The organism is Deinococcus koreensis (assembly GCF_002901445.1).
GTDB classification, from domain to species: domain Bacteria; phylum Deinococcota; class Deinococci; order Deinococcales; family Deinococcaceae; genus Deinococcus; species Deinococcus koreensis.
In genome coordinates, this window is the sequence record NZ_PPPD01000005.1 from 1 (window position 1) to 57,671 (window position 57,671).

Consider the following 57,671-nt stretch of genomic DNA (forward strand, 5'->3'; position numbering starts at 1 on the left):
TTCGTCCGGCTGATGACGGGGAACATCGGCAGGCCTTCAATGGAAAAGAGGCGATGAATCCCGGTGACGTGCATACATTCGTGGGTGAAAGCTGCAAACATTTCCCATATGCTTACCGGGTGGTGATGAGCCCGGATCGCAACTTCGGACATGGGACGACCCAGGAGTGGGCGGCGCGAACCTTGACCGCTGCCGGGCACAGCCACTTCTTCGTCGTGGCCCATGCCGGGGAAAAGGGACACACCGAACATCCCCACGCCCACGCCATGGTGTTCACCGACCGCAAGCTCATCCGTGAGGATCTGGGGGATCTGCGCGAAGTCGGTGACATACAGGCCAAGGTCATGGAACTGAAGTTCGGTCACGACCGCCACCTGAAGGAGGAGCTCTGGAAAGCACAGCGGCAGGAGGCGTTCACGACATGGCTGGAGGCCAGACGCGAAGTCAGTTCTCAGGGGGTCGAGGATGGAGGTGGCCCCCGGAGGGAGGATCGTGAACAGGACAGGGCAAAGAAACAGCAGGCTTCGTTCGGAATGGAGATGTGAGGTGCGGTCATGATGCACGTGGATCAGCGCCCACGCCTGCTCTTCATGATCGGACTCGCCCTGATCGCCACGTCACTGATGACGGGCTATTCGGACGCTGCCGAGGCCTGGACGAGACTCTTCAAGAGCATTCAGGAGCAGTACCACGCCCGCTCCGGCGCACAGCTGGAGCCGCTGAGCTATGCCTCGGACTGTGTGACCAGGGCGAGCTGCCGCCGCGCCTACATGAACGCCTGGGGTGTGCCGTGGTGGGAGCTACTGCTGCTCCACACGAACGTAATTCTTGGCCTGATCTTTGTCGGCTTCTCGCGCTTCTGGCGTCCCGAGCCGTGGTCGTTTCGCCGGGCGCGGGTGGATGCCGGGCGCATGGACGAGTGGCGGGAAAAGAGCAGCAGGCAGCCCACAGGCACCTTGAGGGTCGTCCGGCCGAAGGGATGACACGCCGGGGGGCGGCCTGATACACCCACATGGGCGGAGGAGTCCGCAGAATGATCATTCACTACCACTACTTCTTGCTGCGCCTGCTGTCGTTCTACGTCGCCGTGGCGCTGGGATTGTACGCCGCCCTGGGCGGCGGTCTGATCTGGCTGGCGCCCGCGCTGACCGCGCTGGTGGTTGGCCTCTGGTTTTTTGACGGCCGGGATGCCCGCTTCCGTAGCATGTACACCGCACACTGGGCCAGGCCGCACGAGATCGGGGACGCCATGGTCAAGCAGCTGCGCGGAGACGAGGTGCTGCTGGGCTACGCCTACGATGGGGTGGTGGGGCTACGGGCTGGCCTGGCTGGACGCAAAGAGCTGGGGCACGTCCTGTTTGTGGGGCCAACCCGTGCGGGCAAGGGTCTGAATGCCACGGCGAACCTGCTGAACTGGCGTGGCAGCGTGGTGGTCGTGGACATCAAGGGGGAGTTTTACAACCTGACGGCGGGCTACCGCCGTCAGGTGATGGGTCAGGACGTGTATGTGCTCAACCCGAGCACGGGGGCGCCCACCAACCAGTTTGATCCGTTCGCGGAACGTGACACGCCCGAACAGTTGCAGGCCACGGCGGAGGCTATTCTCAACCCGGACGGCGACGGGAGCAACAAGGCGTTCGCCTTGCGCGCCAGCTTCATTCTGACCGCCGCCATGATGGTCGCCAAGGAGAAGGGCGTGCCGGTGTTGCCCTTCATTCGTGAGTGCCTGGCCATGGGGTGCGAGCGGGCCTCGCTGATGCTGGAACAGGAGAGCCAGAACCCGGAAGTGCACCGCAACCTCAGTTTCTTCGTGGGCATGAAGCCCAGCGAGTACCACTGGGACGGTTTCGGCCATGACAAGTTCCTCAACAACAGCTGGATCAACCTGATTGCCAAGATGAAGTACCTCGTGTCACAGGGCATCATCGACATGACCAGCGGCAGCGACTTCAGGGCGACAGACCTGCTGAAGAAGCGGACCAGTCTGTATATGGTCTTCCGCGAGAGCGACCTGAGATACACCGTCCACTCCTTCGGCGCGGTGATTCTGGCCGTGGTCGAGTCGATTATCAGGCAGTACGACATGGAGCCGGGCGGCGAGTTCGTGCCGATCATGTTTATCTTTGACGAGGCCGGACGCCTCGCGGTGCCGATGCTGGACGAGCTGATCTCCACGGTGGCCGGACGCGGCATGATCGCGCTGGTGTACGTGCAGGCGCTGTCGCAACTGGACAAGGTGTACGGCGAGGACGGCGCGGACACGGTCAAGAGCGGCACCCACACGAAGGTCTTCTACACGCCGAAAGATCTGGCAACCGCGAAATACATCAGCGAGAGTTGCGGGCGGTACATGTTCGGCGACCACCGCACCTCGGAGAACGCCGACAGCGGCCGCTCGGACACCACCGGGCTGAACTCCCGCGAGCTGATCACCCCCGACGAGGTGCTGGAGGTTCCGCTGGGCAACGTGCTCATCAAGAGCAACGAATTCCCGATGATCGCGGGTTACCGCATGGAGCCGTTCACGCTGCCACAGGCCAAGGTGGCCCGGACGATGAGGCCGCCGCCCGTCGAGCGCCGACCCCTGCCCCCGCCCGTGCCCGCACCAGAGAGGGTGCAGGCCGCGCCCGTGCCGGAACCCGAGCTGGTCACGGTGGGTGAAGAGGATGCTGACCCGCAGGCTCCCACGAGGCGCCCGGTGTCGGCCGCGCTCGGCCTGAATGACGCCCCGGTGGTCGAGGCGCCGGTGGACGTCGACCTGGAGAATGACCGGCCGGTGTCCCCTGCGCCGCAGGTCGCTGTGGACGATCTGGCAGACGACATAGCCGCCTTCGAACGTGCCATTCGCCGCCCCTGATTGACGCGGCCCTCCTTTCACGCAATCGGTCACGAAATAGGGTGTAATGATGAGCATGAACATTTCCGCATACTCGACCCCTCGAACCGCTGCCCTCGTCCTGGCGTTGGCGTTCGGGGGCGCCCTGTCCTCGGAGGCCGCGACCACCGGGAGCAGGGTCTACTACCAGACGGTCTCGATCGACCAGGTACTCAGGACGCGCCCGGCCACGGTCATCGTCTCGCCGCTCTATCAGGTGACGGTGCAGGTCATGGGGGCCGAAGTCACCGGCATCAGCCTGGAACTGAGCAAGCAACGTCACTTCTCGGTGTCCCGTGCCGAGAACGGGAGGATGATCTTCCTCGATGTGCTGGCCCAGGTTGGAGGCGCCGACCTGAACCTGATTCTCGATGACGAGACGGTGCTGCCCATTCGCCTTCAGGTGGCGAACTCGCCCAGCGGGACGCGCGTGTACAAGTTCATGACGGCGGACGCCGTGGCGGCCCAGAGCGCGGCGCAGGCCTTCGGGGAGCAGGACGCCTCTACCGCACCCCGGCCTGCTGCTCCTGCCGCCGCCGACCCCGCACCCCTGCCCACGAGCACCTCGCCGGCCCAGGCCGCGGCCGCGGCCAAGGTCGGGGCGGCGACGCCACAGCCCAGGATGACGGGCAGGGCCGCGCGGCCTCCAGCAGCGGGCGCCCCGCCCGCTCCGCAGGCCGTGGCGGCGCCCGTCACGCGCCCCGCCCAGGTGCAGGCCACACGCGCCACGCCGACGCCTGCGCCGCGTGCTGTGACGCCCCCTGCGGCCACGCCAGCCGCCGCACGCCCAGCCGCTGCACGCCCGATCCCGGTGGCCGAGGCAGCGACCCTGGACGTCACGGCCCAGCGGGATGGCCGTGATGCCCTGGTGGCCTACAAGCTCACGAGCCCCACCGGTGGCCCCCTGTTTTCCAATCCGAAGACGGTGCAGATCACGGCCGGCCGCACCCTCCTGCCGACCGTACCCGTGGCGAGGCCCAGCAGCATGGCCCCCATCCTCGGTCTCCTGCGCGTGAAGAACGCTCCCAAGGAGATCACCCTGTCCCTGACGGTACAGACGCTGGGGCCTGCCCGCAGCTTCACCCTCTCCCGTCAGGTTCCGGTGCGGTGACCCGGATGCGGCTGCCTCTGCTCACCACCCTCGCGCTCGCCTCCCCTGGACACGCGGCGCTGCCCCAGCTTCCGCCCCTGCCCACGTCACCGCTGGCAGCTCCCGGACTGCCGGCGGTGACGTGGGACGCCGGGACACTCCCGACCCCGAGCGCCCCAGCGAGCAGCACGCTGGAACAGGCGAAGAAAACGGTCGGTGACGAACAGCCCGATTACAGCGGGCTCCAGCGCTCTCTGTTCCACTTCCCGGATGTCCGGGCCGGAGCCCTGCCCAGGGGCCGAGTGCCCTACCTGAGCGTCACGGATACGTCACTGCTCCAGGCCCACGAGCAGCACCTGGCCGCGTGCCAGCAGGCCCGAGCGGCCAAGAGGGCGACCGACCCCAGCGAGTGCCCGAAGATCGAGTGGAGCGTGCCGTACTCCACGGACGCGGCGAGCGTGACGGTGGCGACCCATATGCGCGCTGCGTGGCAGCGCTATGAGGATCGCTACTACTGGAACGCCATGATCGAGCTCAACAACCCGGCGCTGTACCTGACGCAGTGCGTAGTGGACGTGTCATCACCGCTGAACACCCACAGGGCGACGTTGAAGGTCACGGTGGAACAGGCGGATCTCCCGAAGTCCAGGCTGCTTCAGGGGCGCGTGCCGCTCAGCACCCACGATAACGCCCTGCACCTGGACCGCTACCTGCCCTGGCCACAGACCTCCATGGCCGACCGCTGCCGTGGCGTGGACGTGAACCCGCTTCCAGATGTCCCCTTTCTGTACCTGCCGGGGACGTGTTTTTTCGTGTTCGGGGTGCCGACGTTCTGCCTCCAGGGTGACCGCCGGTACGCCACCAATCCCGCCGCGCCGGCGCCGCTGTACTTCGATCTGAACCAGGCGCAGCGGCGGGTGCAGCGGGCCGTGAAGCGCGCGCACAGCAGCTCTTTCCTGGAGTATCAGGAAGATGTGGTGAGAGCCCTGTTCAACCAGAAGACCCCCTCCTTCTTCGGGTTGCCGTGGAAGACCCTCACGCCGGGGGACGGCGCGGTGGTCGCGCCGATCATGAATAACGACGTGAGCCCCAAGCCGTTTACGGATCTCGCGCAGCTCGTGTACCACGCGTTCAGGGGGCAGAGGACGCAGCTCTACGCGCTGAACAGCGCCGCGTACTACTTCCAGTCGGCGTGGCGCAGCCCCAGTCTGAACGCCCACCTGCGGCCCGGCCGTCACGACGCCCTCGGAAGCCCGCCCGGACTGTGGGCCTTCGAGGAGTTCAAGCGCACCCTGCCGCCCACCAATCCGGCCTTCCAGGAGCGCCTGGGGTACACGACGTTCTTCCAGGCCTTCAATACGCTGCATACCACGCTCCTGCCGGAGCCGGTGACGGCCAAAGTCCTGCGCCCCATCACGTACTTCGCCACCGGCATCATTCAGAACTTCCCTGCGGGCACCGCGGTGCTCCCTCAACCCATGTTGGTGCCCCCCTATGTGGCAGGACTGCCCTTTGCCGGGATGCAGGCGCATTACGACTGGCGCAGCGTGCCGGAGGGCTATCACATCCCCCGTGTGAAGGGCCAACCGGCCTTCGACTATGCGCCACTCCTTCGCTGAGGAGCCCGGCATGCCCCAGCTGAACGCTCAGCCTGTAACCCGCCCCAGGGGCACAGCAACGCCGTGGCCGCACCCGGCAGCGCGCGTGTCGACGACCCCGAAGCGGCGCCCGACTCATACCGCCGACTCCATTCACAGGTGACTATGCGAACGTTTCTGACTGTTCCCCTGGTGCTGATCCTGGCCACCCCAGTCCAGGCACAAGCGACCCCACCCGTGCTGGTCAAGGATCCCGCCGCCGTGCTCAGGCTGGTGCGCGGCGAGGTGATGATGGTGGGGGCCACCTTCCCCAATGCCACCTTCCAGAAGGGCATTCTGGGCCTGCTCCGATCCAGGGCCATCACCAGGCTGACCGTGCTCACCACGGCGCGCAGCGCGGCGACCTACGCCCCGCTGCGCGCGCTGGGGGCCCGGGTGTACTACCTGCCCGTGACCGGCGTGACCATGACCGGCAACGTCGTGTTCGCCGGGGCGGATACCGCCATCATGTCCAACACGCCTGGGCAATGGTATGTCGTTCGCGGTGCTCAGGTGGGCGCGCAGGGCCGCGCCAGCATGGGGATGTACCTGAAGTCCGCAAAACAGTTTTGACCCGTATTTCCTCGACTACGACGCTATTCTTTGCTAGAATAGCCCTCTGGAGGGCCCCATGACCCACACCGCGACCCGCCCGAAGATCACGCCCCAGGAACGCGCGCGCCGACAGGACGCGGTGAAAGCCGGCCGATCCAGCGTGCGTCTGGAGGGCTTTGTGCTGGACGAGACCGTGGAAGCCATCTACGCGCGCTTTGTCGAGGGCGAGCTGGAACTGCCGGAGATGATCGCGCAGGTGCGGGCTCACGCCGGCCTCGCTGGCTGAGCCGCCCGGTGGCCGCCCGCCCCGCTGACGAAGGCTTCCTCACTTCCGCCCGCATCACCGAACTGCGGCTCGATCCGGTGCAGGGCACGTTTGACGCCGCGCATCTCAGCGAAGTGCACCGCCGGATCTTTCAGGATCTCCCCCATCATGCCCCCGGCACCTTTCGCCCGGACGCGGCGGGACATCACAAGGCGCGCGAGCTGGAAACCAGCGGGCGCCGGCATGTCGTCGGGTACGTCCGCGGACGGGAGATTGGCGAGCGGCTTGACCGGGTGCTGGGCGAGTTACGCGGCGGCGAGGCGCTCCGGGGCCTGGATCCGGACGACTTTGCTCAGGGCATGGCCCGGCTCTATGGTGACCTGGATCATATCCACCCCTTCCGGGAGGGCAACAGCCGCACGCTGCGCGAGTTCACGTACCAGCTCGCCGGCGAGGCGGGCTACCGGCTGGACTGGATGCAGACGGGTGCCGACGCCCAGGCGCGCGACCGGCTGTACCTCGCCCGGGATCGCGAGGTGCTGGAGCGGTTGTACCCCGGGCTGGACGAGGCACGGGCCATGGAAACCGAGAGCCGCACGGAGTACGAGGCATTCTTCACGCTGGGCTACTTGCGAAAGCACGATGCCCTGGTCACCATCGTGCGAGAGCAGCTCTCGACCCTGACCGCCTTGCACGAGCAGGAGGTGACCGCGCCAGATCTGAAGGGGTTGAACCTGGAGGCATTCTCGTCAGCCGCAGCGGGGCGCCTCGCCGTGGCCGTGCAGGTCAGCGACCTTTCGCCGACAGACGTGCGCCTGGCCGCGCAGGAGCTGGCCAACGAGGCCGGGCGCCACGTGAACCTGGGCGGCATCACCGAGGCGCGCCTGGCCCACGACATGGAGGCTGCCCGGCAGGGCCACGGCGAGGGTTTTGAGCGCCTGTTTCGGGAGGCCGGTGACGCGGGCACCGCCCGGCGGTTGGAGCGGGCGGTGCTGGTGCTGGAGCGCGCGGGACATGACCCGCAGACCCTGTACGTCACAGCGGCGGTGACAGGCCAGCAGATCGAGGGTCACCCCCTAGTGCGCAATGCCAATGCCTGCGTGCTGGCGGACGGTGAAGGCCGCTATCTGGTGACCTCCCTGGCCAGCCTGAATCAGGCCACTGAGATAGGGGGCGGCCAGGTGCGGTTGACCGCGCTGGATGCCCAGCAGTCCCAGATGGACATGGAACTGTAGGCAAAGTGGCGAAGCTTCAGTGTCTTCAAGGCCGTCACCGTCAGTTTCCAACTGTGGGGCCGGACAGGACGAACCCTCGTTGACCAAAGGTGGCGTCGCCGAACCGTGGCTCTGTCGCCGCGACATGGCCGACCCTGCGGCGTGAAGGCGTTCGCCTTACCCTGTTCGTGTCCATCGGTCGTCTGTTTCAGCTCGCTCGGCTGCACGACACACTCGACCTGCCTCACCCCGGCGAAGACAGCCAGATGTGCGGGCGACGTCGACGGCCAACAGCCGGGCTGGATGGGCAGCCGACCCCGTGGGTACCCATGCCATACGGCGCGGCTCTCGGCCGCGCCTTTAGATTCGTGGTGCTCAGGCAACTGTCTGACGGCCGGCGGCACCCTGGAACGTGTTCAGCGGTCGCCGAAGTCCAGGGGCGCGCCGCCGAGCACCGGCATGGCCGGGCGATCAGCCGCCGAGTCTGGCCGCATCTGCGCCACACGCGGTGGGGGCGGCGGGCTAGAGGGTGTTTGAAAAGTAGAGATGCAACAGCACCGGGGGCCAAGCTCTGGCCCACTGTTGTGGATGAGACAACGACGGTATACCAGTGACCTGACCCGAGGGCAGTTTAAGTGTCTCGAGCCGCTGTTGCTGGCAGGGAAGGCTGGCGGCCGGCCGCGTAGCGTTAAGATGTACGAGGTGCTCTGCGCGATCCTCTGCGTCCTGCACAACGGCTGTGCGAGGCGCAACGTACCTCATGGTTTCCCGGCATGGGAGACGGTGTCTGGATACTTCCGACGCTTTGAGGCCGATGGCACCTGGGAAGCCGTCAACCGCTTTTTCGTGCGGCGCACTCGACAGCGGGCGGGGCGCGACCCTGAACCGAGTGCCGGCAGCATCGATTCGCAAACGGTGCGTTGGGCCAGTCGGGTCTTGCGCTGGGTCGCCCAGCGCTCGCTGGCGTGGCTGACCCGTTGCCGCCGTTTGAACCGTGATTTCGAGGGGCGATGCGAAACGGCCGAGGCGTGGTGCTTGCTCGCCAACATCCGCTTCATGTTGCACGCCTGCAGCCCGCCCCTTGACCCTTTTGAAACACCTTCTCAGCCCACGACGAGCAAGACGCTTTGGTCGGCGAACAGGCCGAGCCGGCGTCCGCGCTTGAACCAGTGCAGGTCGCGGCGCTCCGAGCGCAGTTGGCCGTCCGCGTGCGCGATTCAGCCCAGCGCGACCTGCGCGTCGACTTCGAGCACCTCGCGCTCCGCCTCGGCGTACCAGCCTGGGTCTCCAGCGCTGCTGGCCAGGAAGACGTGCAGGATCTCGCCCTCCCGGTACCCGAAGAGCAGCTCGCCACGCACGCGGGCAGGCGAGGACAGCGGACGTCGCAACTCCTTGACGACCGCGGATGACAGATGAACCCGACTCAGCGCTTCCCGTACGGTCGGGGGCGCCGGCACGGGCCCCGTCGGCATCCAGTGCTCCCGTTCCTGAACCCACACCGTGTCCATACACGCTTCGCGAAGCGCCCTGGAGACTGGACGGAGGACTGTAGGGAACGACCGGGCCGCGACCCCATAGGGGCAACCACTTGGTTTCGCGCAGTTCTAAAGTCGGACACGTCTGCTCAGCGCGATCTTGGACAGCCGTGCCGAAAGGGCGAAAACACAGTCGCGCTCCGGCATTGATGACGCCCAGACGATGCCGCCATCTTCACCGGAAGGTGAAGTTCACGACACCGTCGATGTAAGGGACGGCCCCGTCTGGGACATCGATCCGGCCCCCTGTCAGGCGCCGGTATTTTATCTGGTCATCGGACGACAGTCTCGAGTACTTGAACTCCAACCTGACATCGCTGCCCTTCGGGATGCTCGCGGAAGGTAGGTTCGTCGACATGCCCTGACCCCTGCGCAAGAGCATGGGTGGGGAGAGCGACATCAAACACCCTGTCTGGTTCACGCGGGCGTACTCGCGACGCGAAGCCACGTTCGTCACGCTTACGGCGAATGGTCTCGGGCAAGAATCTTTGACGATCACGTCGGAACCGGTGTTATTGATCAACTCTACCCGCAGGGTGGAGTCCCGGAGCGTGGCTCTCCCCGCGAATTCTTTCGGTTCCGTGTCGCAGCTGACGAGCAGAACAGCGAGAAGCGTGTGGACAAGGAACCATGCGCGTTGCGTCTCCATCCCCTCCTCCAAGTTCCAAGTTCAGTCTGAACCGCAGATCGCACGTCGGCCATGAGATTCTATACGGGCGCTCAGCACGAGAGTGGATCGCGGTTGGTGTGTCGATCCGCTCTCGTGCCGTAGACTCCAGATAGCTACGGCAAGTTAATCTTCTTGCCCTTCATGTCGATAAGAGTTTTGTCTTTGGAAGCAATGTCGAGGGCCGCGAACTGCGATTCTTTCTGTTTGCCAAGGGCGACGATGCGGACGGTTGGCAAGCGTCCCGGCTCGTTGTAAAAACGTTGGGAGAACGATTTGAAGGTTCCGTCCTTCAAGGAATTGGTCGAGATCCAATCGACTTTTTTGGACGCCAAATTGACGCGCATCATCATCACCCAGTCGGTAGTGTCGTCGTCATGCGGCGTCGAGAGGACGATCAAGGCCTGCTTTTTGCTGCCGACGCTGTAGATTTCATTCTCGTCAACCAGGTGATACACATCGGACACCCACATTTGGCCCAAATTCAGGTTGTTTTTGGTGGCGACTTCTTTGAGCTTCGTTCGCACTTCATACAACAAGTCTGGGTCTATGGCCTCGACGCCCTCCAGGTTGGCTGGAGCAGAAGTTCGGAAAACCGCGGTTCGCATCGGCCTGATCATGCGATTGATCTCGTTCGTGTTTGTGATCGCATCGTTGAAGCTCGCGACGGCGTTGCTTTTGATCGCCGAGTCTTGGGGTTGCGAACCTGCGGGGTGCGGGTATTCCGAACAAGCAACAACGGCGATGGCCAGCAAGGGCAAGACAACAAATTTCCTCATAGATCCTCCGTTTTCAAAGATCACCAGATGATCGTGACGTTGAGGTCGTTTTCAATCTGACGTCCTGGCCCCCAACACATGATCGGGTCGTTGGTGGAATCCTTGATGCCACCCGAATTTAAGACGCCCACTGGCTGCACGACGTTGTTGACGACGGCCCACACGGGCGCCCCGCTGTCGCCAGGCCCTGCAGTGGTGTTTTTCGCGCAGTGCATGCCCCGGAACTCGATGGTTGTCCCGCTGCTGTCGGTCCAGCCGAAGGTGCGAACGTAATCGTAGAATTTGACCACGCCGTAATTTTTGCCGCTCGTCCTTCCGACGTAGAAGACGTTCCCACCGATGGCGGGTTGATAGACCGATCCATAATACGAGTTGTAAGAGACGGGACTGAGTGCCCCGGTCGGCGTGGTGGCGTAATTGCCAATCACATAGTTGGTGGTCGACAAGACAAGGAAGGCCGAGTCGGAGGTACCGCAATAGGTCGCGGTGTTTCCAGGAGTGCCGGCGCAGCCATTGACGGGTGCACGGTTCTGAACGTTGCCAATCGACGTCCCAGCTCTCGGCTGATTGAAATATTCTTTGTTGGTCGTATTGAAGTTTTGACGGGTCGTGCAGTGGAGGGCAGTCAACATCCCTATCGCCGCGTCGCTGTTGCGTCGGGCGAACATGGCGACAGTACAGGTCTCCGAGTTCGTCGTGTTGAAAATCTCGGTGCCAGGCAGCACTGGCCGACATGAATCCGTCAAGGCATTGCAATTTGCCACCGCCTGCGCGCTCAACCTGGTCTCGCTTTTTGTATCGTTTATGGGGAAGATGGCGAACTGGACGGCGCTTTTGGGCACCTCAAGTTCATGCAGAATCTCTTCGACCCTAGAGACCGTCAGGCTGTCGGATCGAATGGAGAGGTCCAGGCGATTGTTCCGGAAGTCGGTTCCAATGCCGATTGCGTACCGTCCTCCAATCGTGCGAACAATTTTCGCGCTCCAGTCCGACAACTGAACGTAAGAGAAGTCGACAGGAACAATCCTGACGGGCTTGGATTCCGGCACCAGTATATCCAGGCCCCGGCCTCTCAAGATTTGCCCCGCCAATTTCAGGGACTGCTGCTTGAAACTTTCAGATTGCGACGTCAGTGGGCCCATTTTTGACTGCGCCACGTACACGTTGAAACCTCCCTCTTCCTCGATCAAACCGGCGAAACCCGGAAAACCATTTTGTCCAATCTCTCTATACGTTTGCTCAATAGTTTTGTAATTACCTGAACTTTCAGCAAGAACGAAAGTAGACAACATCAATGTTGAAATAGCAATCAAACAAACCGACACTCTTCCCCTTTTATTCATATTGAACTCCTTCGAACTAATACGTATGACTGTGGCGCTTGAGCCAAAATTGCCTCACTCGTTAATTGCCACATGGCTATGTAAGGGTGTCGAGATCGTATCAGCACAGACGTCGTATGTCCTGCCAAAAGCGACACGCAAATTTTATGCCATCTTACTTCAATGGTTGAACGTCGAGTTGTTTAAGAACCTACGTTTTCCTGGCATCAGCAGGTTGCTCGTGGTCATGAAAAATGACCACGAGGCCTGGCACGGCGGCAGACCACAAGCGGTGTCCGCATGCGTTGACTTGGACTTGTCACTGCCAAAACCACCGCGTGGGAGGCCGCTTTATCTGAAATCGCAGACTGGATGGCACCCCGCTCAGCGCCTGCGCACCGTCAACAGCCACTCCACTGCGCGTGGTGAGGTTAAAGTGCGTCTGAAAAAAGTGCTGGCGCAAGTTTTCCTCGCTTATGGATCTGGAGGACGATGAGGTGGATGTGGTACATACATGACCCGATCTGCGTACCCAAATGACCTCACCGATGCTGAATGGAAAGTCCTCCAGCAGCTTCTCCCTGTTAACGCCCCACGTGGTCGTCCTCGCAAGTGGTCGTCGCGGGAGATCCTGAACGGCATCTTTTATGTCCTCCGTGGTGGCATTACCTGGCGGGCGATGCCGCACGACCTGCCCCCCTGGCAAACCATCTACCACTATCACCGGCTGTGGAGGCTGAGAGGCGTGTGGGAGCGACTGCACACCACACTTCGAGAATGGGTATGTCAGCGAGGGGGTCGCGAAGCGACCCCAAGCGCGGGAATTATTGACAGTCAATCGGTCAAAACGACCGAGGCCGGCGGGCCGCGTGGCTACGACGGGGGCAAGAAGGTGAAGGGGCGAAAGCGTCATCTGCTGGTCGATACGCTGGGGCCCGTCATGGCCATCAAGGTGCATGAGGCGGATATCCAAGACCGCGCCGGCGCGGTCTTGCTCCTGCGCGATCTGCCGAACGTCTTTCCCCGCATACGGCATCTATGGGCCGATGCGGGCTACACCGGCAAGCTGGCGGGCGATATCAAAACGTACCTGGGCTGGACGCTAGAGATCGTGAAGCATCCCTGGTCGGGCTGGCAGGGCACCTGGGCACCCAAAAACGCACCTTCACGGGTCGTGGAGGTGCCGAAAGGGTTCGTGGTGCTCAAGCGCCGGTGGGTGGTCGAGCGCACCTTCGCGTGGCTGGGAAAGTCGAGGCGCATGGCCAAGGACGACGAAGCGCTGGTGGACACCGCTGAGAACCTTGTGTACGAAGTCATGATCCGGTTGATGGTGCGCCGGCTGGCAAAATCCCCGCCCTGACCTTTATCAGACGCACTTTAAGTACTGGCGCTTGAGTGGGTCAGGATGATGACCTTCGCCAAGTGTTATCCCGTGTTCGCTGGCTTCAGGGGGCGCCTGCAGCCGGCCCCACGCCGAACAGAATGATCACGTCGGTATTCGTGGCGACGTCAGCCACGACCGTGATGGTTTCATGGCCTTCAGGGAGCTGCGCCAACTTGCCCAACTCGCCCTGGAGCACCTGGGCGAAGGCCGGGGCCTGCCGGTTGACCGTCGTGACGGTGCCGTTGGTGGTCGTCGTGCCGGCAGCGGAGAGCGCCTGGGTGTACACGTTCAGGCTGTTCAGACCCGCGCGGGCCAGATCGAGGCCGAGGGTGGGCGCCATCGGGCGGACGCTGGCCGCCACTCCTTGCGCCAGGTTGCCCCCCGCCGCCTGATACCCGAGGGCCTGCACCGGGTAGGTCTTGCCAGACTTCATGTGCACGAAGCGGCCAAAGGTCATGTCCACGCGCCCGAGGGCCGGGTTGTAGGACGCGGTGCCGATCCAGTTGCCCTCACTGGACACCACCACGACCGGCACCGCCACGCCTGCGGCCGTGCGAATGGCGGTCAGGGTCTTGGCGGGAATCTGTGAGGTGGGGCTGAACTTCGGTGCGTCCGGATCCGGTGTGGCGGGCACGTTGCCGAACTCCGCCCCACCCGTGGTATTGGCTGGAGCACCGGCGGGCACCCGGGGCGTGGCGCGGCGCTGGTACATGATCGCGCCGCCCCGGGCACTGGCGGTGGTCACGCCGCTTTGTTCCTGCTGGTCAGTCAGGCTGTTGCCTGTGTCCACCCCGCTGGAACCCTGCGCGGAGGCCTGGTAGACCATTGCCGAGCGCGGGGCGCTGCTGTCACCGCCTTCTTTTGTGGACGCCTGATACAGCAGGGCCGACTGGGGCGGGGGCGACTGCTGCTCCGTGGCCTTCGTCTCAGCGGGCTTTTGATAGATCAGGGCCTGCCCGCGTTCGGGGGGCGTGACCTCAGGTGCCGCCGTGGCCATGGTGGCGGGAGAGGGCCTGCCCTGGGCTGGAGCACTGGCCTCGCCGCCGAAGAGACTGGAGGAGGTCATGGGCGGCGGATCCACAGTTTCAAGGGCAACGGGCTTGGCGGGAGCCGGGGCCGGTTCAGGGGTGTCCGCCACGGCGAACGGCTGCACGGGGGGGGCAGAGTCCTCGCCGCCAAAGGGAGCGCTGGCAGAAGGGCTGGAGATGGCCACCGGAACCGGCGCGGCATCTGGAAGGGCGGTGACGGGCGCTGGTTCCTGCGGCACGTCCACCTCGCGGAAGACGGCTGGCGGCGGCGGTGTGGCGCTGGTGCTGGCCGTCACGGGCTGAGGGGGTTCATCAATGGGCGTTTCCTCGGGTGTGAAGGTTCCCGTGGCCCCTTCCGCGTCCAGGGTGTCGAGCTTGGCCTGGGTGGCCGGATCCGAGGCCTTGTTGGGGTTCGGTGCACCGTCGGGGAAAGCGCCGCTGGTGTCGGTACGGTCTGCCTGACCGGCTGGGGTGCTGTCTTCAGGGCCGCCGCTGTTCTGCTCTGTGGTGGTCGTGGTGCTGGACGCCACGACCGTCCTGGGCTTGGGAGCGGTCACGCTGTAGATCAGGACGCCACCCATGAGCACTCCGGCCGCCATCAGGCCGGAGCGCAGCACGCGGTTGCGATCCCACACCAGGTGCCCGTCGAGCCCCCGCCGCATCAACAGCCGCTCGGTGACACGGTTCATGCGGTGGCGCCACGTCTGATGCGGTGCGCGGGGTGAGGGCGGCGGCAGCAAATCTGCAGGGTCTGCCTGCTCCGCCTCTACAAGCTTCGCGGCCAGGCGCGGGTGCTTGCGCTGGATGGCCATGAAGGTGCTGAGGTAGTCGCCGTCGTCTGGATCGGGAATCACCACCGTCTCGCCCAGGGCCCTGAGCTCGTCTTGAACCTCCCGCCGCGTCTTCTCAAACAGTGCTCTATTCATAAGCCCTATACTAGCCTGTTTGGGAAATGTTTACATACTAGTATTTGGGAATAGCGTCTTAGACGTTTCAAACCAGGGAGGCCACATATGATGATTCAGAGCAAGAAGGCGAACTTTTCCCGGCTGGTGGTGGGCATGCAGGTGCGGAGCCTGGGGGACACGATGGCCCGTCTGGTCATGCGCGGCGTGATGAGCGTGCAGGATGCGCGGGCACGGACGCAGTCCCTGTTCATGGCCGCGTTCATGGTGATGTTCGGCTTGATAGACCAAGCCGTGGCGCAGACCCTCACCGGGAGCGGCAGCAACAGGCCAGATGAGATCATTGCGGGCGCGGTGTGCGGTGCCAACGGCTGGCTGACGTGGTTCACGTCCCTCAAATTCCTCGTGGTGATTCTGGTCGGCGGCCTCATCGGCTTCTTCATCGGGCGCGCGGTCGGCAAGCGTGACAACGACGGCATCGTGGGCGTCATCATCGCCATCCTCGGCCTCGGCGCGATCCGCCTGCTGGTCAAAGTCGTCACCACCTGCTGAGGCAGCCCGGGAGAGATCGTGAGCGAACGCCGCTTTAAGGGGTACAGCACCATCACCAAGAGTGGGTTCTTCGGCACCTTCACCCTGTGGGAGTTCATGGCCGTCCTGGGCGCTGGCATTTTCGGCTCCGGGCTGTCGAACGCCAATGGCGCGGCCCCCATGGTGTACGGGGTGGTGGCGGGCAGCGTCACGCTGCTGGTGGTGCTGTTCTCCAGGCGAACCCTGAGCACCTACCCCAAATTGTTTACCCACATCTACAGCTACCTGAACCGAACCGACTACTACCACGTCGGGCCGGAACGCAACTACAAGCCGGTGCTGAGCGATGCCCGGCACCAAAAGAGGTGAGCGGTGTTCCGTCGAAAGGCCACATCTGACCAGCCCAGCAGGCAACCCCGGAAGCCCCAGACGAGCCGTGACCCCCGCACAGGGGGCACCGTGTCCGCCATCAATGACACGCAACCCTACTGGGAGATCGTGCCCGACTCGCTGGATCCCCACGATAAGACCGGCCCGGCCAGTTCGCTGCTCAATGACGGCCTGTTCGAAGTGGGCGTGCGCATTCGGCCGCCGTCGCGGCTGCTGATGGGTGAACACGTGCTCAACGGTCGCCACTATGACCTCAAGGCCGTGCTCAAGCTCGCGGTGCCGGTCGGTGAGCGGGCTCGCATCTACGTGATGAAGCTCCCCGCCCGCCGCGAAGACCTGGCCGCCGTCACCACCGTGGGCCGCCGCCGCAATGAAGTGGCGGCCTTTCTGGTGAACAAGAAAATGGCCTTGCTGGACGACCGCCGCAAGAAAGGACGCCTGAAGCGCTGGGAATTCTTCGTGACCCTCTCGGTGCGTCCGCCTCTGCCGTTTGGTCGTGACCACGAGCCGAGCGAGGCCGACCTGCGCGCCGCCGTCCAGCGCGCCCAGAGTCGCCGGCGCGACCTGCTGGGCCGCCTGCGGAACGCGGGCTACCAGGCCGAGCCGATGAACGCCCAGGACATCAAGGACGCCGCCTACTACTACCACACCCCCGACGCCATGGGCGGGCCGAGCCCCGAGGTGGTGCTGGACGAGGCCTCGCGCCTGAAGAACATGCCGGTGGTGGGGGGTCAGCCTGACCCTCTCACCGTCTGTCGCCAGATCATGCAATCGCCCCTGCACGTCGAGGACAAGGCGTATCTCGTGAACGGCAGCACCCTTGTGTACGCCGTGAGCCTGCACGACCTGCCCCGGTACACCGAGTTCGGGCTGTTCCAGGAAGTCGCAGAGAACATCGTCAGCGGCAATATGGTCTTTTGCATCGAGTACCAGCACCTGGATCCGCTGGGCGAGCTGGAAAAGATGGAGACCGCCAAGCGCGGGCTGTACAGCAGCGTCAACAGCGAGAAGTACGCGCCGAGCGCCAGCGCCTTCCAGCGCCACAAGGAGGTCAACGAGACGTTGGAACACGTCTACGACAGCAAGGACGACTTCTACACCGTGGGCGTGAGTGTGCTCCTGTTCGCCAAGAACCAGGAGCACATGACCGAGATGCTGAACGAGGCCACGAGCGCCTTTGCACGCTTCCAGGCCAGCCGCCCGATCATGCACGGGTGGCAGAGCATCGCCGTGTACGAGGCCTGCGCGCCCTTCAACGGCCGCCGCACGGAGTTTCCCTTCAAGGTGGTCGAGAGCAACGCCGTCGGCTTTATGCCGCCCATCGCGCCGTTCCCGGGTATCGGCCAGCCCACCATCGTCTACCGCAACGCGGCGGACGGCCTGACGGTGTTCGATCCGTTTGCAGCCGGCACCAGCGCCAGCCATTTCATCGTGATTGCACCCACTGGGTGGGGCAAAACCTTCAATGTCGTCTCTCAGCTCAACGGCCTGGTGGATCATTACAATCCCTGGCTCACGATCATTGACCGCAAGAATGACCTCAAGGACTGGGTGCTGGGCATCGGCGGGCTGCACATCGTGATGGGCGGCAGGGGCGACACCTCCATCAACCCCCTGGATCTGCCGCCTGGCGAGCAGGTGCCCGACGCAGGCAAGCTGCTGTTCTTGCTGACGCTGGTGCGCAACTTCGCCCCTCCAGGGCGTGACGAGCGCGTAAACGGCGAGGAAGACACCATCATCGAGGAGGCCTTCAAGCTGACCTACATGGCCCACTCGCAGGAGGACGAGCCGCCCATCATGTCGGACGTCCGCGACCTGCTGGACACCATGTCGCAGTACAGTGACGGCCGCTCAATGAGTGCCGACCAGCGGGGGATGGCCAGGTCGCTCGCCACCCGCCTGCGCCGCTTCCTGGGCGATTCCGACTGGGGGGGGCTGATTGACTGCCGCACGTCCGAGAACGCGAAGAAGCCTGCCCGGCAGGTCTACTACGATCTGAGCAGCATCGGCCCGACCGACGAGAAGCGGCGCAAGATCGCCATGCACATCATCTCCGACCGCGTGCTGCACACCGCCAAGCTCGCCCCGGAAGGGGACTGGAAGGTCTGCTTCATTGATGAGATGACGCAGCAGATCAGGACGCAGACCGACCGCACCTACATCAGCGAGTGGTTGCGCCTGGGCCGCTCTTACGGCCTCGCGGTGGGCGGCGCCATGCAGCTTCCCAGCGACACGCAGTACATGCCGGAACTGAACGAGTCCTTCAACTTCATCTGGCTCGGAAAAATCGGCAAGCCAGGGGACGCTGTTCTGAACCTGGCTCTGCCAGAGACTATCGCCGATGCCGTGGGCAAACTGACCAAAGTGGACGGTGAATACGCCGATTGGCTGCTGGTGTACCGACCCGAGGACGGCGACCCGGACGGCGAGATCGTGCGCGTCGAGGAGAGCCGTGAGTTCTTCTGGCTGCAAAGCTCTAAGAAGGAGCACCGGCGCCTGCGAAAAGCGGCCACCCTGCGCCGGGGTGGCGACATCATGGGTGCCGCCCTGGATCTGGCAGCCGGGAACTACCCGGAGCTGCCGCCTGAAGACGAAGACGATCTGCCGGAAGTGGGGGACGAGGCAGGAGGCGTCGAAGAAGAGGCCGCGTTCCTGCGAGGCGGCGCTCAAGATCACCAGGAGGTGATGCCCGTATGAGGCGTGTTCTGTTCATCTCGTTTGCCCTGGGCGCAGGTACGGCCAGCGCCCAGGGCGGCGCGCAGTGGCAACAGCTCGGCGGCTACCTCGCAGGAGCGTGCGGCGCGGGTCAGGGCCTGGCGGGCAACAGCAAGCAGCTCCAGTGGATTTGCAACATTGCGTCGAGCTACGCCTTTGTCAACGACAACGTTCTGAACGGTGACTGGACGGCCTTCGGTGCCGAGGTCATGGGCAAATACATGTCGCAGTCAGTGGATTACCTGGGCCAGAAGCTTGGGTTTGAGGGGCTCAACACCGTCACCGCGAGCATCAACGAGTCCATGAGGGGATCCTACAACCAGTTCCGCGCCACGCTGTTTGACGCCATGACCGGCGTGCTGAGGGGGCAGGCGTCCGGGTACAAGGACGACAACGCCGGGCTGGCGGTCACCACGCCGGGTGGCCTCGCTGACTACGCCACCCGGGCCAACCCCTTCCTCACGACCGCCCAGACCGCAGGCCGCTACCAGCAGACGGTCGACACTTTCGGCGAGCTGCTGAAGGCCGCGCAGGCGAAGAAGGTGGTGGATCAGAGCAACAAGGCCGTTGAGACCGCCCTGACCCCGGCCATCAACTCGGCCACGAACATGGTGGGGATGCCCGGAAGGCCCGGCTACGCCGACGAGCAGGCCCAGAAAGGACAGTCCGCCCTCAGCATGCGCGAGGTGCTGCAAATCCAGCTCGAAATGCAGGCGGAGGGCTTGAAGCAAGACGCCTCCATGCGCATCACTGAATTCCAGCTCCTGACCGAAATTGCCAAGCAGCAGGCCATGACCAACACCCAGCTCATTTCCAAACTGGACGATGTGGGCAGCGCGCTCACCGATCAGAACAACTACATCAAGCAGGCCATGGAGGAAGCCGCAAAAGACAATCTCGAAGCGGGCAGCGCGGCCGCCAGGCAGTATGCCCAGTACGTGGCCATGTTTGAGGGGCTGCTGGATCCAGTAGCCGTCAACACGAGCGCCGTGAAGGCCCTGGGGGGCAACTGATGCGCCGTCCCGTGCTGCACCTCACTGTCCTGGCCTTCTTCCTGAGTGCCGTCGCCCTGGCAGCCGGTACCCCGGAAATCACGGCGGCATCCAACTACTACAAGGCGCAGTCGGACAACGTGCTCCAGCAGTACCTGTCGGGCTTCATGGGTGAGAACCCGTTCGATGCCCTGTTCGGGAGCGGCAGCGCGCTCACGAACAGCATCATGTACACAATCTGGATCACCATTGCGGAAGCGATTGCGGTTCTGGGCTTTGCCCGGGGGGTTGCCGCCCTGCAATTCACCGATGGTGACGCCATGCGGCAGTTCAACCGTCTTGCGGGGCGGTTCCTGATCACCGGCGCGCTGATCGCCACGGCATACAGCCCGGCGAGCTGGAGCATCAGCAGCGTGGCCACCAGCACTGTGCGCGGCTCCTACGCCTTCGGTCTGACCACCTTCGGCGGCACCTTCAAGGGCAAGCTGGGGGAGGCCCAGGGCAGTTTCACGGACATGCTGGGCGCCACCGTGGTGGTGGGCAGCACCCTCGTGCTGCCGCAGGCGGGCGGCGCCATGAAAGCCGGGAGCGCTGCACTCGCCAAGACCTTTGCCAAGGACGGCAGCCGCGTGGTGGCCGCCAGGGAAAGCGCGGCGGCCGCCAGCACCGGCCTGAAGGCGGCAGGCACCAAGGTGGTCGGGTTCGTGATGGAAAAGCTGGGGGGCATGTTCACGGCCCTGCACTACTTCCTGAGCGGCTACGGCACGCTGATCACGGCGGCCGGGTGGTTGACGGTGCTGATTCTGGTGGGGGTTCCGCTCGGGCTCGCGCTGCTGAACTGGGAGGAGACGCGCGTGCTCTGGACGATGTTCGGCACCTGGGTGGGCGTCATGGTGGGCCTGATGCTGATGCCGCTGATTCTGGTGGGGGCCATTGACACCGCCCTGGTGCAGCCCTCGAGGTCGATGAAGTATTACACCGAGCACCTGGGTTGGGCCGCACGGGAGCAGCAGCAGCTCGCGGACAAGGCCAACCAGCAGACGGTCACGAGGATGGACACCATGCTGGCGAGCTGCAAGAACGCGAAGGACGTGGATCCGGCGAACATTGACAGCAACCCGTGCCAGAAGGTCGTGAACATGGGCGCGCTGGCCAGCTTCACCGACTGGATGCAGACCACCGCCTTCACGAAGATTGCGGACGCGGTCACGGGCGTGCTGGCCGATATTGCAGACACGTTCGTGTCGTTCGGCGTCATGGTCATGCGCCTGCTGATCGGCGTGATTCTCGCTGGGGTGCTGATGTTCGGCGTGCCGGTGGCTGCCATTGGCATGTTCAGTGGTGTGGCGGTTCGCAAATGAAAACAGGACTCGCCCTGCTGCTCGCGCTCGCCGCCGGAAGCGCGGCGGCCTGGGAGGGCCGACCTGTGTCCTATGGCAAGTTCCTGGATCTGATCGGCACCGCCCAGCGGCGCGTGCTGGTCTACGTGCCCTACCTGAGGGACCCGCAGATGGGGAACGCCCTGCGCGCCGCTGTCGTGGACCGTGGCCGCCGCGTGCGGGTGGTGGTGCTCACCGTGCCGTTTTTTGCGGCCAAGGAAGACAGTCTGACCAACAGTCTCGCCCTGTCCGGCGCGGGCGTCGTCGAAGCGCAGGTGGCCAGCACCACAGCTTACGTTCTCGTGGACGACCACCTGTTCAGCAGCGCGCAGCTCGGCCGAGCTGCCAACGTGGCCGACCTGCGGGTGCTGCCGCGCACAGCCAGCAACACCTTTTTGACCTGGTTCATGGGGGCCTTGGGGGACGGACGCACCGTCACCAACTACGAAGCCTTTTTGCGCATCGGAGGACGCCTGAAATGACGCACATCACCCGTGAAGCCCGCAGCCAAGCGGGAGCCCGCCGTGCGGAACTCCGCGACACCCTCATGAACGGCCTGTTTACCCCCTACACCTTCCTGAGCGTGGTGCTGCTGATCGGCGGCCTCTGGGTGACCCTGTTCGACGCCAAAGGTCTCCCCCTGCTGATCATCGCCGCCGTGCTGGTGGCCCTGATTCGCCTGCTGTACACCATCCGGGCCGAGATGCGCGCGCTCAGCGCGCTCCAGCAGGAGCACAACCGCCTGCTGCGCCTGGCCATCCAGTCGGGCAGGATCGGCGTCCATGGCGGCGAGGACAGCGCGTGACCCCCTTACTGAGGGCCGTCAACGTCGCCGAGGATCTGGAGAAGCTGTTGGCCTTTCTCCCCAGGGGCGTGCAGCAGCTCCTTCAAGATGATCTGCCCCGCATCGAGGAGATCAAGCTGCGCGTCCTCCGGCCACTGTGGGTGCTGGTGGACGGTCAGTACCGGACATATCCCTATGTCACCAGCCTGCACGACTTGGCCTTTCTGGGAGCCAAGTGCGGCACCTTCCGCGACGACAACCGGCGCGGCATTGACGGAACCGGTCACCGCATCACGCGCGTGATGATGGCGGACGGCACACCGGAGGGTGCGCCCATCGGGTACACGTTCCGCGTGGGCCGCTACTTCGAGGGCATGGCCGAGCCCCTGCGGCCGTTCATTGTGGAAGATCCCAGCCTCCTGATCATCGGGGAGGCCGGGGTGGGGAAAACGACCATCCTGCGCTCCGCAGCCAAGATCGCCGCCGAGTACCAGCCCATGCAGACGGTCATCGTGGATACATCGGGCGACGTGGCCGGCGACGGCCAGGTGCCGCACCCAGGCATTGGCGACGTGGACGTGATGCCGGTGCGGTCGAAGGCCCTGCAGGCGCAGCTTATCGAGGAGGCCGTCAAGAACCAGAACGTGCGGATTTTGATCGTCGACGAAATCAACCGCCAGGCCGAGGCGGACATAATTGCGGGCGGCCAGCGGAGCGGCGCCCGCCTCATGGGCACCACCCACGGCCGCAGTGTGAAGCGCGTCAGTGAGAACGCCAACCTCGCGCCCCTCTTCCACCCGGAGCCCGTGTTCTACTGGATGGCACTGATCCGCGAGCGCGGCGTCGTGGAGATGATGAAGGCCACCGAGGCGCTGGGGGCCATTGCCGAAGGCCGCGACCCCCGGGGCACTCTTGTTCGGCTCGGGAAAGGAATTTGACCATGATCCTATTGCGAATTGCCTGGAGTGTACTCAAGGGCGTGTTATTCGTCACGGAGGCCGTCTTGGACGGCCTCTCGAATTCCGGCAGGGCCGCAGGCCGCAGCGACGGGCTCAAGGGTGACGACGAGCCGCCGACCCGGCAGCGCACCAGCCACTTCTACAGCGGCCCAGGGAGCCGACCACATGAGTGACGCTTGCTGCAGCGCGCGCCCCGAGTTCGAAACTCTGGCGCGCGCTTTTGCTGGGTCAGTGAAATCCTGAAAGTCAACCAGCTCCCCCAGGGAGAACAGCGGTACGGTTCCCGCGCTGACCCTTGCGCTCCAAGAGTTCGAGCAGCATGTGATGCAGTCGCTCGCCCACAGGCGGTATCGGGGCCTTAGCGCTGTCATTGCCGCTGCCTACCCAAACGACCTGGAGCAGTCATTCGCCACTGTCCTGCGTAATCTCGGGAGCGACCTGTGGAATCGCCTTGATACTACCGGCGGGGCTTCACGCCAGCCCGTGCTCCAGCGCGTACCGGGTGGCCGCCGACCGACCACGCACGCCCAGTTTGGAATAGACCGAACTGACATGGTCGTTGACTGTGTACACGCCGGTGCCCAGGCGGCTGGCGATTTGTTTGTTGCTCAGCCCAGCAGCCAACAAGGCCAGGACTTCTGCTTCGCGGGGTGTCAGGATGGCAGGGCCAGGGGTGGCAGGGACGGGCTCGGGGCTCCCCTCTTGGGGGCCGTCATTGACCTTGTGGGCCAGTTCAAGGGCTTCGATCTCGCTGAGGGTGCGGCCTTCGCCCAGTGTCAACTTCAGGGCTTCCTCGCCCAGCAGGTCACGCAGGGCGGCCAGGGCTGGGGCAAAGAGACGTTCTTCCCACACGGCGATGATGTTGCGTTTGGCGCGCAGGGTCTGCGCCGCGCCCCATAGCCTGGCTCCCAGCTGGGCCTGGCCCTGCAGGGCGGCCAGGAACGCCAGGCCCTGCCACGCCGCCGCTCGCACCGGCTGCACGCCGGCGCCGTCCGCGTAGGCCAGGGCCGCACGCAGCACGGCTGCCGGATGGGCGGTTTCACCCCGGCGCAGGCTCAGTGCCGCCAGGCCGACCTCCGCCCAGCCCAGCAGGCTGCCTTCGCCCAGCGCGTGGGCCTGCCCGCTGCCGGCGTCCAGGTCGCGCTGGGCCTCGTCCAGCTGCCCGTCCAACACGCTGATCCAGCCCAGCATGATCAGGTCGAGGGTGCCCAGCCAGGCGTCCCCCTGGGCCAGTGCCAGCGCCAGGCTGGCCGTCACCTCCTGCCGTGCCAGGGCGTGGTTGGTATCGAGCGCGCTCAGGGAATGGACGTTGCGGGCGTATGCCTCACCCAGCGCTTCACCGGCGTCCTCGAAGACCTGGGTGCTCTCCCGCGCCAGATCGCTGGCCGAGGCGAACTGACCTTGCCGGAACTCCATCGCAGCCAATGCGTACAGCACCCAGCCACGGGCGCCGCCCCTCGATCCACCGAAAGCCTGCAGGGCTTCACGCAGGATCGGCGCAGCCTCGTAGTCGGCGCGCTGTGACCACATCCAACCCAGGGAGCGGGCGAACGTTCCCAGACTCGCTGGCTGGGTGTGAAGGCAGATCCGCATAGCCGACAGGATGTTGGGCCGCGTCAGGCTCAGGCGGGCATACCAGTAGCCCTGGTGCTCGCCCTTGAGAGCTGGGCCGATCAATTCCACCTGCGCCAGCGAGTAGGCGACGAGCCGCGCCTGCATGGTCTGCAACTCGCCCGACTGAGCCAGACGTTCGCGGGAGTACTCCCCCAGCGTTTCAAGCATGCCGTAGCGCGCCTCGTCGGCGTCGTAGCGCTGCAGCAGGCTCTTCTCGGTCAGCGAGGACAGACCTTCAAGGACATCCAAGTCGCCGTCTACGTTGCAGACGGCCTCGGCGGCCTCAAGCGACCAGCTGCTGACGAACACGCCCAGGCGGGCAAAGAGGTGCTGTTCAGGCGTGGAGAGCAGATCGTAACTCCAGTCGATGGTGGCGCGCAGGGTCTGCTGCCGGTTCGGGAGATCGCGCGCCCCGCCCTGTAGCAGCGCCAGGCGGTTGTCCAGCCGGGCCAGCAGGGTGGCGGGGGGCAGCAGACGCACCCGCGCCGCCGCGAGTTCAATGGCCAGCGGCAGGCCATCGACTCTGCGCACGATCTCGCGCAGCACCTCCAGACGTTCAGGGGTCGGGGCAAAGTTCGGCTGGATGGCCCGCACCCGTTCCAGAAAGAGCTGCAGCGCCTCGCCGTTCCCCCCTGTCCCCGGCAGCGACAGGGGCGACACCGGATATTCGTGCTCACCGTACAAGCCCAGCCGGGCGCGGCTGGTCACCAGCACGGTGATGTCTGGCGCGGCGCGCAGCACGCTGGCCACATGGGTGGCCGCCTCCAGAACCTGCTCGAAGTTGTCCAGCACCAGCAGGCACTGCCGCTCGCTCAGGAAGTCGCCCAACACCTCCAGGGTCGGGCGCTGCGATTCGTGTATGCCCAGGGCCGTGCCCAGAGCGCTCAGCACCCCGGCCGGATCGTGCACGTCGGCCAGCGGTACGTAAACCACGCCGTCAGGGTAGTACCGTCTCAGAGAGGAGTCACTCAGCTGCCGGGCGACCTCCAGCGCCAGGCGGGTCTTGCCCACGCCGCCCGGCCCGGTGAGCGTCAGCAGCGCCACCTCCGGCTCACCCAGCAGGCCGCAGACTTGAGTGACCTCTGCCCCACGCCCGACCAGGGGGGTGGCCGGCGCCGGCAAATGGTGAGAGGAAGAGGGGAATCGACGGGTCATCAAGGCACCTGCTTTGGGCTCTAGCGTTCAGGTCAAGGCTGTCAAGAACATGCCGGTCTGGCAGGGGACGGTCGAGAAACGCCTGTGGGCGGTTCCCGATGCAGCAGGAGAGGATTCTCAGCATAGCGCCCCCCCAACCGCCACGGGCCGACCCCCAGGAATTCGGGATGTGCCGACGCAGGCCGCCAGGGTACCTTCTGGTCAGTTCAAAGCGATCTGCTCCATCTACCGAGTCCGTCTCCGCCAGCATGCTGGTGGTTCTCTGGTGTTCCCTGACTCCTGTGTGCTCCCGGTTTCAGCTCTGACGGCGCGGGATCCTCTCCCCATGGACGGTGTTCTATGCCCACCCCCCTGCACCCATCGGCCCAGCCGGATATGCCCACAGCGCTGATTCTCGGCGCAGGTTTTATGGCTGGGGCGCACCTAGACGCGCTGCGCCGCCTGGGCATCCCGGTGGCGGGCGTGATCGCTTCGGCGCCCGAGCACACCCGTGCGGTCGCCCAGCGCTACGGGGTGCGTGAATATACCGACACCTGGACGGCCCTGCACGACCCGGCCGTGACTGTGGTGCACGACTGCGCGCCCAGTGACGTGCATATGGAGCTGAATCTCGCGGCACTGAAGGCCGGCAAGCACGTCTTCTCAGAAAAACCGTTGGGCGTCACGGCGCAGGAGTCGCGCCGGCAGCTCGATTACGCGCTCGCCTCGGGGCTGAAACACGGCGTGCACTTCACCTACCGGAGCTACCCGATGGTGCGCGAGCTGCGCGCCCGCGTCCAGCGCGGCGAGCTGGGCGAGATTCGTTACCTGCGTGGCCATTACCTGCAGGACTGGCTGCTTTCGCCCGCCGACTACAATTGGCGGCTGGAAGCCAGCGCTGAGGAGACCCGCGCACTGGGCGACATCGGCTCGCACCTGCTTGATCTAGCGCGCTTCGTGACCGGCCTGGAGGCCACCGAGGTCTTCGCTCGTCTGGGCCAGATGCACCCCACCCGGTACCGCCCCGCCACCCCCGGGCAGGAGGGCGTGCCCTTCGACGTGAGGGGCGAGGATCAGGCCACGCTGCTGGTCGAGTACGGGCAGGGCGTGGCTGCGACCTTCGAGGTCGCCCAGGTGTATGCCGGCCACCGCAATGACCTCGCGCTGGAGGTGATCGGCACGCGCGGCAGCGCCCGCTGGCAGCAAGAACGCCCCGAGGAGCTGTGGCTGGGCCGGGCAACCGGGCCGGACGAACTGCTGCACAAGTCCGGCCTGCTGTGCGCCGACGCTCGTGCCCACATGCATTATCCGGCGGGTCACCCCGAAGGGTACGCCGACGCCCTAACCAACGCCATCCGCGTCTTCTACGCCGGTCTGGCCGGCGAGGCGACGGACGCCCCGACCTTCGTTGACGGCCATGCCGCCGCCCTGACCGTGGCCGCCGCCGCCCGCAGCCACACCGAGCGCCGCTGGATCACCGTAACGGAACTCGAAACGCCTACCCACACTCAACCTGCCCACAGTCAAGGAGCGCCGTCATGACCCCATCCCCCTCTACCCCCCAGGCCGCCATCGTCGGCGTGGGCTTTATCGGGCAAGCCCATATCGAGGCCCTGCGCCGTCTGAACGTGCCCATCGCGGGTGTGTTGGGCCACGAGGAGGGCTACACCCGCCGCGAGGCCGCCCGCCTTGGCCTGCACCCCTACCTGAGCCTGGACGATCTGCTGGCCGACCCGCAGGTGGCCGTGATGCATCAGTGCGGCCCGAATGATGTGCACTCGGCCCAGAACCTCCTTGCCCTGGCTGCGGGCAAGCACGTCTTTTCCGAGAAACCGCTGGGCATCAGCCCCGAGGAGACCGCCCGACAGTTGCAGGCCGCCCGCGCCTCGGGCCGGCAAACCGCCGTGAACTTCACGTACCGGGGTTACGCCGCTGTTCAGACTCTGCGTGACATCGTGCAGGGCGGTGAACTGGGCGAGGTCGTCTCGCTGCGCGGCCACTACCTGCAGGACTGGCTGCTCTACGACACCGATTTCAACTGGCGGGTCGGCGCTCCGGCCCGCGAGACCCGCGCCGTGTCGGACATCGGCTCGCACCTCAGCGACCTGGCGCGCTACGTGACCGGCCTGGAGCCCGGGCAGGTCATGGCGCGCTTCTCCACCCTGCACCCCGAGCGCCGGCGGCCGGTGGGCGAGGTGCAGACCTTTGCCAGCGGTGGCAGTCACACCGAGGCTTTCGAGGTCACCACCGAGGATCAGGCCAGCCTGTGGGTGGAGTATGTGGGCGGCGTGCAGGCCAGCTTCGAGCTCTCCCAGGTGGCCCCTGGACACAAGAACGACCTGGAGCTGGAGGTGCTGGGCACACGCGCCTCGGCGCGCTGGCGGCAGGAACGCCCCGAGGAGATCGAACTCGCCTCCCGCGAGAACACCCGCACCCTGCGCATGAAAGACCCTGCCCACGCCTTTACGCATTACCCCGGTGGGCACCCGGAAGGCTACCCCGACGCCATCACGAACGTGCTGCGCGCCTTCTACGCGGGTCTCTCGGGCACGCCGGACACCCGCATCGCCCGCTTCGAGGACGGTCACGCCGCCGCCCTCTTCGTGGAGGCTGCCTACCAGAGCCACGTCGAGGGCCGCTGGAGCCCGGTGACTGCCGAGCAGATCAGCCGATGAGACGACGACCGCGCCGCTGACTTGACGGGTCTGCCTCCATGCCGAGGGAGCCGCCCCCAACCCCTTCACCCCCGCTCCTGTCCGCTCCCCGGCCTGGTTTCTAGAACACGCCCATTCACATCCAGGGAGGACGCCATGAAGAGACGGAAGTTTCACGGTCATTCAGGTCTCAGCGTCGCGCTTGCTGACGCGTGATTCGGGGGAGGACAACGTGGGCGTGATGTTCGACACCTCCCACGCGCTGTGCTGCGATGAAGTCAGCAGCGACTACGTGCACCGCAGGGGCCAGCGCCTGATTCACGTTCAGGTCGCCGGGACAGACCGCATGCCGCCCGGCCATGGCGTCGTGGACTGGCTGGGCGGCATGCAGGCCCTGAAGTACTCCAATTACCAGGGGCATGTGACCGTGGAAATCGGCTTCCATACCTGCGCCGCCGATCCCGACTGGCACGCCCGAGAGGCCCCGATGTCCCTGAATGGGGGGTCGAAACGCAGCTGAAGTGTCCGGTGTCGGAGCAGCCTGTGCAGGCGGAGGGAGTACCACCTGTCGGCCCCCTCCGCTTAGCACACCGCTGACCAGGACGAACACGTTCCCCCCTCCCCCGAATTCCTGGGGGGCAATGACCCCCAGGCTGCCGAACTGTTCCGGCGTAGATGCCCCAGAAAGTCGGGATGTGTTTGCCCCCCCCTTCCAACTAACCTTTGAGTCACACCAACGTGCTTCACCCGCTTCTAGACGGAGGTTCTGCTCCGCTCTGGCCTCTCCAACCGCGCCTGATTCCTCTTCGCTGAATGTCAGGCCGAATCCACTTCCAAGCTTCCCTGGGCCGCCACGGCCAAGCGCAAGGAGACCAAGCATGAAATTCGGCTATCAGACCAATACCTGGGGCGGCGTCGTCGGACATCCGGCAGGGGTCACGAGCATCAAGGATCTGTTCTACCTGACGCCCGGATCGGATGAGGAGGCCCTGCGCGATATCGCTGCTGCGGGCTACAGCGGCGTGGAACTCTTCGACGGCAACCTGGTCGCCTACGAGGGCCGCGAGAACGTGTTCAAGGGGTATCTGAAGGCCGGCAACCTCAGTCTCATCGCGATCTACTCCGGCGCCAACTTCATCTACGACGACGTGCTGGAGGACGAGTTCTGGCGTATCGAGCAGGCCGCGAAGATGGGCCAGACCTTGGGCGCCGAATTCTTGGTGCTGGGCGGCGGCGCCAAGCGGCACGGCGGCCCCCGTGAGGAGGATTACACCAAGCTGGCCCGTGGCCTCGACCGCGCCGCCGAGCTGGCGCAGCGGTATGGCCTCTTGGCTCTTTACCACCCGCATCTGGGCACGGTCGTCGAAGGCCCCGAGGCGCTGGAGAAGGTCATGTCGCAGAGCCAGATCGGGCTGTGTCCCGACACCGCGCACCTCGCGGCGGGCGGCAACGACGTGCCGGCGCTCATCCGCAGATACGCCTCCCGCATCCCTTACATCCACCTTAAGGGCCTGCAGCGCGACCCGTTGACCTTCCTGCCGCTGGACGAAGACCCCGAGATGGCCGCCATCTGGCAGGCCGTGCAGGACGTGAACTTTGACGGCTGGATCACGGTCGAGCTGGATGCTCATGCCGACCCGAAAGCTGCCGCTGCCCGCAGCCTGGAGTGGCTGAAGAGCCGCCAGGCTCTCCCCGCCACCTGAGCGTTTCAACCTCTGACCGCCCCCGGCCCCCGCCTCCCGACCCTGCTCCACAAAGGACACCCATGAAGCACACTGCCAAGTTCACCGTAGCCGCTGCCGCCCTCATCACCGTTGCTCTCGCTCAGGGCGTCGATCCGCAGGCCGCCCTGAAGGAGCTGGCAACCAAGGTCTACAGCAAGGGCCCTGCTGGTGAGGCGCCCACGCCCGCCGCGCAGATCAAGCTGACCCCGGCCGAGATCGCCAAGGTGAGGGCCATGAACGCCACTGCCGCCATCGTGCTGCACTACGGCGGCAACGACTGGAGCAACGCGCAGGTGGATGGTCTGAAGGCTCAATTTGCCAAACTGAACATCAAGGTCATCGCCGTGACCGATGCCAACTTCAAGCCCGAGAAACAGGTCTCCGACATCGAGACCGTTCTGGCCCGCAAGCCCAGCATCATCGTGTCGATCCCGACCGACCCAGTCGCGACCGCCGGCGCGTACAGGAAAGCCGCCAAGGCCGGCGTCAAGTTGGTCTTCATGGACAACGTGCCCAGCGGTCTCAAGGTGGGCACGGACTATGTGAGCGTGGTCTCGGCCGACAACTACGGTAACGGCGTGGCCTCCGCGCACTTGCTGGCGCAGGAACTGAAAAGCAAGGGCAACATCGGCGTGATCTTCCACGCGGCCGACTTCTTCGTGACCAAGCAGCGCTACGACGCCTTCAAAGCGACCATCGCCAAATATCCCAACATCAAGATCGTGGCTGAGCAGGGCATTGGTGGCCCCGACTTCGCCGGGGACGCCGAAAAGGTGGCAAACGCCATGCTGACCCGCAACCCCAACTTGAACGCCATCTGGGCCGTCTGGGACGTCCCCGCCGAGGGCGTCTTGAGCGCGGCGCGCACGGCTGGCCGCAAGGATCTGATCATCGCCACGATGGATCTTGGCAAGAATGTCGGCCTGGAAATGGCCCGCAAGGGCGGCATGATCCGTGGCCTGGGCGCCCAGCGCCCCTACGACGCCGGCGTGACGGAAGCCAATTTAGCCGCCTACGCCCTGCTGGGCAAGAAGGCCCCCGCCTATGTGGCCCTGAACGCTTTGCCGGTGACCCGCACCAACCTGATGACCGCCTGGAAGCAGGTCTACAACCAGGCCGCACCGAGCGAGATTGCCGCTGCCCTGAAGTAAGCCGGCCCTGATTTCAGATGCCCAGGGGACATGCGCCCGGAGCCGCGTCCCTCCCCCACACCCGGAGGACAGACCATGACCACCCCCAGCATTCCCCAGCTCAACGTCGGCCTGATCGGCGGCGGCTTCATGGGCAAGGCCCATTCGCTGGCCTACGCCGCCATGCCCATGTTCTTCTGGCCTGCGCCCGCCATCCCTGTACGCCACACCATCGCGGAGGTCAGCGATGAGCTGGCTGCCGGCGCCGCCGCGCGCTTCGGCTTCCAGCATTCCACCGGCGACTGGCGGCGCGTGATCGACGACCCGAATATTCATGTGGTGGACATCGCCACGCCCAACAACTCGCACGCCGAGATTGCCATCGCGGCGGCGCAGGCCGGCAAGCACATCCTGTGCGAGAAGCCGCTGGCCCCCACGGTCGAGGAAGCCAAGGCGATGTACGAGGCCGTGAAGAAGGCCGGTGTGGTGAACATGGTGGCCTTCAACTACCGCCGCACGCCCGCCGTGGCCCTGGCGAAGAAGTACATCGAGGAGGGGCGCATTGGCAAGGTGCTCAGCTTCCGGGGCACCTACCTGCAAGACTGGTCGGCCGACCCTAGTGGCCCACTGTCGTGGCGCTTTCAGAAGGCCGTGGCCGGCTCCGGGACACTCGGGGACATCGGTACCCACGTTGTCGATCTGGCCCGCTATCTGGTGGGCGAAATCAGCGCGGTCAACGCGATGATGCACACCTACATCAAGGAGCGGCCCCTCCAGTCGGGCGGCGCCGACAAGCTGGGCGCCAGTGACAAAAATGCCAGCGGCCCCATGGGCAAGGTCGACGTGGACGATGAGGTGCTGACCCTGCTGAGATTCGAGAACGGCGCGGTCGGCTCACTGGAGGCCACCCGCAACGCTTTTGGTCGCAACAATTACATCACCTTCGAAATCCACGGCAGCGAGGGCACGGTGTTTTTCAATTACGAGCGCCGCGACGAGTTGCAGGTCTTCTTCGCCAGCGACCCCAGTGACGCCCGTGGCCTGCGCACGGTCTACACCGGCCCCAATCACCCCTACGGCGACGGACTGTGGCCCATCCCGGCGCTGGGCATCGGCTACGGCGAGACCAAGATCATCGAGGCGTATGACTTCTTCAAGGCCATCACGGGGGACGGTGTGGTCAGCCCCAACTTTGAGGATGGCTACAAGACCGAACTGATTGCGGACGCGATCGTTCGTTCGGCCCAGCAGAAGCGCGAGGTCGAGGTCGAGGCCGTGCTGGTGTGAGGTCAGCGGAAGGCGACCCTCAAGCCGCTGAGCGGCCAACTCCCCACGAAAGGGAGTCGAGGAACGGCCCCGGCCCCCCTTCGCAGGGGAAGCGCTCCGCAGGGGTGGAAAGGTCGCCGAAGGCGCCACTCCCAGCCCACAGGAGGTGAACAGATGACAGGAGCAGCCACCACTTTCCCCAACACCACGTCCGCGGCGGACTTCCCCCCTGTGCAGATGCGCGGCATCAACAAAGGCTTCAACGGCGTGCGTGTGCTCGAGGGCGTGGACTTTGAACTTCGCGCAGGCGAAGTCCACGCGCTGATGGGCGGAAATGGGGCGGGCAAGTCCACCCTGATGAAGATCCTGCAGGGCGTCTACCAGCCTGACAGCGGCGAGATTTTGGTGAACGGCCAGAGCGTGCATCTGCCCTCGCCGAGCCAGGCCGAGGCCCACGGCATCGCCATGATCTTTCAGGAATTCAGTCTGATCCCGACCCTCACCGCCGCACAGAACATCTTCCTGAACCGCGAGCCGCGCGGCGCGCTGGGCGCCCTGAACGACCGCGAAGCCGTGCGAAAATCCCGCGAGATCTTCCGCGAGATGGGCGTGAACATTGATCCCACTCGCACGGTCAGCGGGCTCTCGACGGGCGAGTGGCAGCTGACCGAGATCGCCAAGGCACTGTCGAAGAACGCGAAGGTGCTGATCATGGACGAGCCCACGGCGGCGCTGTCGGCCACTGAGGTCGCTACCCTCTTCCGGCTGGTTGAGGGGCTCAAGGCGCGCGGCATCGCCATCGTGTACATCACCCACCGGATGGACGAGGTCTTCGAGGTCGGTGACCGCATCACGGTGATGCGCGACGGCAACTCCGTGCTCAGCGCTCCGACCCGGGGTCTGCGGATCGAGGACGTCATCGAGCACATCGTGGGCCGCCGCATGGAGGGCGTGCTGGACTACCAGCACCGGGACGTGAAGCGGGACGGTGCACCGCTGCTGGAGGTGCAGGAACTACAGGCCGCTGGCCTGAGTGGCGTGACCCTGCAGGTGCATCCGGGTGAGGTGGTGGGACTTGCGGGCCTGATGGGATCCGGCCGCACTGAGCTGGCCGAGGCGCTGTTCGGTGTGCGCCGCGTCACCGGCGGCCGGGTGAGCCTGTCGGGCCGGGTTGTGGAGAACCGCAGCCCCGAGGCGGCCATCAGGAACGGCTTCGCGCTGGTGCCCGAAGACCGCCGTGTCCAGGGCCTGGTGCTCGACCACTCGGTCTACGACAACCTAATGCTGCCGCAACTGGCCCGCTTTCAGGGCGGCGGTGTGATGCGCGACGGCCCCGGCAAGACCTATGCCCGCGAACTGATCGAGCAACTCCGCATCAAGACCGACGGCCCGGATAAAAAGACGCGGCTGCTGTCGGGCGGCAACCAGCAGAAGATCGTGCTCGCCAAATGGCTGGGCAATGACCCCCTGGTGCTGATCCTCGATGAGCCGACCGCAGGCGTGGACATCGGCTCGAAGGCTGAGATCATCGCCCTGATCCGCTCTCTGGCCGACGCGGGCAAGGGCGTGATCATCATTTCGTCCGAATTCCAGGAGCTGCTGGCCGTGTCCGACCGCGTCCTGCTGATGCAGGGCGGGCGGATCACCGGCGAACTCATGCGCGACCAGATCGGGCGTGAGGAAGACCTGCACCACGCTCTGCAAGGGTTCCCACAAGGAGGTGTCACGCATGACTCAATCCACCCTGCCTAACGCGGCCAAAACCCGGCCGTCCTTTCTGACCAACTGGCGCTCGTATGTCGTATACGTGGGTTTCGCGCTGGTGTTCATTTTCTTCTCGATCTTCCTGCGCGACGCAGGGTTTCTGTCCAGCAACAACCTGCTGAACATCGTGCGCCAGACGGCCACCATCTCGGTGATGGCCGTCGCCATGACCTTCGTGATCGCCTCCGGGGAGATCGACCTGTCCATCGGATCCATCGCCGGGCTCTCGTCGGTGTTGGCCGCGCTGACGATTCCGCAGTTCGGGCCGCTGGGCGGAGCGCTCGCGGGCGTGCTGGGCGGCGCACTGATCGGATTGATCAACGGCTCATTAGTCACCGGGCTGGGCATCCCGTCCTTCCTGGTGACCCTGGGGATGCTGGGCATCGCCAACGGCGTGGCGCAGTGGATGACCGCCACGGCCCCGGTGCCGATCCTGAACGACGGCTTCAACAATTTCTTCGGTTCCGGTGACCTCGGCCCCATTCCCTCGTTGTTCATCTGGACAGTGGTGGCGCTGGGCATCGGGCATTTCATCCTGCGGCGCACGTCCTTTGGGAGAAGCGTGCTGGCTGTGGGCGGCAATGCCACAGCTGCCAACTACAGCGGCATCAACGTGGCCCGCACCAAGCTGATGGTACTGCTGGCTTCGGGCGCCGTGGCGGGGCTGGCGGGTATGCTCTACGCCGGCCGCCTGAACTCGGGCCGTTTCCAGTGGGGCCAGGGCGACGAACTCTCGGTGATCGCGGCCGTGATCCTGGGTGGCACCCCGCTGTTCGGCGGGGCAGGCACAGTGTTCGGCGCGGTGCTGGGCGCGCTGATGATCGGCTTGATCAACAACGGCCTGATCTTGATGGGCCTGGAATACAGCCAACAGCTCATCATCCGGGGCGCCATCATCATTCTCGCGGTAGCGCTGGCACGCAGAAAATAGAGAGTGAGAGGGGCCGCCGGGATGTCTTGCGCGGCCCGCTCGCTCTCTGTCGAGGAGGAATGCATGGCTGCCGTCAACCTGTTCGCTACCCTGGTTCCCAAATCGGGCCAGGCGGAAGCCCTGCGTGCCGGACTTCTCACTATCGCCCCCGCCTCGCGCACCGAACCCGGCTGCCTGCGCTACGAGGTGCTGGAAAGCGGCGAGGGTACATCTGTGCGCTTTCATGTCGTAGAGCGTTTTGTGGACGACGCGGCGGTGCAGGCCCACGGGCAAAGCGGGCATTACCGCGTGTTCAGCGCCAGCTTTGAGACGTGGTTGGCCGGGCCGCCACATGTGGTGCGCTCGCGGAATCTGGACGTGGGAGAGTGACATGAGCGCGCACTTGAGCGTTCTTTTCTCGCAGTAGGTTTAGAACGGGAGTACAGCGTTCTCTGAACACCGGCGTTGTTCTGGAGGTTCCGGAGATGGACGGAATTTGTCCTACAGATTTGGTGCTGAGAAGCGTACTGGCGCGGCTCCAGCCTTTTAGCCCCTGCCCAGATGTGCGGCGACCGGTTCCCATGCCGGCCAGTATTCACAGTGGTCGAAGTGATCATGACTCGGGGAACTGGCGCCGGGCTCAGCAGCTGACACTTTGAGTGGAGTGGCGTTTTGGACGCAGTCAGGCAGCACAAAGGGCGGTGTCAGAGTCTGTGACGAGCTCCGGGACCGCCCTACAGCCTGCTGACATGCTGGCCGCCCACTTGAAAACCCGCCTCCCACACCGACGCATGGATGCCCTGAAGCGACTGGCCGAAGTGCTTCTCGCGCTGCTCTAGGCGGAATCCACCCTCGCCACCGGAATTCTGAGGCCGCGAAGACTTTCTTGGTCAGCCTCCTCAGCAAGTACTTCGTGCCCAAGATCATTCACACTAATCAACTTCGGGGTTATGGGGCAGCGATCCGAGAGATCGCCTGCCTGGCTGAGGTTGACCGTCAGTAGGTGATCTCCACAGCCCGGTGAAACAACTCCGTTCAAAATTTCACCATCCCACGCGGTGTCGGGAACGCCAGCATCAGGAAGTCAAGCAGCGTAGTCGGGCGCAAGAATTCCTGAACCCGCAGGCCCGAACCAGAAAACCTTCACCATCACACCAGAACCAGCGTTTCCGCGACGACCAGAAGCAGCAACCAGAGAAATGCCTTCCGGACGTGGACAACGGTCGTGGTGGAGATGAGCTGAATCTCAGGCCATCCCTGTACTCTGTCTGCCATCAGTCAAGTGAAGGCAACACAACCGTGCCAACCCCTGTTTGGCATTCGTAGGCGACCCTTTCCTTCAATGTCCCTTGAGAGAGAGTCCCAAGACGTCGCAGGGCGCGCTTTCAAGATTCTGATCCACGCCCAGGTAGACCTCAGTGGTCTGAATGCTGGCGTGGCCGAGCGAGAGCTGGATCTGGTCGATCGGCGCACCGCCTTTGTGTGCCAGCTTGGCGAACGTCCGGCGTAGATCGTGGGGAGCCAGCTGCAGCCCTTCCGGGGTCAGGTCGGCGCGGCCGACCTGCTGGCCATACTTCCGCACGATCAGGGCCACGGCCTCATGGGAGAGCTGCTGACGGGCCAGGACACGCGAACCACGCGGCGAGGTCGGGCGAAAGAGGTGGCCGCCGCTCAGCGCGGCCGCCGACGTCCAGGCGTCCACCGCCGCCTTGCACCACCCAGGCATCGGCACTGTCCGGGTGCGGCCGTGTTTGCCGATGAGATCGAGCACCACCCAGCGGCCCTCGCGTTGTTGAAGGTGGGTGAAGGTCAGGTTCACCAGCTCCGAACGCCGGAGGCCGCAGCCCAGCAGGACGGCCAGCAGCGCCCGATCCCGCAGGCCTCTGAGCGTTGAGGTGTCCGGGGCCAGCAGCAACTCCTGGGCCTGGGCCCGGCTGAGCCAGGCTCCCGTGCGCCGGCCCTGCTTCTTGACGCCCCTCACCCGGGCGATGCTCTCCGCTTCAAACGACGCAAGTTGTCCGTTATCGGCGGCCTCACGGACGAGCTTGCGGATGGCGGAGAGTCGGACATTCACGCTGGAGGACGACCGGCCCTGCTCCAGCAGCACTGCGACGTACCGCTGCACCACTGCTTTGGTCAGTGGGGGTCTCCCCTGTCCACCCCACCAGGTGAAGAAGTCACCCAAGGCCTTCTGGTAGGCGACCTTGGTCAGCGGGGAGGTCACGGAGTCGAGTACCAGTTGGATTGGGTCGATGTCGGTAGGGCCTGTCTGGGAGACGAGGGTCACTGGATCACTCCTTATCTTGGTCTAAGGACGATTATATGGAGTATAAACGACAGAGGCAAGTCTAGCGTGAGCGGCAACAATGCTAAACTTGCCGTATGACCACGACTGAGGCATTTTCGCTGGAAGTGAAGGAAAACGGGCGGGTGTTCCTTCCAGTGGCCTTCCGGCAGCGCTTGGGAGTGCAGTCCGGTGACCGCCTGATTGCCCGGGTGACCGAGGAGGGCAAAGCCGAACTGGTCACGGCTGGACATGCCCTGGCCGTCACACGCGGGATGTTCGCCCATCTGGTCACGGACGGCACCTCGCTCGCCGATGAGCTGATCCAGGAGCGGCGAGCCGAGGCGGGGCGGGAGTGAGCGTCGCCATCATGGGCGGGGAGCATTGACCGTCTTGGACGCCAGCGCCCTGCTGGCCTGGCTGCAGGGCGAGCCCGGCACCGGGCGCGTCGATGAGGCGCTGCGGCAGGGCGCGACCATCCATACCGTGAACTGGGCCGAGGTGCTCACGAAGCTGGCGAGCCGGGGCGCGCGGCCGGCCGACGTCACCCGGCAACTCAGCGAGCGGGGCGTCCTGGGCCAGCTCCTGACCGTGGACGCGGGCCAGCTCCAGGACGCTGAGGTGGTGGCCGAGCTGTATGCGGTCACGAGGGTCGCGGGGCTGTCGCTCGGCGACCGCTACTGCCTGGCCTTGGGTCAGCGCCTGAGTGTGCCGGTGCTCACCACCGACCGGGCCTGGGCGGCGCTGGCGCTGACCGTGACCGTCGAGCTGGCGCGGTAGGGAGGCCCTCCCCTGCTGCGGAACGCGGCGATGTACGGTGGCCGCCCGGGAGGGCTCACGAGGTCAGCCGCGTCCCCGGTCTACGGGTTGACGGGTTTCACGGATTACAGGTTTACCGGTAAAGAAGGAACCGTGCAGGCTCCGGGATCACCCTGGCAGCGTCCCCTGACAGGCCGTTGCTGCGCGTCCGCCGGTCGTTCGGTCGTGGATGCTCTGCTGATCGTCCGGCGGCCATAGGCCCACATGCCATCCGGGCTGCAAATACTGGTATACCCGAAAGACGGTTTACCGGTATATGGAGAAGCGTCCGTCTGGATGGGCTGGAGGACTGAAGGCCTTGCTGACGGCTGAACGCAGGGGAGGCGTGCCCCCAGACCTCCCGGACAAGATCACGTCACCGCCGTGTGGCATCCAGCAGTGCCCCGTCGGCTGCGAGCTGCCCGGCCCGGAGTGGGCTTGACCTGAGGGGGAACGCCCAGCAGGCGAAACCCGGCGCTGAACTTACCAGTTTACCGGTAAACCATCATGGTGGTTTACCGTTTCCCGGTTTACGGGTAGACTGGCCGCGTGAAGATCATCAGTGTGGCCTCCGAGAAGGGAGGGGTCGGCAAGAGCACCTCCGCTGTGACCCTCGCCGCGCATCTGGCCGGGCGGGGCCGCACCCTGCTGGTGGACGCCGACGAGCGGCTGCGCTCGGCGTGGACATGGACGACCAAACGGCCAGACTACGGCGGCTGGGGCTTCGAGGTGCAGCTCTACAGCGACTTCGTGGCGCAGGCCGATCCCGGGGCCGCGTTCGATTACGTGGTGCTGGACACCAAGGGGGGAGAGGGGGCGGGCGAGCTGGCCGCCCTGGCCCGCAACTCCTCGCTCCTGATCATCCCCACCAAACCCGACGGCGTCTCGGCCGACGGCCTGGTGGCCACCCTCCAGCCCTTGCTGGAGAAGGGCGTGACCAACTATCGGGTGCTGCTCACCGACGTGCCCCCCGCCCCCAATGCGGACGGCCTGGACATGCGCCTGGAACTGGACACCGCTGGAATCCCGCTGTTCGGTCACGCCATCCGGCATGCCGTGGCGGTCAGCAAGGCGGCGCGCGAGGGCCTCTGTGTCCGCGACGTCCGCGGCGACCGCTACGCCAAGCTGGTGTGGATGGATTACGAGCTGGTGTCACGCGAGGTGCTGAACCATGTCAAGTAAGTCCAGGGCGGACAGCCCCAAGTTCGGGTTGATGGATCGACTCAAGAAGCCGGAGGCGGCCGCCGATCAGCCGCCCGCAGCAGCGGCCGAATCGACGGGAGCGGGCGAGGTGAAGTTCACCTCCTACCTCGACGTCGACCTGAACCGGCGGCTTCAGATTCACGTGGCCACCAAGAAGGCCCAGAAGAAACCGGGCCAGGAACGCGTGAGCATCAAGAGTGAGCTGCATCAGGCGCTGGAGGAGTATCTGGAACGGCACCGTCAGTAAAACGACTCAGGCGGTGGCGGTCTGGAGGTCGTTCGTCACCTCGTCAGGGATGTAGCGGGTCACGCTGGACAGGGGCAACTCGGTGATGGTGACGGGGAGGCCGCTGACGGTCTGAGCCGAGATCAACACCGGATCGTGGTCTCCGGGCACGATATACACCTGGAGTCGTTGAATGGTGGGGGTCTGTTCTGACAGATGTTCAGCGATCATTCGCAGGGCACGGATGGTCAGTGACGGTCGTCCGACGAGCGCGACCAGTTCATCGTCTCGGCGGGCCAGCGCGAGGTTGCCGCGCCCCTTTTTGGTGTACTCCTCATAGGGTTCGACCCCGTACCCTGCCGCTCGCCAGACGCGGGCCTGGGCACGCAGGATGAGGCTTCCCATGACCGTGGAGCGGGCCGGAACATAGTTGTAGCGAAGGGCGAGGCCGTACGGTCTGAGGCCTTTGCCGGACAGCACATACACCTCAAAGCCTCTGAACTTGCGCCGGGCCAGGATGCCGAGCGTCGCCAGTTCCCGCACGAGGGTGGCGGGATATCGGGCCCGCACGTCTCCGGCCAGGGCAGGGCCCCACTGGAACATCTCGTCAATGAGCGCGCGGCGGAGATGATCGGGTTCCAGCACGCGATCAGCCTACACCACTGTCTGCAGGGGCAAGGGTTATACCGTGAGCACCGCACAGTGGGGGGGAAGGTGTGGTTTGTCAGTGAACTGGAGGGGCGCCCCGCTCAGCCCTCCGAGCTAAAGCGCAGAAGGCGAGCATTGCTGCCCGGCCGCTCGGTCATCGTGGGCAGGTCATAGCGCCGTAGAGCCCTGTCGAGCGCTATGGCAGGGGCAACACCAATTGTCTACAAGCCTGTCTTCGCCTGTCTATGCTCGTTAGGTAAAAGCTTAAGCGGCAGGTTCTCCTCTGAAATTTCTACGGTAGCTGAGGCCAGAGCAGTACGCAGCCAAGTGATTGTTTCCTGGTTGGCAAGGTTGTGTGCTTTCAAGATCACCGCATTGAGATCGTGTGGAACTTCCGGGGACATCGGGCAACCATAGCAATGATCAGAACATCTTGTGACCGCAGGTGTTTTGAAGCTGACCGAGCAGTTCCAGAGTAGGGCGGAGAGAGGGCAGGAATTGTCCAACGTACACCAAATCATCAGCGATACTCAGGAGGGCGCGTTCGTCGTCTCCAGTGAAGGTTGTCGGGGGTACTGCAAGGTATGCCAGGGCAAGCGCAGCCTGAGCCCGGTTCAAATCGCCCTGCACACACCATGCGGAGGCATGGGCGTAAAAATTGAGCCGGTATGGGAATTCTCGGGTGTGGTGTGCAGCCTGGTGATTCATGAGCATAGGCTGAAGGGAAGGTCTCAAAACTTCTGAAGACCCATCCGGAATCCCAGGAGTGAAAACGCCGGTTAAACTTCAAGTAATGAGTCCCGCGCAAACCTTAGTAGCCTCTGATGCCAGTGCCAAGGGAACGCGCGCTGCTTTCGGAGGAGTGCTGTCCTTTCCTGACGGGACACGTGTCGAGGTTTCTGGCCCTTTGCCACGGACTGATCACCAAGAGGTCACCGCAGCGCTGGCCACCCTGCGCTACTTACCCTCAGGGGTGGATGCTACGCTTCAAGTAGACGCGCAGGAGGATCTGCTGCGCGCCTCTTTGTGCATCACACATCCTGGGGTGACGGTCACGCGCATTCCCCGGAACAGCAGTTCCTTGCACGAGCGGGCTCACGACCTCGCGCGGGCTGCGTTGAAGGCCCAGGGGGCGGAGTCAGGCCCCGTTGTGGATGGGGGAGAGCCAAATGTTGCGGTGTACGTCCACCAGCGCATCGACCATCCAACCCCAAGGTACGCCGTGGCCTACTGGGGTGGGGACGAAGTGCAGGTTCAGACAGGCCAAGTCGAGGCGCAGCCGACCAAGGCCCTAACCTTGAAGCTGCTGCACGAAGAGGCCACGGCCCTTGCCCCAGTAGGCTACGTGGTAATACAGGCGCGCTACGCCACTCCCAAACACGCCCAGTCCACCTGGGTGGCCACCCGCGAACAACTGGCCGCCCTGCGAAGCGCGTGCGCGGCCGCCCTCAGTTCAGCGAGTGCAGGCGGCTGAGGGTCGTCACCTCTCCTGCCTTCAGGGCGTAAATGGCCTGCTCCGCAGCCCTCGAGAGTGCTGCTTCGCCCATGCGCCGGCCGAGCGTCATCACCCGCTCGAACGCTTCATGGGTCTGTGCCAAGTCCGCAGCTTTCACCAGCCAGGCCAGAGCGGTGTGTGGATCGCTGGATTCTGTCAACGTCGCGCCCTCGTGCAACACCTGTACGACGTGCTTGTGGATCACCTCGCGGTAATGGGTCACCCACTCGCTGGTGCTGTCTACGAAAAATGTTCCCCCGTACTGGCGCAACACTTCCCTTGGGTCGCTACTCTCCAGTATGGCAAGTGCGTCACAGCTGATGCGCACAGAGTCGTTGAACACCCATTCTGGGTTTCGGCGGCCCCGACTTGGCCGGATCAGGTCGGCCGCCAGCGGCATGTTCAAGAGCTTCGCCCCCTCACGGAATGCGCCGTTGAGAGTGCTCCGGGCAGTGTGACCGGACTGGCGGGCACGCTTGAGATCCGCGCCGCCCCAGACCTCGTCCGCCAGCTCGTCTTGCCGCGCCGTAGGGTGCAACACCCGGTACACCAGCGCCTCAACGGCGGACACGTGGCCCAGGCGGATTTCTTGGTCGTTTAAAGTCGCCTGCACGCGTCCCAGCGTCGTCAAGTGCAGGCGCAGCCGTGGTGCGGCATTGGCCGTTGAGGCGCATTGGTCGAGAAGGTGTTGAAACACGTCCGCAGACCACCCACGCTTGACGAACTCACGAAGGAGGGGTTCGAAGTGCGGGTGTACCATACGCACGTCGGCCACATCCTCGGGCCGCTCTCGCAAGGCCTCTGCCACTGTGCTGGCTTCCGAACGCCCCAGGCGACTTTCCCGGCGCAGAATTTCTGCCTTTAAAAGTTCGGCCAGAATATTTCTGGTGCTGTGAGTTTTCCAATCCTCATCGATGACTTCCTGGACAAAGGCCAGTGCATCGCGCAACCCCCCATCCACATAGGCCAAATAGGCTCTGATCAGCCTGATTTTTGTCCATGTGGTGACGTCCAGTTTAGATTTATCCTGGCCTGTCAGGATCTGAACGCGGTTGAAGGCCTTGACCGCCTCGGCCTGCTGGCCAGACAGCAATTCCGTGTAAAAAAAGTAGTCAAGGGTACTCAGCGCGGCGGTGGCGTTTTCCTGATGCAGCAGACCCTCGAACGCGTCCCTCGCCAGCTGAACGCCGTCACTCGTTCGACCCTGGACGTGACGGACGTGTGCGAGGGCGCGCTGGGTGATGGGGATGCCCAACGGGTAGCTTTTTTCACAAGACAGGAGGAAATCCTCTAGCACCTCGCCCGCCTCATCAACCCGCCCTTTGGCCACGTACAGCCGCGCCATCCTATCCACAATGGGCATCAGCCGGTTCGTGAGGCCGAGTTGTCGGGCCGCCTGGTACGCGCGCTCGTGGTCGCGCAACGCCAAGTCCCGTTCCTGCCTTTGCTCCAGAATGTAAGCCCGGACAGACAACGCGGCGATCTTCAAGCTTGCGTCCCCTACGGTCTCTGCGCGCCGGGTGGCCTCCGTGGCCGCTGCCAATCCTTCTTCGATCTGCCCGGCGCCGTGGAGGTAAATGGCTTTAAAGCGCAAGAGTTGGATGACTTCCCGCTGCTCCGTCGCCAGCGCCAAGCCGGCTTCGATGTGCTGGAGCATGGACGGCAGATCACCGGCCCGGTACGCGTCCAAGCCCAGCGTGAGGTGCGCCGTCGGAGTCGGGGCCAAGCGTACCTGCTCTTGGGCCAGGACGCGTCCCCGTTCCGTCTCGCCCGTCTCCAAGAATGCCAGCGCCAGGATGGAGCGCAGGGATGCGGTCAGACGGACGCTGGGCACTGGTTCCAGGGCTTCCCGGGCCAGGAGCCATTCCGCCGCTCGCGCCCAGCGGGGCACCAGTTCCTCAGCCAGACGCATGGCCAGATCCTCGCGTCCCGCCTGAACATAGTGGCGCACCGCGCTGTACGGCCATCCCTGGGCTTCCGCCTGCTGGCCCGCTTTCAGGTGCAGCGCCTGCCAAGCCGCTACATCATGTTTCAACTGCCCGGTTAACAACTCGAGCACGACGTCGTGAGGCGCAAATTTTCCTTCGCCCAGAGGAGTGAGAGGGAGGCCGGCGCGGAGCAGGTCATCCAGCCATCCCTGAGGCAGAACAACGCCCAGGGCGTTGGCATCCTCAGCGCTCCACGTATCGAGGACGGCCAGATGTGGAAGCGTTCGCACCAGTTGCGGGGGTAGGGTGCGAACCATGTCCTCAACGAGCGCGGTGGCCGAAACGGGCGTGGGCGACTGGTGCGTGTGCAGGGCCAGCATGCTCCCGGCCGGCCAGCCCTGATATTGCTCTTGCACAGTGGTGGACGTCTGCAGTTGTGCACCCAACTCCTGGGCCGCAGTCCTGGTGTCAACTGGGGAGAAGCGCAGGTCGCTTGCGGCCACCAACAGGCCTTCTCCACGAGCCAAGAAGGGTGCGGCGCTGAACGGGGAGGCGTCGTGTTGGGCCATAAAGAGCCGGTGGCCCTCGCCCAACTCAGTCAACAGGTGGGCGAGGGCAAGTGCCGCATCACTCCCCAACTGTTCGCCGCCGTCCAGAACGAATGTCAGGTCGGTGTCGTGGGCGTTCAGGTCGGCCGCGAGGGCCGCGATGAACTGTTCCCGGCTCAGGTCGAGTAGGCTCACCTGATCCCAGTGTTCCGTGCTGACTTCAGCGGCTGCGCTGGCTTGGGCCAGATCGGACAATAGGGCTTTAGGGTCGCGGTGCTCCCCGGTCAGGCGGAGCCAGACCACCGGGGTGGTCTGGTGTCTGGCCCATTGAGCCAGTGCCGTGGTCTTGCCATATCCAGACGGTGCGACAAAGAGGACGACCCTCGCAGCTCCTGCGCGGGCAATAAGACTGTGTACGTGAATGCGATCCACCTCGACCGGCAAAGCCGTTGGCACGACAAACCGGGTATGTGGACGCACGCGCCGTTGGCCCGATGAACCGGAGGGTGGAGACATGCCGCATTTTAGCCACATGCTGGCTTGATGGCATCGACCCTATGTGCTATCCTTTGTCACCCTTTGGGGACGCCCCGGTTTCGACGGTGTTCGTAGAAGGTGAAGCAGCGAGCCGAGGACGGTCGTTGGCCTCGTAAATCAACCGACCAAGCCTTTAACTGGCAACAACAGCGATTCTTTCGCACTGGCTGCTTAATCCCAGCCCAGCGATCGTAAAGCCCGGCCATTGGCGCTACGCGAGCTGACACAAAAGATGGCTAGCAGAAGAGGGTGCTTCGACCTCTAACGCGAAATTTAGGAGCTGGATTCAAAAGTAGCCTGTCCTTAGGCGACTGAGAGTCGAGATTTAAATTAAGGACTACGCTCGTAGACGCCCACCCAAGCAACATCGGACGAGGGTTCGACTCCCTCCGTCTCCACCATTCAGACGTCTTCTCCTTGGAGAAGACGTCTTTTCCTTTGTGCTTGTAGATCAATGTTCTATGATTCGATGTGGTGGATTTTAGAACTTTTGAGAGGCATGCTCCACACTCTTTTTGTGTAAGTTGACTTTTCAATGTTCTTGAAATCAGAGAGGGTTTGCATAATAGTTGATACCTATCAGTCTCATGATGGCCTGGTTCCCGTTGAAGATGGGGTTGTATTGGTATTCACCTATGCACCTTTATCTTGTAACGATGCTGTGAACCAGATCACTGATCAGCTGACGAATGTATTGGGCGAATTGACTCCCAGGCAGCGAGGTCGGGCGGTCGTAGAGTGCACAAGCGGCGAGCGTCGGCATTGGCTCCTGCTTCACATTAGTTCTGCGCAATTAACAAAAGAGCCACATTTGAAGGATGTACTCCATCAACAGCAGATTTTGCTTCATAGGTTTCGGGCCGCAAGATTAGAGTGCGAGGTGGCATCTTTAACTGCCTGTAACACTCTGCAACGCGAATTTCCCCAGCCCCACATTGAGGATCGCTGCGTGGTGGATCACCAGGGTCGCACGGTCGTCACCCTGACTATGCGCGAAAGCGGCGACGTGACCCAGCCGGGCATCACCCGCGAGCTGGTGGACTGGCTGTGCGCCCGGGGCAAGTTGGCGTACCTCATTCTGGATTTCCGCAACGAGGCCAACGGCCTGTCCCGCTTTGACCTGACGCTGGTGCTCACGGCCGACGACGAGACAGAGGGGCAGCACGCAGCCCGCGAGGTCGAGGACGTGATATTTGACAGCCTGGGCGCCCTCGCTAGGCGGGACGCGACACGCCGGGTCATGAGCACCCTGCACCGCTCGGCGCCGTTCGGCCGGGTCAGGGCCAAGCTGTTCGCCTGCGCCGCAAACATCGCTGACATGTTTCCGCTGTAAGGCGGGGCATCTTCAGACAGCACAGTTCAGTTCGCAAAGAAGAACAGGGATGGCTTGTCGGGATGACGGGCCACTTCTTGCAGTACGTGGGTCAGGGGGTGGGCGCACCCCGCGCGTGATGCGAGGGGATGCGGCTCCGGAGCGCGTGCGCCCCGGCGCTGGAGGGCCTACGGTAGCCCCCTCGGCGCGCGTGCGCGCCTTCCCCACCGCTGGAAGCGCACGTGCATCGAGAAACGATCCAGGGTGGCCAGACCTGCCGGCCCACGGAGGCCGGGAAAGGACAAGAACAGAGGAGCGCCCCCCGGCGCGCTGTTTTCATAGTTTCACCAACCGGGGCGCTCTTCGAGCTTAGCGTCGTGCTCGCTGCGGTCAAGGGAGGGAGCCTTGACCTCCACTGTGCGCGCCGCACAGGCGCTCACGCGCCGCCCCTCGCCGGGAAAATGTGGGGGGAAGGGCCAAAGGCAAAAGCGAAAAGACAAGGGCCAACAGCGGCCCTGGACATCCGCGAGCGGCATGCAGGGTGAGGCCGTTTCCGGGCCAGGACGGGCGCCGGAGGCGCGGCGCTTCTCAAGATGGAGAGACACGTGGGCGGGGCAAGTAGCGCGAGGGGCCGTCCCCGAGCGTGGGGCCAGCGGCGCGCGTGCCCCCGGACATACGTGGGTTTACCTGCTTACGGGTATACCTGCTTTTCTTGACAGCTAAGTAAGTTTGATATATACTTATGAGTGTAGGGGGCACCCTCCACACCCGCCCCCTGCATGGAGGAGCCAAGATGACCGCAGCCACCCCCCTGCCCGCCGACCCCACGCCCGCCCTGCGCCTTACGCCGCCCCAGGAGGCCCCCGCCGCCGACGTGGTGCGTGTGCCGTGGAACAGTCTGCGCCGCAGCGAGTTCAACCCCCGGCGCACCTTTGAGGACAAGCCACTGTTTGAGCTGGCCGTGGACATTTACCACAAGGGCCTCTTACAGAACCTCGTGGTGCGCCCGCACCCTACTGAGGACGGCGCGTATGAACTTGTGGCCGGGGAGCGCCGTTACCGCGCTGTGGGGCTGCTGGTCGAGGGCCTGGAACTCGTGGACGACCAGGGCGGCGAGAGCGCCATGCTCCAGGTGGCCGGGGACTACACGGTGCCTGTCCAGATTCGGCACCTGACCGATCAGGAGTTGATTGAACTCGCCATCACGGAAAACTCGCAGCGCGAGGACGTGACCCCCCTGGAGGAAGCGGACGGGTACGCACGGCTGACCGGGCTGGGCATGAAGCCAGATGAGATTGCCGCCCGCAGCGGCCACCCGTTGCGGCGCGTCGAGCAGCGCCTGACGCTGGCCTACGGCCTGGGCAAAGAGGGCCGCAAGCTGCTGACCGAGGACAACATCAACCTCGCGCAGGCCCAGGTGATCGCGCAGACCACGGGCGAACTCAAGCGGCATCTGGTGAAGCTGGTGCGCGAGAACCCCCGCCAGTACAGCGCCGAGCAGTTACGGAAGCTGACCACGGACGGGCGCGTGCTGGTGTCCAACGCTCTGCTCGATGTGGAGGCGTCGGGCCTCGCCGTGTGCGAGGACATGTGGGGCCTCATCCCGGCCTACTTCCGGGACACCGCCAAGGCCCAGGCGCTCCACCTTGAGGCCCTTGAGGCCCAGGCGCAGCACGACCGCGACAGCGGACAGTGGGCCTTTGTGGACGTGCTGCCGTGCAGCACCCACGGGAACGTGCGGAACCTGCCGTGGAGCACCTACCGCACCTCCGGCCCGAAAGAGTTGCAGGGCGTGGTCTACCTTCACAGCCCGAGCGGGGAGATGCACCGCCATGAGGGCGCGGTGCGCGAGGAAGCCGCCAAAGCCGCCGAGAAGGCCAGGCAGAGCCAGTGGCGTGCCCAGGCCCACGCAGAAGTGGCCGCGCAGCCGCCCGAGAACCGTCCGGTGCGGGACGCCGCCCACCGCATCGGCCAGGAGGCCCGTGCCCGTGTGCTGTGGGGGAGCCTCGCCACCGACCCCAAGCGGTGCCTTGCCCTCACCGTCCAGGGGCTGTTTGAGAGTGCGAGTGAGGTCAGGGTCAAGACGGAAACAGCCCCCAGCCTGAGCGCCCCCCTGCCGGAAGTCGTAACCCTGGTGCAGCGGTGGGCCGCCGAGCGCCCCGACCTGTTCCAGACGCACGAAGAGGGCACGATGGTGAATGGCCTCTACGGGACAGAATTCCACGCCGCCCTGATGGAGCTGAGCGAAGGCGATCTATTGAGCCTGCTCGCGTACCACATGCATGACTCGCTGCACCACTGGACGGCCTTCAGCGCCACGGCCCGCCCTGGGGAGCTGGCGGTGCATGTGGCCCAGCAGATCGGCGCGGACAAGCGGCTGGCGCAGGAGTGGACGGTGACGGCGGACTACCTGAGCGCGTACACCATCCCGCAGCTCACGGCCCTCATCGCCACGATGCCGGGGAAGGTGCAACCCGCCGCTGCGCCCAACAGTGGCAAGAAGGAGCTTGTGGGCCGCATCGTGGAAGTCGCCGGGGCGCTCCGTGAGGCCGGGTGGGTGCCGGACGTGGTGAAGTTCCAACGGTAACGCGCCTGGGGGCCAGTAAGCCCCCCAGGCTCTGAGTGCCCGCCAGAGTGGCCAGCTTGCTGAGCGGCGCGGATGGAGGCAGAACAGCGAAACGTGAACGTGTGCGAACTCTTCCGCAGGCTGAGGAGGAGATGAAGGGGGATGTGCCCCCCTTCGCTTGCTTTTGGCAGATGTTTTCTTGACTTATAACTATGTATTCCATATACTTATACCAAGGAGGAAGTCACATGCCGTATGCAACCGTTACCCAGTTCGGGCACCATACAGCCATGAGCCTCCCGCCCCACGATCTTTTGCGGACTGCCAGGCAGTACGTGGACGCGGGCCTGAGCGTCATCCCCGTGGGGGTCAGTGGCAGCTACGCCAAGCACCCGCACTACGACGCCCTCAAGAAGTCGGGGCACTGCTCCTGGGATGAGGGGCGCGGCAAGTGGGTGGCGACGTGGCTGGCGTTCCGGGAGCGCTTGCCGACGCAAGGTGAGCTGCACGCCTGGTTCATCCTGCACGGCGCGCAGGGTATGGCGCTGGTGACGGGCAGGGTCTCCGGCCTGATCGCCCTGGACTTCGATCAGGGGGCCGGGGTGGACACCATGCACCTGCTGGGCATCGAGCCGCATGTGCGGAGCGCCAGCGGCGGCTACCACGTCTATGTGAGGCATCCCGGCTGGCACGTGTCCACCACCAACAGCACCACCAAGCGCAGCCTGCCGCCCGGCGTGGACGTGCGGGGCGACGGCGGCCTGGTCGTGTTGCCTCCCACCGTGACCGACGCGGGCCGCTACGAGCGGTTGCCTGGCAAGAAACTCCTGAACCGGCTGACCATCCCTGAGACCGCCGAGCTGGCCGGTCAGCGCTACCGCGTGCGCGAGTTGCTGGGCCTGGCATGCGCGCCGGAGTGCCTGGAGGAAGCGCCGCGCGCGGCCGTGCGTGCCCCCGTGTTCAATGCGCCGGGTTCGGACGGTGGCGAGCAGCACCGGCGCGTGGACTACATGATGCTGATAGAGCGCGCCCAGAACCTCGCCGCGAACCGTGGCCGCAACGACGCTGGATTCTGGCTGGCGTGCCAACTGCGGGACAACGATTTTCCCCAGGACGAGGCCCTGGAGGTCGGGCCCTCCTGGCTCTCACTGCTGCCGGGCACGAACACCAAGGGCGCCAGGGAAGCCTACGTGCTGGCCCACTTTGAGGCCTCGGTGCGCAGCGCCTACCGCAAGGTTCCTGCGGGACGTGACTCGAAGCCGTGGGTGAAAGGCTACGGGCGCTGAACCGCTTTTCATGACTCATAAGTAAGTTATAAGTATACTTACAAGTGTAGGGGGCACCTTCCACACCCGCCCCCTGCACAAAGGAGCGGAACCATGTCCCTGACCCCAGCAGAACGCGGTGGGCGTGGCGGTCAACGAACCGCCTGGCGGCACGGCCAGATGCACATGGAGTGCACCCTGTCGCCAGGGTTTCCAGACCACTGTGGAGCGGCATTACGGACGCGACGTGCACGCTGACATGGCCGCCCTGTGCGGCTCTCCTGGGTGCCGGTGCCCAGGTGGCGTACGACCCGAACTTGGGTTGCCGGGTGGCCGCCGCCTGAATGACGAGTGGGCGGCCAGGGGCCGCCCACCGCTGAATCACCCTGCACCAGGTTTCCACACCCGCAAGATGCCCAGTTGGCCGCTGGGAAGGAGCATCCCAAAACCAGCGGCCATTCCTCGCACTTTAACACGCCCCTGCGCGTCAGGAAAGGATCCGCCATGATGCAGCCCGCTGGAATCTCCTCGCCAGCGCCACTTCCCAGCATGCACAAAGTCAAGTTCCCGCATACTCGGGGCATGTCCAAGACGTCCCTTGCTCTTCCGGAAGTCCTGAAGTCCTACCCCGCCCTGGACAAGCTGACCTATCTCTATGTCCGCGACCATCCCGGAATCATCCACGTGCAGGATATGGTCGACCACTATGGCCACCACTTTCAGACGATGGCCGCCAGTCTCCGACTGCTCCGGGCCAATGGCCTGGTCATCGCCACCAAGGAAGGTGGACTGGTGCCTGGCGAGGGGCGGGAAGCAGGCGCGTACCGTGTGGCGACGGCCGAGGAGCTGCAGCGCGCCCGGGTGTACGACCCGGCGATGAAGGCCAAGGGCAAGGCGGCGAGCGCCAGGGCGGGCCGTGAAGCCTCAAATGAGACCATAACCGCCAACTCGGCGCGCCATCAGAAAGGTCAGGGCGGCGGTGGAGAACATCAGTAACGGGTTGGCGAACTCGATGAGTGCTGGTGAAAGGCGGGAGACGTGATCGTGGCCCGTCCAGATTAGCTGGGCGGGCCAATCTCGGATCGCAGCGCGTCTCGGGCACAACATCGAGACTCACCAGACCCACCCAAACAGGCCGACGACTGCCTCAAGCAGGCGCTGGAGTGTGGTCGGCGATGCCAGGACGAGAGGGAATCCCGCAGGTGGCGTTCCTCAAGGTCTTACCAGTACTCCCCTTGCAGTAACTCTTGGAGGGAACTTTTGGGCGCCCAGCGCCAGACATCCTGTACCTCGCTCCATAGGGCCGAGGCGTTGGCGTCAGAGAGCTGGCCCCGCGCCATCTGCTCTGCCAGCAGCCCGGGGGTACCCACCACGGAAAGAGCACGGGGAGGGACATTTGGGAGGGCACCGCAGATCAGCGCCCGGAGCGTTCGGTATGCTCCCCGGTCATCCGTACAAACGCGGTAGCCCTGCTCGTAGGCCCAGAGCATGACCTCTTTCTCCCCGGCGTGAATGGGAGGCCGATCTTGAACTCCCAGGGCCACCAGCAGTTGAAGGGTGTCAGGGCTGAGGGCCGACAGGTCGGGACTGGGTAACACCCGAATGCCCCACCCTTCGTGCTCGTGCGGATACGCTTTGAACCTAGCCGAACGGAGCGCGGCGAGCGCTGGATCCTTCGACAAAGTGCGGGGATCGTGCTTAGTGACCCCGGTCAGCAACTCCTGATGCACCTGCTGTGGAATCAGCAGCTGGGGTTGCCTCGGTAACGCGTACTTGAAGTTACGCCACCGCGCGGTTTCCGCGCTGTTCGAATTCTACCGGCGTCAGATATCCCAGGGTCGAGTGACGCCGCTGGCGGTTGTAGAAGATTTCCAGGTACTCAAACACCTGACTGCGCCCCTCCTGGCGCGACATAAACACCGTGTCCATCATCAGTTCCCGCTTCAGGGTCGAGAAAAACGACTCCACCACGGCGTTGTCGAAGCAATCGCCTTTCCTCCCCATACTCGACTGCATTCCGCTCCTCTGCAGGGCCGCCTGGTACAGGCGGCTCGTGTATTGCGACCCCCGGTCGGAATGGTGAATCAGGTCCGCCGGTGGTGGTCGGCGGGCCACCGCCATGTTCAGGGCCGCCAGAGGCAGGTCGGTCGTGAGCCGTTCGCCCATCGTCCAGCCCACCACCAGTCGCGAGTGCAGATCCAGGATCACGGCTAAATAGAGCCATCCCTCTTTCGTCGGGAGAAACGAGATATCGGCGGCCCATACGGTGTTCGGCGTCGGTACGTCGAAGTTCCGATGCACGAGATCCTTCGCCACGGGGTGGGTTTCGTTCCGGGTGGTGGTGCGCTTGTGCTTCCGACGATCTTTGCCCTGCAGGCCAGCCGCAGACATCAGCCGGGCCACCCGCCGCCGGGAGCACGCCATGCCGTGCTCCCGCAACTCGGCATGCACCCGGGGCACGCCATACCGCCCTTTGGTTCGGGTGTGGATCTGCTGGATCTCCGTGCTCAGGACGTCGTCCTGAGCACGTCTGGGACTCATCGGCCTTCCTCGCCAGGTCGCATAGCCGCTTCTGGTCACGTCCAGCATCCGGCACATGACGTCCAGGCGGAACAAGGAGCGGTGCGCGTCGATGAATTCAAAACGCCTCACTTTTCTTTGGCGAAGAAGGCCACGGCTTTTTTCAACACATCACGTTCCTGACGGGCAATGTCCAGCTCGCGTTGCAGGCGTTTGATCTCTGCCTGCTCGGCGCTGAGGCTGGCCTTCCCGTGACCCGGGAAAGCTGATTGACCCTGCTGCTCGAATTCCTTGGCCCAGCGGTGAAGCGACGAGTCGCTGATGCCGAGATTGATCGAGACGCCGGTGAAGGTCTGGTCGGGCTCGTGGGCGAGCCGGACGGCCTCGAGCTTGAATTCTTTGGTGTACCGCTGGCGCTGTCCCATACTTCACCTCGCTGTCATTGTCGAGGCGTTTGTTCAGGTGCGCGAAATCGAGGTATCCCCACGGGGCAGGCCCTGCGGGGAACACACGCGCGCTGAACGATCCGTATAGGGAAGACGCTCCAAAGCTGATTCGATGTGCCCTAACCTAAATACCAGCAAACAGGTTTACCGTTTTACAGGCATGTCTTGACAGTTTAGTAAGTGCGTTATATACTTAAATCAATAGGGGACACCTTCCACACCCGCCCCCTACGAAGGAGCGAGGTATGACCAGCACGCAGCGCCACCCCCAACCCGGCCTGATCTACGAGTACACCTACACTGGCGAAAGTTACTTCCGGGCCACACTGAACGCTGACCTCACGGTGACGATGGTGAACGCCCAGACCTGCCGCACCGTCAAGGTAGGCGTCCTCAGCAGCCTGGGAACGTTGGAGATGTGGGCCAAGCGGTGCTTTGAGACCGCCAACGGCCAGGAGACTTATTGCACGCTGGGGCCGGTCGGCCTGCGCATTGCCCGCAGGTACGCCGAGAAGTGCGGTGCCCTGGGCCGCACACGCGCCGCCGCCTTTCACCGCCAGCTTGCGGGACGCGGCGTTCCCGGCACAGAGCATTACGCCGTGTGTGCGCGGGTGCTGGGCCGTGGAGTGCAGAGCCTGGCCACCCTCACGGAAGACGAGGCCCGCAAGGTCTGGGCCAGCGTACAAAGTGGCGAAGTCCACAAGCCTGCCCACGCCGCGTAACAGTGGCCCCGCTCCAAGCGGGCGGGGCCAGCCGCAAGGGGTGCCGACCACGCCCGGACGCGTCAACCTCACACACCCTGTTGAACTGCTCCACCGTGCGCGACCATGTCGGCGACACTGTGGCCGTGTTCCGCGCCAGCTGCTCAGCGCCGCGCAGGTCGGGCGGCTGCGCGGCGACCCGGTGTGACGGCGAGGCCCTGGCGCGGCACCCGGGCGCATCTGGAGGCTCAGCGCCCAGGTCTGCCTGCGCGCCGCCTGACGCCGACCCCCACCCCGTTTTTCTTTTTGCGAACCCTGGGGGAGCGGCCCCCTGACCGAGACGAGCCGTTCCAGCGTTCAGGTCTGGCGTGAGCAGGGACAGCGGCCCCAATCGATAACCAGCCTCAGGTTTCGTGGCACTGCCAGCATGCCGAGCATGAGCTGTGCACCACTCCGCATCTGATGCAGAAAGGGGGGCGCTGCAGCGGCGACGGCGCCCCGTAGTTTCTGGGCGTGGCGGCCCTGCTGAACTCCACGCTCCAGTGGGACGCCCGGCGGCGTGAGCGGCAGGCCGGTGCAGGCCAGGGGTGATCACGCGCGTCTGTTCGGCGTCGAGGTCGGGCTGTCTCGAAGTGCGCAAAAGAAAACAGCTGGGTCAGGCTGAGGTGGGCGGCGCGTATGGGGTGGATGGGCTCTGGCGTGGGCGCGCTGGTGCGGGTGGTGACCTTGCATGGCGCCAGGTGCAGGAGGAGCGGCGCGTCGCCGGTGTGTTGATGCAGGAGGGGCAGGTCTGCCCCTAAGTCCGGCCACAGGCCGGCCTACCCCCGGGGGCGGAGCCCCGCCCCCACGTGAACGGTCGCCGGGTGGGGGCGGTCGTTCCTGTAGGGCGCGGCAAGGTCGTGTGCGTTGCGAGCGACCGTTCACGGCCCCCACCCACAGGATGCAGACCCAGCGGCAGGGGGGCCAAGCAGGGTTGCGCGCGTCCGCGCGCCGCTTCCGGCAGAGCCGGGATTGCCGGAAGGCCACCGGCAAGAACCTAGGAGCGCCTGACGGCGCGCTGTGCCCAAGGCCGGACGCCGCCGCGACCCGGCCGGGCGGCCCGCTCGAACCGGGCCCCTGGCGGCTTTGCGCCCATCCTCGCGGGCTGAAAGATCAACAGATGAAGGAGCGCCCCCCGGCGCGCTGTTTTCATGGTTTCCCCAACCGGGGCGCTCTTCGAGCTTAGCGGCGTGCTCGCTGCGGTCAAGGGAGGGAGCCTTGACCTCCACTGCGCGCGCCGCTGAGGCGCTCACGCGCCGCCCCTCGCCGGGAAAATGTGTAGGGGAAGGGCAGAGGACAACAGCACGAAGGACAGGGGCGGCCCCGGACATCCGCGACCACTACCAGGGGGAGGCCGCTTCCTGCCCAGGAGGCGCGCCGGGGGCGCGGCGCTTCGCGCGTGCCCCCGGACATACGTAGGTTTACCTGTTTACGGGTTTACCAGCTTTCCTTGACAGTTAAGTAAGTTATAGATATACTTACAAGCGTAGGGAGCGCCTTCCACACCCGCCCCCTGCATAAAGGAGCGCCAGCCATGCCGTACAAGAAGCCCAGCACCCCCGAGGAAAAAGAAGCCGCCCGCGAGGCATCTCAGGCCGTCACGCAGGAACTCATGTCGCGCATTGACACGTGCGCCCTGCGCCTGGCCGAACAGCTGGGGGCCGGGGCCAGTGACGAGTTGCTGACCTTCATGCGCTTCTCTGCCCGCTTCCACACCTACAGCCTCAACAATCAGCTGCTGATCTGGCTGCAGGCCCCCGAGGCCGCCCATGTGGCCGGGTTCCAGGCGTGGAGGGGTCTGGGGCGCAGCGTCAGGAAGGGCGCGAAGGCCGTGCGCGTTCTCGCGCCCCTAGTGGTGCCCGATCACGAGGCCCCGCCCGTGAACGGCAGGCCCGCGCAAAGGATCGTGGGCTTCAAGTACAGCTCTATTTTTGCCGACTATGACACCGAAGGCGACCCGCTGCCCAGCGCCGCCTTCATGGTGGTGCAGGGGGGAGACGACGGAACATGCGCGCTGCTGCGTTCGCTCACCGCCGCGTGCCCGGTGCCCGTTCGGTGGGAGGACGGCGAGGGACGCGGGGCGCATGGCTGGACGGACGGCGGGCAGATCGTCCTGTGCCGTGAGAAGTGCGACCTGGAACCGGCGCACGCGCTGCGCGTGTTCTTCCATGAGTGGGCGCATGTCTCACTCCACTTCCAGGGCGCGGGCAAACGCGCCGAAGATCTGCCCGACCGCCAGACGCGCGAGCTGGAGGCCGACGCTGCCGCCTACGTGCTGAGCAGCTTTTACGGCGTCGAAACTACGGCCGCTGTGGCCGACTACATCACCACCTGGGGCGGCAACGCTGAGAAGTTGCACGCCAGCATGACCCGGATTGGGCGGGCCGTGTCGAGCATTTTGGGTGCCCTGAGATGCCAAGGTGAGCCCGTTGCTCGAGCCGCCGCCTGACCACCACTGGTTGCATCGGGGGTGGCCTGAATCTGGGGCCACTCCCGCCCCTGCGGACTGCTGCTCACCTCACCGAGTACACGGCTTCACGCTGAGCTCTCGGGACATCGAAGAATGGCTGCTGGAACGGAGCATCCGCGTCACCCGCGACTCCATCCGCACGTGGTGCAGCACGTTCAGCGACCACTTCGCTCACGGCCTGCGCCACCGGGAACCCCGACGGGGTTCCCGGTGGCACCTTGACGAGATGTGCGTGGACGCGGGCGGGGTCACCCACTGGTGGTGGCGAGCCGTGGACGAGCACGGGGACGTGCTCGACGTTCTCCTTCAGGAACACCGCGACACGGTGGCCGCCAGATCGTTCTTCCAGCGGCTGAGAGGGGAAGACGACGTGCCAGAGGTCATTCACACCGATAAGCTCTGGAGTTACGGCGCCGCTCTACGCGCACGTCCTGTGCTCCACAGCGTGGAGCACGTCCAGGTGATTTCCACAGCGCGCTGCAACAACCTGGTTGAGCAGTCTCACCGGCCCACCCGGCGGCAGGAACGTCAGCAGCGAGGCTTGCGTTCACGACGACGTGCGCAAAGCTTCCTCGACCTGCACGCCCGGATCACGAACCTCCACCACCCCGCCCGCTCCACTGTCCCCGCTCGCCATCGCTGTCACCAGCAACACACTGCGTTCAAGACGTGGCGGGTCGTGGTGCCGCACGTGGCCTGAACTTCAGGCCACGTGCTTTTCCGGAGCTTCGCGCTTCCTGAGCGCCAACACCTTGCTACAGCCGTTCAGCCGAACACCGAGCCCAGCCGGGCTTATGGCCCAGGGGTAGGGGTGGGGGTGGGCATGACGGTGGTCGTCTTCGTCTCGCTGACCAGACCACGCACGTCGATGGCCTGCACGCGCACCGTATAAGTTCCCGGTGCCGCGTACTCATGGGTCAGGGAGTAATCGGTCTGGCGCTGGGGCGTGTCAAAGGTTCGCTTGTCCGGAAGACTACCGTCGCCCCAATCGACCTGCACAGCCTGGAGGTTGCTGTCCGAGTCACTCGCCGTGCCGTAGATGCCCTGGAGGAGGTAGCGGGGCAGGACGCGAACCGTGTCGACGACCGGCGGTACATTGGCATACAGCGGGTCGGTATCGGCGTTGTCTGGAAGGCCGTCGCCATCGGTGTCCTTCAGGAATGGCGAGGTGCCCAGAGCCTGTTCCTTGCTGTCGTTCAGGCCGTCCCCATCAGCGTCGGCCACCAAAGGGCTAGGGAAAACCCGGCGTGGATAGCCCTTGACCCTGTTGGTCAGCGGGATGACATTCCAGCCGACCTTGACCTCCTCGCCGTCGTTCAGGCCGTCGCCGTCACCGTCAGCCACAGTATCCGAGGTGCCGTGGACGTACTCCTCGTTGTCGAAGAGCCCGTCGCTGTCCTGATCGCGCACACGCATCAGATGCAGGGTGCTGTTCTGGGTGAGCAGGATGTCGTCGGCGTTGGTCGCCGGGCCGAGGTTCAGG

Annotated in this window: 49 protein-coding genes, 1 other RNA gene and 2 pseudogenes (1 of these 52 running past the window's edge); 41 read left to right on the forward strand and 11 right to left on the reverse strand. The window is 64.7% G+C overall.

Features of this window, described 5'->3' with window-relative positions; translation table 11 throughout:
• From CVO96_RS21210 to CVO96_RS21745, 9 genes and pseudogenes are all read left to right on the forward strand, one after another.
• Window positions 1–545 (forward strand): hypothetical protein (locus CVO96_RS21210; protein WP_165795471.1); only part of this gene is annotated, 545 nt, incomplete at its 5' end.
• 9 nt (window positions 546–554) lie between these two features.
• Window positions 555–983, forward strand: coding sequence for a hypothetical protein (locus tag CVO96_RS20035; protein WP_103314248.1), 429 nt, complete (start codon window positions 555–557; stop codon window positions 981–983).
• A 50-nt stretch (window positions 984–1,033) separates the two neighbouring features.
• A complete protein-coding gene (locus CVO96_RS20040; RefSeq protein WP_165795472.1) occupies window positions 1,034–2,857 on the forward strand; it encodes a type IV secretory system conjugative DNA transfer family protein in 1,824 nt (607 codons plus the stop codon).
• Between the two features lie 55 nt (window positions 2,858–2,912).
• Window positions 2,913–3,986, forward strand: a complete 1,074-nt coding sequence (locus CVO96_RS20045) for a hypothetical protein (RefSeq protein WP_133161891.1) — start codon at window positions 2,913–2,915, stop codon at window positions 3,984–3,986.
• A 5-nt stretch (window positions 3,987–3,991) separates the two neighbouring features.
• Window positions 3,992–5,584 (forward strand): hypothetical protein, encoded by a 1,593-nt coding sequence (locus tag CVO96_RS20050; protein WP_133161892.1) that lies wholly within the window; start codon window positions 3,992–3,994, stop codon window positions 5,582–5,584.
• A gap of 144 nt (window positions 5,585–5,728) precedes the next feature.
• Entirely contained in the window at window positions 5,729–6,175 is a 447-nt protein-coding gene (locus tag CVO96_RS20055) for a hypothetical protein (RefSeq protein ID WP_103314252.1), read from the forward strand.
• Window positions 6,176–6,233: 58 nt separating this feature from the next.
• A complete protein-coding gene (locus tag CVO96_RS20060; RefSeq protein WP_103314253.1) occupies window positions 6,234–6,443 on the forward strand; it encodes an antitoxin VbhA family protein in 210 nt (69 codons plus the stop codon).
• An 8-nt stretch (window positions 6,444–6,451) separates the two neighbouring features.
• Complete coding sequence (locus CVO96_RS21215) at window positions 6,452–7,657, forward strand: Fic/DOC family protein (RefSeq protein ID WP_103314254.1); 1,206 nt, start codon at window positions 6,452–6,454, stop codon at window positions 7,655–7,657.
• A gap of 567 nt (window positions 7,658–8,224) precedes the next feature.
• Window positions 8,225–8,458: pseudogene (locus CVO96_RS21745) on the forward strand (transposase); the annotation flags it as partial.
• 395 nt (window positions 8,459–8,853) lie between these two features.
• On the opposite strand, the gene CVO96_RS21515 reads toward CVO96_RS21745, so the two are convergent.
• The 4 genes from CVO96_RS21515 to CVO96_RS20890 form a co-directional block, all read right to left on the reverse strand.
• The gene (locus CVO96_RS21515) at window positions 8,854–8,994 is read right to left on the reverse strand and encodes a hypothetical protein (RefSeq protein ID WP_243398535.1); all 141 of its coding nucleotides are present in this window, start codon (window positions 8,992–8,994) and stop codon (window positions 8,854–8,856) included.
• A gap of 352 nt (window positions 8,995–9,346) precedes the next feature.
• On the reverse strand, window positions 9,347–9,820 hold the full coding sequence (locus CVO96_RS21320; protein ID WP_207795394.1) for a hypothetical protein: 474 nt from the start codon (window positions 9,818–9,820) through the stop codon (window positions 9,347–9,349).
• 134 nt (window positions 9,821–9,954) lie between these two features.
• On the reverse strand, window positions 9,955–10,617 hold the full coding sequence (locus CVO96_RS20080; RefSeq protein WP_103314257.1) for a hypothetical protein: 663 nt from the start codon (window positions 10,615–10,617) through the stop codon (window positions 9,955–9,957).
• 20 nt (window positions 10,618–10,637) lie between these two features.
• Window positions 10,638–11,960 (reverse strand): chymotrypsin family serine protease, encoded by a 1,323-nt coding sequence (locus CVO96_RS20890; RefSeq protein WP_133161893.1) that lies wholly within the window; start codon window positions 11,958–11,960, stop codon window positions 10,638–10,640.
• A gap of 25 nt (window positions 11,961–11,985) precedes the next feature.
• Between CVO96_RS20890 and CVO96_RS20895 the strand changes: the two genes are divergently transcribed.
• Both CVO96_RS20895 and CVO96_RS20090 read left to right on the forward strand, forming a co-directional pair.
• Window positions 11,986–12,435, forward strand: a complete 450-nt coding sequence (locus tag CVO96_RS20895; RefSeq protein ID WP_133161894.1) for a hypothetical protein — start codon at window positions 11,986–11,988, stop codon at window positions 12,433–12,435.
• Window positions 12,436–12,453: 18 nt separating this feature from the next.
• Window positions 12,454–13,299 carry an IS5 family transposase gene (locus CVO96_RS20090; protein ID WP_103314259.1) on the forward strand — a complete coding sequence of 282 codons (846 nt, stop codon included), beginning with the start codon at window positions 12,454–12,456 and terminating at the stop codon, window positions 13,297–13,299.
• A gap of 85 nt (window positions 13,300–13,384) precedes the next feature.
• On the opposite strand, the gene CVO96_RS20095 is transcribed toward CVO96_RS20090, so the two are convergent.
• A complete protein-coding gene (locus tag CVO96_RS20095; RefSeq protein WP_133161895.1) occupies window positions 13,385–15,277 on the reverse strand; it encodes a hypothetical protein in 1,893 nt (630 codons plus the stop codon).
• Between the two features lie 87 nt (window positions 15,278–15,364).
• Between CVO96_RS20095 and CVO96_RS20100 the strand changes: the two genes are divergently transcribed.
• The 8 genes from CVO96_RS20100 (at window position 15,365) to CVO96_RS20135 (ending at window position 22,985) form a co-directional block, all read left to right on the forward strand.
• Entirely contained in the window at window positions 15,365–15,808 is a 444-nt protein-coding gene (locus CVO96_RS20100; protein WP_103314261.1) for a hypothetical protein, read from the forward strand.
• Window positions 15,809–15,826: 18 nt separating this feature from the next.
• Window positions 15,827–16,156, forward strand: a complete 330-nt coding sequence (locus tag CVO96_RS20105; protein ID WP_103314262.1) for a hypothetical protein — start codon at window positions 15,827–15,829, stop codon at window positions 16,154–16,156.
• Between the two features lie 90 nt (window positions 16,157–16,246).
• Complete coding sequence (locus tag CVO96_RS20110) at window positions 16,247–18,874, forward strand: VirB4 family type IV secretion system protein (protein WP_103314263.1); 2,628 nt, start codon at window positions 16,247–16,249, stop codon at window positions 18,872–18,874.
• Window positions 18,871–19,905, forward strand: a complete 1,035-nt coding sequence (locus CVO96_RS20115; RefSeq protein ID WP_103314264.1) for a hypothetical protein — start codon at window positions 18,871–18,873, stop codon at window positions 19,903–19,905. Before CVO96_RS20110 ends, CVO96_RS20115 begins: the two co-directional genes overlap by 4 nt.
• Window positions 19,905–21,245 carry a hypothetical protein gene (locus tag CVO96_RS20120; RefSeq protein WP_103314265.1) on the forward strand — a complete coding sequence of 447 codons (1,341 nt, stop codon included), beginning with the start codon at window positions 19,905–19,907 and terminating at the stop codon, window positions 21,243–21,245. Before CVO96_RS20115 ends, CVO96_RS20120 begins: the two co-directional genes overlap by 1 nt.
• Window positions 21,242–21,745, forward strand: a complete 504-nt coding sequence (locus CVO96_RS20125; RefSeq protein ID WP_133161896.1) for a hypothetical protein — start codon at window positions 21,242–21,244, stop codon at window positions 21,743–21,745. Before CVO96_RS20120 ends, CVO96_RS20125 begins: the two co-directional genes overlap by 4 nt.
• Window positions 21,742–22,068, forward strand: coding sequence for a hypothetical protein (locus CVO96_RS20130; protein WP_103314267.1), 327 nt, complete (start codon window positions 21,742–21,744; stop codon window positions 22,066–22,068). Before CVO96_RS20125 ends, CVO96_RS20130 begins: the two co-directional genes overlap by 4 nt.
• A complete protein-coding gene (locus CVO96_RS20135; RefSeq protein WP_103314268.1) occupies window positions 22,065–22,985 on the forward strand; it encodes an AAA family ATPase in 921 nt (306 codons plus the stop codon). The genes CVO96_RS20130 and CVO96_RS20135 overlap by 4 nt, the downstream gene beginning before the upstream one ends.
• Window positions 22,986–23,477: 492 nt before the next feature.
• Here the strand turns inward: CVO96_RS20135 and CVO96_RS20145 are convergent, their stop codons facing one another.
• Window positions 23,478–25,775, reverse strand: a complete 2,298-nt coding sequence (locus CVO96_RS20145) for an ATP-binding protein (RefSeq protein ID WP_103314270.1) — start codon at window positions 25,773–25,775, stop codon at window positions 23,478–23,480.
• A 339-nt stretch (window positions 25,776–26,114) separates the two neighbouring features.
• Between CVO96_RS20145 and CVO96_RS20150 the strand changes: the two genes are divergently transcribed.
• The 9 genes from CVO96_RS20150 to CVO96_RS20190 all read left to right on the forward strand — a co-directional run bounded on the left by CVO96_RS20150 (window position 26,115) and on the right by CVO96_RS20190 (window position 35,592).
• Window positions 26,115–27,296 (forward strand): Gfo/Idh/MocA family protein, encoded by a 1,182-nt coding sequence (locus CVO96_RS20150; protein WP_243398537.1) that lies wholly within the window; start codon window positions 26,115–26,117, stop codon window positions 27,294–27,296.
• Window positions 27,293–28,429 (forward strand): Gfo/Idh/MocA family protein, encoded by a 1,137-nt coding sequence (locus CVO96_RS20155; protein WP_103314271.1) that lies wholly within the window; start codon window positions 27,293–27,295, stop codon window positions 28,427–28,429. The genes CVO96_RS20150 and CVO96_RS20155 overlap by 4 nt, the downstream gene beginning before the upstream one ends.
• Window positions 28,430–28,610: 181 nt before the next feature.
• Window positions 28,611–28,928: a sugar phosphate isomerase/epimerase family protein gene (locus CVO96_RS20160; RefSeq protein WP_103314272.1), complete on the forward strand. Its 318-nt coding sequence runs from the start codon at window positions 28,611–28,613 to the stop codon at window positions 28,926–28,928.
• 358 nt (window positions 28,929–29,286) lie between these two features.
• Entirely contained in the window at window positions 29,287–30,111 is an 825-nt protein-coding gene (locus tag CVO96_RS20165) for a sugar phosphate isomerase/epimerase family protein (RefSeq protein ID WP_103314273.1), read from the forward strand.
• A gap of 62 nt (window positions 30,112–30,173) precedes the next feature.
• Window positions 30,174–31,283: a substrate-binding domain-containing protein gene (locus CVO96_RS20170; protein WP_103314274.1), complete on the forward strand. Its 1,110-nt coding sequence runs from the start codon at window positions 30,174–30,176 to the stop codon at window positions 31,281–31,283.
• Window positions 31,284–31,358: 75 nt separating this feature from the next.
• Window positions 31,359–32,549: a levoglucosan dehydrogenase gene (locus CVO96_RS20175; RefSeq protein WP_103314275.1), complete on the forward strand. Its 1,191-nt coding sequence runs from the start codon at window positions 31,359–31,361 to the stop codon at window positions 32,547–32,549.
• Between the two features lie 153 nt (window positions 32,550–32,702).
• On the forward strand, window positions 32,703–34,280 hold the full coding sequence (locus CVO96_RS20180) for a sugar ABC transporter ATP-binding protein (protein WP_103314276.1): 1,578 nt from the start codon (window positions 32,703–32,705) through the stop codon (window positions 34,278–34,280).
• Window positions 34,258–35,223 (forward strand): ABC transporter permease, encoded by a 966-nt coding sequence (locus CVO96_RS20185; protein ID WP_103314277.1) that lies wholly within the window; start codon window positions 34,258–34,260, stop codon window positions 35,221–35,223. The genes CVO96_RS20180 and CVO96_RS20185 overlap by 23 nt, the downstream gene beginning before the upstream one ends.
• Window positions 35,224–35,286: 63 nt before the next feature.
• Entirely contained in the window at window positions 35,287–35,592 is a 306-nt protein-coding gene (locus CVO96_RS20190) for a putative quinol monooxygenase (RefSeq protein ID WP_103314278.1), read from the forward strand.
• A 949-nt stretch (window positions 35,593–36,541) separates the two neighbouring features.
• Here the strand turns inward: CVO96_RS20190 and CVO96_RS20195 are convergent.
• A complete protein-coding gene (locus tag CVO96_RS20195; protein WP_103314279.1) occupies window positions 36,542–37,489 on the reverse strand; it encodes a tyrosine-type recombinase/integrase in 948 nt (315 codons plus the stop codon).
• Between the two features lie 95 nt (window positions 37,490–37,584).
• Here CVO96_RS20195 and CVO96_RS20200 point away from each other — a divergent pair, with 95 nt between their 5' ends.
• The 4 genes from CVO96_RS20200 to CVO96_RS20215 all read left to right on the forward strand — a co-directional run bounded on the left by CVO96_RS20200 (window position 37,585) and on the right by CVO96_RS20215 (window position 39,734).
• On the forward strand, window positions 37,585–37,845 hold the full coding sequence (locus tag CVO96_RS20200; RefSeq protein ID WP_103314280.1) for an AbrB/MazE/SpoVT family DNA-binding domain-containing protein: 261 nt from the start codon (window positions 37,585–37,587) through the stop codon (window positions 37,843–37,845).
• Window positions 37,846–37,870: 25 nt separating this feature from the next.
• Window positions 37,871–38,266 (forward strand): type II toxin-antitoxin system VapC family toxin, encoded by a 396-nt coding sequence (locus CVO96_RS20205; RefSeq protein ID WP_103314281.1) that lies wholly within the window; start codon window positions 37,871–37,873, stop codon window positions 38,264–38,266.
• A 567-nt stretch (window positions 38,267–38,833) separates the two neighbouring features.
• Window positions 38,834–39,466: a ParA family protein gene (locus tag CVO96_RS20210; RefSeq protein ID WP_103314282.1), complete on the forward strand. Its 633-nt coding sequence runs from the start codon at window positions 38,834–38,836 to the stop codon at window positions 39,464–39,466.
• Entirely contained in the window at window positions 39,456–39,734 is a 279-nt protein-coding gene (locus CVO96_RS20215) for a hypothetical protein (protein WP_103314283.1), read from the forward strand. Before CVO96_RS20210 ends, CVO96_RS20215 begins: the two co-directional genes overlap by 11 nt.
• 6 nt (window positions 39,735–39,740) lie before the next feature.
• Here CVO96_RS20215 and CVO96_RS20220 read toward each other — a convergent pair whose 3' ends face one another.
• Window positions 39,741–40,358: a hypothetical protein gene (locus tag CVO96_RS20220; RefSeq protein ID WP_103314284.1), complete on the reverse strand. Its 618-nt coding sequence runs from the start codon at window positions 40,356–40,358 to the stop codon at window positions 39,741–39,743.
• Between the two features lie 453 nt (window positions 40,359–40,811).
• Between CVO96_RS20220 and CVO96_RS20900 the strand changes: the two genes are divergently transcribed.
• Window positions 40,812–41,105, forward strand: a complete 294-nt coding sequence (locus CVO96_RS20900) for a hypothetical protein (RefSeq protein ID WP_133161898.1) — start codon at window positions 40,812–40,814, stop codon at window positions 41,103–41,105.
• 704 nt (window positions 41,106–41,809) lie between these two features.
• Here CVO96_RS20900 and CVO96_RS20905 read toward each other — a convergent pair.
• Entirely contained in the window at window positions 41,810–44,848 is a 3,039-nt protein-coding gene (locus CVO96_RS20905; protein WP_133161899.1) for a MalT transcriptional regulator family protein, read from the reverse strand.
• Between the two features lie 65 nt (window positions 44,849–44,913).
• Here CVO96_RS20905 and ssrA point away from each other — a divergent pair.
• The 5 genes from ssrA (at window position 44,914) to CVO96_RS20255 (ending at window position 51,008) form a co-directional block, all read left to right on the forward strand.
• Window positions 44,914–45,270: a transfer-messenger RNA gene (gene ssrA / locus CVO96_RS20235) on the forward strand.
• Between the two features lie 551 nt (window positions 45,271–45,821).
• Window positions 45,822–46,202 (forward strand): hypothetical protein, encoded by a 381-nt coding sequence (locus CVO96_RS20240; protein WP_133161900.1) that lies wholly within the window; start codon window positions 45,822–45,824, stop codon window positions 46,200–46,202.
• A 772-nt stretch (window positions 46,203–46,974) separates the two neighbouring features.
• Window positions 46,975–48,768 carry a ParB/RepB/Spo0J family partition protein gene (locus tag CVO96_RS20245; protein ID WP_103314288.1) on the forward strand — a complete coding sequence of 598 codons (1,794 nt, stop codon included), beginning with the start codon at window positions 46,975–46,977 and terminating at the stop codon, window positions 48,766–48,768.
• Window positions 48,769–49,037: 269 nt separating this feature from the next.
• Window positions 49,038–50,033, forward strand: coding sequence for a bifunctional DNA primase/polymerase (locus tag CVO96_RS20250; RefSeq protein WP_243398538.1), 996 nt, complete (start codon window positions 49,038–49,040; stop codon window positions 50,031–50,033).
• Window positions 50,034–50,594: 561 nt separating this feature from the next.
• Entirely contained in the window at window positions 50,595–51,008 is a 414-nt protein-coding gene (locus tag CVO96_RS20255; protein ID WP_207795395.1) for a hypothetical protein, read from the forward strand.
• Window positions 51,009–51,791: 783 nt separating this feature from the next.
• On the opposite strand, the gene CVO96_RS20265 is transcribed toward CVO96_RS20255, so the two are convergent.
• Window positions 51,792–52,957, reverse strand: a protein-coding gene (locus CVO96_RS20265; RefSeq protein WP_103314291.1) for an IS3 family transposase whose coding sequence is annotated in 2 segments (ribosomal slippage) — window positions 51,792–52,687 and window positions 52,687–52,957 — 1,167 coding nt in all. Because the reading frame shifts where the segments join, the coding sequence is not laid out codon by codon here.
• A 266-nt stretch (window positions 52,958–53,223) separates the two neighbouring features.
• Here CVO96_RS20265 and CVO96_RS20270 point away from each other — a divergent pair.
• The 3 genes and pseudogenes from CVO96_RS20270 to CVO96_RS20280 form a co-directional block, all read left to right on the forward strand.
• On the forward strand, window positions 53,224–53,700 hold the full coding sequence (locus tag CVO96_RS20270; RefSeq protein ID WP_103314292.1) for a hypothetical protein: 477 nt from the start codon (window positions 53,224–53,226) through the stop codon (window positions 53,698–53,700).
• Between the two features lie 1,552 nt (window positions 53,701–55,252).
• Complete coding sequence (locus CVO96_RS20275) at window positions 55,253–56,167, forward strand: ArdC family protein (RefSeq protein WP_103314293.1); 915 nt, start codon at window positions 55,253–55,255, stop codon at window positions 56,165–56,167.
• Window positions 56,168–56,246: 79 nt separating this feature from the next.
• Window positions 56,247–56,888 (forward strand): annotated as a pseudogene (locus CVO96_RS20280) (IS6 family transposase); the annotation flags it as partial.
• Between the two features lie 92 nt (window positions 56,889–56,980).
• Here the strand turns inward: CVO96_RS20280 and CVO96_RS20285 are convergent.
• Window positions 56,981–57,671, reverse strand: the 3' portion of a protein-coding gene (locus tag CVO96_RS20285; protein WP_133161901.1) for a fibronectin type III domain-containing protein. 1,793 nt of this gene lie beyond the right edge of the window; 691 of the gene's 2,484 nt are visible here — the last part of the coding sequence; the start codon falls outside the window, past its right edge; it ends in the stop codon at window positions 56,981–56,983.

Bases quoted from the DNA above. Each gene is read 5' to 3' on its own strand.
- CVO96_RS20035 (WP_103314248.1), top strand. From the start codon at position 555: ATGATGCACGTGGATCAGCGCCCACGCCTGCTCTTCATGATCGGACTC.
- CVO96_RS20040 (WP_165795472.1), top strand. From the start codon at position 1,034: ATGATCATTCACTACCACTACTTCTTGCTGCGCCTGCTGTCGTTCTAC.
- CVO96_RS20045 (WP_133161891.1), top strand. From the start codon at position 2,913: ATGAACATTTCCGCATACTCGACCCCTCGAACCGCTGCCCTCGTCCTG.
- CVO96_RS20050 (WP_133161892.1), top strand. From the start codon at position 3,992: ATGCGGCTGCCTCTGCTCACCACCCTCGCGCTCGCCTCCCCTGGACAC.
- CVO96_RS20055 (WP_103314252.1), top strand. From the start codon at position 5,729: ATGCGAACGTTTCTGACTGTTCCCCTGGTGCTGATCCTGGCCACCCCA.
- CVO96_RS20060 (WP_103314253.1), top strand. From the start codon at position 6,234: ATGACCCACACCGCGACCCGCCCGAAGATCACGCCCCAGGAACGCGCG.
- CVO96_RS21320 (WP_207795394.1), bottom strand. From the start codon at position 9,820: ATGGAGACGCAACGCGCATGGTTCCTTGTCCACACGCTTCTCGCTGTT.
- CVO96_RS20080 (WP_103314257.1), bottom strand. From the start codon at position 10,617: ATGAGGAAATTTGTTGTCTTGCCCTTGCTGGCCATCGCCGTTGTTGCT.
- CVO96_RS20890 (WP_133161893.1), bottom strand. From the start codon at position 11,960: ATGAATAAAAGGGGAAGAGTGTCGGTTTGTTTGATTGCTATTTCAACA.
- CVO96_RS20895 (WP_133161894.1), top strand. From the start codon at position 11,986: ATGACTGTGGCGCTTGAGCCAAAATTGCCTCACTCGTTAATTGCCACA.
- CVO96_RS20090 (WP_103314259.1), top strand. From the start codon at position 12,454: ATGACCCGATCTGCGTACCCAAATGACCTCACCGATGCTGAATGGAAA.
- CVO96_RS20095 (WP_133161895.1), bottom strand. From the start codon at position 15,277: ATGAATAGAGCACTGTTTGAGAAGACGCGGCGGGAGGTTCAAGACGAG.
- CVO96_RS20100 (WP_103314261.1), top strand. From the start codon at position 15,365: ATGATGATTCAGAGCAAGAAGGCGAACTTTTCCCGGCTGGTGGTGGGC.
- CVO96_RS20115 (WP_103314264.1), top strand. From the start codon at position 18,871: ATGAGGCGTGTTCTGTTCATCTCGTTTGCCCTGGGCGCAGGTACGGCC.
- CVO96_RS20120 (WP_103314265.1), top strand. From the start codon at position 19,905: ATGCGCCGTCCCGTGCTGCACCTCACTGTCCTGGCCTTCTTCCTGAGT.
- CVO96_RS20125 (WP_133161896.1), top strand. From the start codon at position 21,242: ATGAAAACAGGACTCGCCCTGCTGCTCGCGCTCGCCGCCGGAAGCGCG.
- CVO96_RS20130 (WP_103314267.1), top strand. From the start codon at position 21,742: ATGACGCACATCACCCGTGAAGCCCGCAGCCAAGCGGGAGCCCGCCGT.
- CVO96_RS20145 (WP_103314270.1), bottom strand. From the start codon at position 25,775: ATGACCCGTCGATTCCCCTCTTCCTCTCACCATTTGCCGGCGCCGGCC.
- CVO96_RS20150 (WP_243398537.1), top strand. From the start codon at position 26,115: ATGCCCACCCCCCTGCACCCATCGGCCCAGCCGGATATGCCCACAGCG.
- CVO96_RS20155 (WP_103314271.1), top strand. From the start codon at position 27,293: ATGACCCCATCCCCCTCTACCCCCCAGGCCGCCATCGTCGGCGTGGGC.
- CVO96_RS20165 (WP_103314273.1), top strand. From the start codon at position 29,287: ATGAAATTCGGCTATCAGACCAATACCTGGGGCGGCGTCGTCGGACAT.
- CVO96_RS20170 (WP_103314274.1), top strand. From the start codon at position 30,174: ATGAAGCACACTGCCAAGTTCACCGTAGCCGCTGCCGCCCTCATCACC.
- CVO96_RS20175 (WP_103314275.1), top strand. From the start codon at position 31,359: ATGACCACCCCCAGCATTCCCCAGCTCAACGTCGGCCTGATCGGCGGC.
- CVO96_RS20180 (WP_103314276.1), top strand. From the start codon at position 32,703: ATGACAGGAGCAGCCACCACTTTCCCCAACACCACGTCCGCGGCGGAC.
- CVO96_RS20185 (WP_103314277.1), top strand. From the start codon at position 34,258: ATGACTCAATCCACCCTGCCTAACGCGGCCAAAACCCGGCCGTCCTTT.
- CVO96_RS20190 (WP_103314278.1), top strand. From the start codon at position 35,287: ATGGCTGCCGTCAACCTGTTCGCTACCCTGGTTCCCAAATCGGGCCAG.
- CVO96_RS20200 (WP_103314280.1), top strand. From the start codon at position 37,585: ATGACCACGACTGAGGCATTTTCGCTGGAAGTGAAGGAAAACGGGCGG.
- CVO96_RS20215 (WP_103314283.1), top strand. From the start codon at position 39,456: ATGTCAAGTAAGTCCAGGGCGGACAGCCCCAAGTTCGGGTTGATGGAT.
- CVO96_RS20905 (WP_133161899.1), bottom strand. From the start codon at position 44,848: ATGTCTCCACCCTCCGGTTCATCGGGCCAACGGCGCGTGCGTCCACAT.
- CVO96_RS20245 (WP_103314288.1), top strand. From the start codon at position 46,975: ATGACCGCAGCCACCCCCCTGCCCGCCGACCCCACGCCCGCCCTGCGC.
- CVO96_RS20250 (WP_243398538.1), top strand. From the start codon at position 49,038: ATGAGCCTCCCGCCCCACGATCTTTTGCGGACTGCCAGGCAGTACGTG.
- CVO96_RS20255 (WP_207795395.1), top strand. From the start codon at position 50,595: ATGTCCAAGACGTCCCTTGCTCTTCCGGAAGTCCTGAAGTCCTACCCC.
- CVO96_RS20270 (WP_103314292.1), top strand. From the start codon at position 53,224: ATGACCAGCACGCAGCGCCACCCCCAACCCGGCCTGATCTACGAGTAC.
- CVO96_RS20275 (WP_103314293.1), top strand. From the start codon at position 55,253: ATGCCGTACAAGAAGCCCAGCACCCCCGAGGAAAAAGAAGCCGCCCGC.